At 56.8% G+C, this 45,440-nt stretch carries 35 protein-coding genes, 12 pseudogenes and 1 riboswitch; of the genes and pseudogenes, 28 read left to right on the top strand and 19 right to left on the bottom strand.

What is annotated here, in order from left to right:
• Positions 1-358: 358 nt before the first annotated feature.
• Complete coding sequence (locus HFO71_RS34645) at positions 359-523, bottom strand: hypothetical protein (RefSeq protein ID WP_168270540.1); 165 nt, start codon at positions 521-523, stop codon at positions 359-361.
• 243 nt (positions 524-766) lie between these two features.
• A pseudogene (locus HFO71_RS36130) lies at positions 767-898 on the bottom strand (IS30 family transposase); the annotation flags it as partial.
• 517 nt (positions 899-1,415) lie between these two features.
• Here HFO71_RS36130 and HFO71_RS34640 point away from each other — a divergent pair.
• The 6 genes and pseudogenes from HFO71_RS34640 to HFO71_RS36560 all read left to right on the top strand — a co-directional run.
• On the top strand, positions 1,416-2,534 hold the full coding sequence (locus HFO71_RS34640) for a fatty acid desaturase family protein (protein ID WP_168338212.1): 1,119 nt from the start codon (positions 1,416-1,418) through the stop codon (positions 2,532-2,534).
• Positions 2,535-2,574: 40 nt separating this feature from the next.
• Positions 2,575-3,921, top strand: coding sequence for an O-acetylhomoserine aminocarboxypropyltransferase/cysteine synthase family protein (locus HFO71_RS34635; protein ID WP_168338211.1), 1,347 nt, complete (start codon positions 2,575-2,577; stop codon positions 3,919-3,921).
• 13 nt (positions 3,922-3,934) lie between these two features.
• Positions 3,935-4,711 (top strand): gamma-glutamyl-gamma-aminobutyrate hydrolase family protein, encoded by a 777-nt coding sequence (locus HFO71_RS34630; protein WP_168338210.1) that lies wholly within the window; start codon positions 3,935-3,937, stop codon positions 4,709-4,711.
• Complete coding sequence (locus tag HFO71_RS36365; protein ID WP_168257821.1) at positions 4,708-5,637, top strand: DMT family transporter; 930 nt, start codon at positions 4,708-4,710, stop codon at positions 5,635-5,637. The genes HFO71_RS34630 and HFO71_RS36365 overlap by 4 nt, the downstream gene beginning before the upstream one ends.
• Before the next feature lie 15 nt (positions 5,638-5,652).
• Positions 5,653-5,892 (top strand): autoinducer binding domain-containing protein, encoded by a 240-nt coding sequence (locus HFO71_RS34620; protein WP_281438384.1) that lies wholly within the window; start codon positions 5,653-5,655, stop codon positions 5,890-5,892.
• Between the two features lie 6 nt (positions 5,893-5,898).
• Positions 5,899-5,979: pseudogene (locus HFO71_RS36560) on the top strand (LuxR family transcriptional regulator); the annotation flags it as partial.
• A gap of 190 nt (positions 5,980-6,169) precedes the next feature.
• On the opposite strand, the pseudogene HFO71_RS36555 reads toward HFO71_RS36560, so the two are convergent.
• Together HFO71_RS36555 and repA are read right to left on the bottom strand one after the other, a co-directional pair.
• Positions 6,170-6,528: pseudogene (locus HFO71_RS36555) on the bottom strand (DDE-type integrase/transposase/recombinase); the annotation flags it as partial.
• A gap of 238 nt (positions 6,529-6,766) precedes the next feature.
• Positions 6,767-8,032, bottom strand: a complete 1,266-nt coding sequence (gene repA / locus HFO71_RS34610; protein WP_168257819.1) for a plasmid partitioning protein RepA — start codon at positions 8,030-8,032, stop codon at positions 6,767-6,769.
• A gap of 225 nt (positions 8,033-8,257) precedes the next feature.
• On the opposite strand from repA, the pseudogene HFO71_RS34605 reads away from it, so the two are divergent.
• Both HFO71_RS34605 and HFO71_RS34600 read left to right on the top strand, forming a co-directional pair.
• Positions 8,258-9,128 (top strand): annotated as a pseudogene (locus HFO71_RS34605) (sugar ABC transporter substrate-binding protein).
• Between the two features lie 563 nt (positions 9,129-9,691).
• Entirely contained in the window at positions 9,692-9,925 is a 234-nt protein-coding gene (locus HFO71_RS34600) for a helix-turn-helix domain-containing protein (protein WP_221978024.1), read from the top strand.
• A gap of 822 nt (positions 9,926-10,747) precedes the next feature.
• On the opposite strand, the gene HFO71_RS34595 is transcribed toward HFO71_RS34600, so the two are convergent.
• Together HFO71_RS34595 and HFO71_RS36125 are read right to left on the bottom strand one after the other, a co-directional pair.
• Positions 10,748-11,209 carry an ACT domain-containing protein gene (locus tag HFO71_RS34595; protein ID WP_245007089.1) on the bottom strand — a complete coding sequence of 154 codons (462 nt, stop codon included), beginning with the start codon at positions 11,207-11,209 and terminating at the stop codon, positions 10,748-10,750.
• Between the two features lie 275 nt (positions 11,210-11,484).
• Positions 11,485-11,988 (bottom strand): annotated as a pseudogene (locus HFO71_RS36125) (ABC transporter permease); the annotation flags it as partial.
• Here HFO71_RS36125 and HFO71_RS34590 point away from each other — a divergent pair.
• A pseudogene (locus tag HFO71_RS34590) lies at positions 11,983-12,308 on the top strand (DDE-type integrase/transposase/recombinase); the annotation flags it as partial. The pseudogenes HFO71_RS36125 and HFO71_RS34590 overlap by 6 nt on opposite strands.
• Positions 12,309-12,455: 147 nt before the next feature.
• Here the strand turns inward: HFO71_RS34590 and HFO71_RS34585 are convergent.
• The gene (locus HFO71_RS34585; RefSeq protein ID WP_018496488.1) at positions 12,456-12,875 is read right to left on the bottom strand and encodes a type II toxin-antitoxin system VapC family toxin; all 420 of its coding nucleotides are present in this window, start codon (positions 12,873-12,875) and stop codon (positions 12,456-12,458) included.
• On the bottom strand, positions 12,875-13,111 hold the full coding sequence (gene vapB / locus HFO71_RS34580) for a type II toxin-antitoxin system VapB family antitoxin (protein WP_221978023.1): 237 nt from the start codon (positions 13,109-13,111) through the stop codon (positions 12,875-12,877). Before vapB ends, HFO71_RS34585 begins: the two co-directional genes overlap by 1 nt.
• A gap of 1,077 nt (positions 13,112-14,188) precedes the next feature.
• Here vapB and HFO71_RS34575 point away from each other — a divergent pair.
• Together HFO71_RS34575 and HFO71_RS34570 are read left to right on the top strand one after the other, a co-directional pair.
• Complete coding sequence (locus HFO71_RS34575; RefSeq protein ID WP_221978022.1) at positions 14,189-14,659, top strand: TlpA family protein disulfide reductase; 471 nt, start codon at positions 14,189-14,191, stop codon at positions 14,657-14,659.
• A 278-nt stretch (positions 14,660-14,937) separates the two neighbouring features.
• Positions 14,938-15,633: a response regulator transcription factor gene (locus HFO71_RS34570; RefSeq protein WP_168257815.1), complete on the top strand. Its 696-nt coding sequence runs from the start codon at positions 14,938-14,940 to the stop codon at positions 15,631-15,633.
• Between the two features lie 510 nt (positions 15,634-16,143).
• On the opposite strand, the pseudogene HFO71_RS34565 reads toward HFO71_RS34570, so the two are convergent.
• The 3 genes and pseudogenes from HFO71_RS34565 to HFO71_RS36550 all read right to left on the bottom strand — a co-directional run.
• Positions 16,144-16,272: pseudogene (locus HFO71_RS34565) on the bottom strand (transposase); the annotation flags it as partial.
• 79 nt (positions 16,273-16,351) lie between these two features.
• Positions 16,352-16,517 (bottom strand): annotated as a pseudogene (locus HFO71_RS34560) (IS66 family transposase); the annotation flags it as partial.
• Positions 16,518-16,578: 61 nt separating this feature from the next.
• Entirely contained in the window at positions 16,579-17,328 is a 750-nt protein-coding gene (locus HFO71_RS36550) for an aspartate/glutamate racemase family protein (RefSeq protein ID WP_221978021.1), read from the bottom strand.
• A gap of 1,236 nt (positions 17,329-18,564) precedes the next feature.
• Here HFO71_RS36550 and HFO71_RS34550 point away from each other — a divergent pair.
• The 4 genes from HFO71_RS34550 (at position 18,565) to HFO71_RS36115 (ending at position 22,792) form a co-directional block, all read left to right on the top strand.
• Positions 18,565-19,668: a redoxin family protein gene (locus tag HFO71_RS34550; protein ID WP_221978020.1), complete on the top strand. Its 1,104-nt coding sequence runs from the start codon at positions 18,565-18,567 to the stop codon at positions 19,666-19,668.
• Positions 19,669-20,179: 511 nt separating this feature from the next.
• On the top strand, positions 20,180-21,382 hold the full coding sequence (locus HFO71_RS34545; protein WP_168260228.1) for a cytochrome P450: 1,203 nt from the start codon (positions 20,180-20,182) through the stop codon (positions 21,380-21,382).
• 424 nt (positions 21,383-21,806) lie between these two features.
• A complete protein-coding gene (locus HFO71_RS36120) occupies positions 21,807-22,112 on the top strand; it encodes a Rossmann-fold NAD(P)-binding domain-containing protein (RefSeq protein WP_245007088.1) in 306 nt (101 codons plus the stop codon).
• Between the two features lie 425 nt (positions 22,113-22,537).
• Entirely contained in the window at positions 22,538-22,792 is a 255-nt protein-coding gene (locus HFO71_RS36115) for a CrpP-related protein (protein WP_131702558.1), read from the top strand.
• Positions 22,793-23,302: 510 nt separating this feature from the next.
• On the opposite strand, the pseudogene HFO71_RS34535 reads toward HFO71_RS36115, so the two are convergent.
• From HFO71_RS34535 to HFO71_RS34500, 8 genes and pseudogenes are all read right to left on the bottom strand, one after another.
• Positions 23,303-23,483 (bottom strand): annotated as a pseudogene (locus tag HFO71_RS34535) (IS3 family transposase); the annotation flags it as partial.
• A 371-nt stretch (positions 23,484-23,854) separates the two neighbouring features.
• A pseudogene (locus HFO71_RS36110) lies at positions 23,855-24,184 on the bottom strand (thiamine phosphate synthase); the annotation flags it as partial.
• Entirely contained in the window at positions 24,181-24,954 is a 774-nt protein-coding gene (locus HFO71_RS34530; RefSeq protein WP_131702559.1) for a thiazole synthase, read from the bottom strand. The pseudogene HFO71_RS36110 and the gene HFO71_RS34530, both read right to left, overlap by 4 nt.
• A gap of 3 nt (positions 24,955-24,957) precedes the next feature.
• Entirely contained in the window at positions 24,958-25,155 is a 198-nt protein-coding gene (gene thiS / locus HFO71_RS34525) for a sulfur carrier protein ThiS (RefSeq protein ID WP_131591212.1), read from the bottom strand.
• On the bottom strand, positions 25,152-26,126 hold the full coding sequence (thiO, locus tag HFO71_RS34520; RefSeq protein ID WP_221978019.1) for a glycine oxidase ThiO: 975 nt from the start codon (positions 26,124-26,126) through the stop codon (positions 25,152-25,154). The genes thiS and thiO overlap by 4 nt, the downstream gene beginning before the upstream one ends.
• A gap of 1 nt (position 26,127) precedes the next feature.
• The gene (thiC, locus tag HFO71_RS34515; RefSeq protein ID WP_221978018.1) at positions 26,128-27,954 is read right to left on the bottom strand and encodes a phosphomethylpyrimidine synthase ThiC; all 1,827 of its coding nucleotides are present in this window, start codon (positions 27,952-27,954) and stop codon (positions 26,128-26,130) included.
• Between the two features lie 91 nt (positions 27,955-28,045).
• Positions 28,046-28,177: riboswitch (TPP riboswitch) on the bottom strand.
• 178 nt (positions 28,178-28,355) lie between these two features.
• Positions 28,356-29,066 (bottom strand): hypothetical protein, encoded by a 711-nt coding sequence (locus HFO71_RS34510; RefSeq protein WP_221978086.1) that lies wholly within the window; start codon positions 29,064-29,066, stop codon positions 28,356-28,358.
• Between the two features lie 1,115 nt (positions 29,067-30,181).
• On the bottom strand, positions 30,182-30,709 hold the full coding sequence (locus tag HFO71_RS34500) for an OsmC family protein (RefSeq protein ID WP_221978017.1): 528 nt from the start codon (positions 30,707-30,709) through the stop codon (positions 30,182-30,184).
• 811 nt (positions 30,710-31,520) lie between these two features.
• Here HFO71_RS34500 and HFO71_RS34495 point away from each other — a divergent pair.
• From HFO71_RS34495 to HFO71_RS34430, 13 genes and pseudogenes are all read left to right on the top strand, one after another.
• Positions 31,521-32,285: a P-loop NTPase family protein gene (locus HFO71_RS34495; RefSeq protein WP_245007087.1), complete on the top strand. Its 765-nt coding sequence runs from the start codon at positions 31,521-31,523 to the stop codon at positions 32,283-32,285.
• 248 nt (positions 32,286-32,533) lie between these two features.
• Positions 32,534-33,365 (top strand): annotated as a pseudogene (locus tag HFO71_RS34490) (DDE-type integrase/transposase/recombinase).
• Between the two features lie 549 nt (positions 33,366-33,914).
• A complete protein-coding gene (locus HFO71_RS34485; protein ID WP_131702563.1) occupies positions 33,915-34,577 on the top strand; it encodes a transcriptional regulator in 663 nt (220 codons plus the stop codon).
• 129 nt (positions 34,578-34,706) lie between these two features.
• Positions 34,707-35,258: a hypothetical protein gene (locus tag HFO71_RS34480; protein WP_168257806.1), complete on the top strand. Its 552-nt coding sequence runs from the start codon at positions 34,707-34,709 to the stop codon at positions 35,256-35,258.
• 899 nt (positions 35,259-36,157) lie between these two features.
• Positions 36,158-37,780 (top strand): cytochrome-c oxidase, cbb3-type subunit I, encoded by a 1,623-nt coding sequence (gene ccoN / locus HFO71_RS34470; protein WP_168257805.1) that lies wholly within the window; start codon positions 36,158-36,160, stop codon positions 37,778-37,780.
• Positions 37,781-37,788: 8 nt separating this feature from the next.
• On the top strand, positions 37,789-38,523 hold the full coding sequence (gene ccoO / locus HFO71_RS34465) for a cytochrome-c oxidase, cbb3-type subunit II (protein WP_168277100.1): 735 nt from the start codon (positions 37,789-37,791) through the stop codon (positions 38,521-38,523).
• Between the two features lie 8 nt (positions 38,524-38,531).
• The gene (locus HFO71_RS34460) at positions 38,532-38,684 is read left to right on the top strand and encodes a cbb3-type cytochrome c oxidase subunit 3 (protein ID WP_131702567.1); all 153 of its coding nucleotides are present in this window, start codon (positions 38,532-38,534) and stop codon (positions 38,682-38,684) included.
• A 1-nt stretch (position 38,685) separates the two neighbouring features.
• Positions 38,686-39,549 (top strand): cytochrome-c oxidase, cbb3-type subunit III, encoded by an 864-nt coding sequence (ccoP, locus tag HFO71_RS34455; protein ID WP_221978016.1) that lies wholly within the window; start codon positions 38,686-38,688, stop codon positions 39,547-39,549.
• 338 nt (positions 39,550-39,887) lie between these two features.
• A pseudogene (ccoG, locus tag HFO71_RS34450) lies at positions 39,888-41,455 on the top strand (cytochrome c oxidase accessory protein CcoG).
• Entirely contained in the window at positions 41,452-41,937 is a 486-nt protein-coding gene (locus HFO71_RS34445) for a FixH family protein (RefSeq protein ID WP_221978014.1), read from the top strand. The pseudogene ccoG and the gene HFO71_RS34445 overlap by 4 nt, the downstream one beginning before the upstream one ends.
• Entirely contained in the window at positions 41,934-44,219 is a 2,286-nt protein-coding gene (locus tag HFO71_RS34440; RefSeq protein ID WP_221978013.1) for a cation-translocating P-type ATPase, read from the top strand. The genes HFO71_RS34445 and HFO71_RS34440 overlap by 4 nt, the downstream gene beginning before the upstream one ends.
• Positions 44,216-44,386 carry a cbb3-type cytochrome oxidase assembly protein CcoS gene (gene ccoS / locus HFO71_RS34435; RefSeq protein WP_168257799.1) on the top strand — a complete coding sequence of 57 codons (171 nt, stop codon included), beginning with the start codon at positions 44,216-44,218 and terminating at the stop codon, positions 44,384-44,386. Before HFO71_RS34440 ends, ccoS begins: the two co-directional genes overlap by 4 nt.
• A gap of 298 nt (positions 44,387-44,684) precedes the next feature.
• Positions 44,685-45,440 (top strand): RNA polymerase factor sigma-54 (locus HFO71_RS34430; protein WP_446686521.1); only part of this gene is annotated, 756 nt, incomplete at its 3' end.

The raw sequence follows: 45,440 nt of genomic DNA, 5'->3' as shown, positions 1-45,440 counted from the left end.
GAAGCGGTCCGCGCTCAACATTTTCAGCAGAGTGTTTTCGACAGTCGATTGGTCAATGTGAGTCATAGCGGCTCCGCATGGGAGCTTGGATGTCAAAACCAAACGCCTGTGAGTTGGTGAAAAACTACGGGACGGCCGTTGGTTTGACCATAGGTCCCAAGGAACTGTGCGTTTATGACAAAACCGCACATAAGCCGCTGAAATTGTTGACAACCAGCGACGAAAAATCGGTAGCGATCTTTTGATACCTGCCAAAGACTTTAGCACGTTTTGCCTCGGCATGCGCGCTGATTGCGAAAGGACGAGCGATTCCTAATATTAATATCTGCCTTTTGTGGATCGCTGATAAAAATCGCAATTAATCTCGCCAGCCAAGTCGGCGGCAATGCGCTTCGGCGGTCAGGACGGCCACCTTTCGGTCAGCATAGGGACCCGGCAGATAGACCGTGACGCCGCGGAAACTGACGATCACCGCCTTTGCCACGCTATCGAAGACGATGGCCATATCAGGCTCGTAAGCCACTTTGTTTTCCTGACCACGTTACACCATCGAGATGTGCTCTTATTAGAATGAAACAAGGTGCCGACAGACATCCTTCCGGCACGGGCGCTTGGTGGGGAACCGCACAGGAACTTTTTCCACTAGCTGCGGTTAGGCCGAAGGATCGCACAGGGGTCCCATACCGGGGCCGTCCGCTTCCCTTCTTTCATCCTGTGCGATCCGCCATCTCTGTTATATTCGTAAGCGGAACCATGCATGCTCCGATCTCGAAAGCCATTTCCTCGCCCGTCGGTTGGTGTTTTCGACGGTACCTTTCTGCCAGGGAGATTGTGGATCGCAGAACCAGGTCTGCGCTCCGATGCTTGCCTGCAGATAGGGCCAGTCGGTGAACTCTGACGTGCCCCCAATAAATTAGGCCATTTGGAACTGGAATTTTCCATTTATTGAACCGCCCCAGGATTCTCTACCATCGGAGGCTGGAGTTTTCCGGCTTCATGAACGGCCCCAAAATCTCGACGGTAGCAATCGGGCGGTTACTCTTGTTTTCACTGCGTTAAGTTTGCGCTGCACTCCATGAACGCTCCATCCAGCCTCCACGGGACCTGAACCTACTCAGTACATATAGACGCCAGTGAAGACTTGTGTCGACGAGACCAACGCAGGGGACCTCCTTGGGATCTTATCGGATTGAACGAAACTCTGAAGATTGGCTTCTCGTGACAATGCAAGAACTCTTCGGTCCACACTACGAGTACGGCGGCCTTCCAATGTGCCAGCGCACGGCCGCGCTCCGCGGAGCTTCGACAGTCGGCTTACGGTTCGCTCGCCCATGCGAGACGTCGCGCCGAGCTTCTGCTTTCCGTCCGTGGGATGCTGCAGAGGGCGATGTCACGTTATCAGCCTATGCGACGGAATGGCGCTTCAATATCGAGCAAAAGGTATTTTCATGAACAGTCATGCTCAACCTCTCTATAAAGGTATCGAAGCGCCTGATCGCTATACGCACCATCACTTCGATCGATCTATCACCGGTGACATCAAGGCTCTTGCGACTGACAATTGGCATGGCCCATTTTACATCGTTAAGGACTATGCGGTGATCGCTACCCTTGTGTGGCTGGTGGTTGATGTAAGCTGGTGGTTTTATCCTCTCGCGGTAATCATGATCGGCGCGCATCAAAGGGGCATTTCCACCATTTTGCATGATTCCGCGCATGGCGTTCTGACAAAAAATCGCTTGCTGAACTTCCTGCTCGGCACGTGGCCAACCGCCTGGCCGATCTTTCAGCGCCACTTTGCCTACAAGGAGTCTCATGTCCATAGTCATCACCCCTTCCTTGGCAGAGCCGACGCCGATCCCGACCTAGAGTTCTTTATAAAGGAAGGCGTATTCACGCCGCGGACGGATCGTTCCTTTATCTGGAGGATCATTGTTCTTCCTTTACTCGGATCGAAGACCTACGCTTATTTCAGGTATCTGGTACGTAACAGATACCAGGTAATTGTCGCTTCCCTTTCCGGCAAGGAGAGCGCTATGCGAGTTCAGCGTGGAGAAGGGTGGCGCTGTGAATTCGATCGCTGGGGCTTCTATGCATTCTGGGCGTCTATTGCCGCGGCGGGTCTGGTCTCCGGCTATTTCCTGGAATTCCTCCTGCTCTGGGTCGTTCCCTACGTCACCTCATTCCATATCATCGGATGGTTCATCGAGATGTCTGAGCACTGCAGCTCCATCGACAACCAGCACGTCAACCTTCATATGGCGCGAAACCGTCAAAGCCGGAACATCGAGAAGTGGCTGACGGGGATCAACAACGACAACTATCATCTCGATCATCACCTCGATCCGACTACCCCATTCTGGCGTCTACCTGAGGCGCACGCCATCCGCATGCGCGATCTCGAATATGCGGCGCACTGCTCCGAGACAGGCGGGATATTTCAATCTGGCCCAAATGGTGAACCTTCCATTCTGATGCTGATCAGGGACCAGAATCGGAAGCGCTTTATCGAAAGCGCGCTGTTGCCGGCCTAAGCGCCAATTCTCGAGAAGAACAGATTTCCGGAGACAACCAATGCCGACCAAAACCCAGAGAAATATCGCCACAACACAACCCGTTCCGGCGCCGGCGCTGCACGTTGAGACGGCGGTGCTTCACGGTAGCTATCGTTACGATCCGACAACACTCGCGACGACTGTGCCGATCTACCTCTCGAATGCCTATGCTTTTGAATCTATTGATCACGCATCAGACGTATTTGATCTGCGAAGAGAGGGACGCACCTATTCGCGGTTGATGAACCCGACGACGGATATACTCGAGCAACGCATTGCTTCTCTGGAGGGCGGCGTCGCGGCTTTGGCGACGTCGTCGGGCCAGGCGGCGATTATGCTCGCCATTTTGAATATTGCGGTGGCGGGCGACAACATTGTGAGTTCCGCTCATCTATATGGCGGGACAATCAATCTGCTTTCTAGTACCTTTCAAAGGCTCGGGATCGAAACGCGTTTCGTCGATCCGGGCGATCCTACACGTTTCCGCGAAGCCTCAGACGACCGTACGCGTTGTTGGTTTGCCGAAGCATTGCCCAATCCGAAACTCACACCTTTCCCGATCGTGGAGGTCGGCGCGATTGCACATGAAATGGGCATTCTGCTCATCATCGACAACACCATGACCCCTCTCATCACACGCCCGCTTGAGCTCGGCGCGCATGTGACCTTGCACTCCACGTCAAAATACATCTGCGGCCACGGCACCACGATTGGTGGGGTCGTCGTGGATGGCGGCACCTTTGATTGGGACGCCTGTTCCGAACGATTTCCGTTGATGACCCGCCCTGATGTCTCCCATGGCAATATCCGTTGGCTCGAAGCTGCGCGTGATCTGCCCGGTCCCTATGGAGCCAGCCCTTTCCTGCTCAAGATGCGCAATACGCTCATGCGTGACTTTGGCCCCTGTCCATCACCATTCGCATCGTTTCTCTGCATCCAGGGCCTGGAGACGCTGCCATTGCGGATGCCGCGACATTGCTCCAATGCCCGCCGCGTCGCTGAATATCTCAAGGAGCATCGGAACGTCCTCGACGTGACCTATCCGAGTCTTGGCGGAACGCTGGAACGACGTCGCGCCGAGCAAAACATGGGCGACCATGGCGGCCCGATGATCGTTTTCGAGGTCGCCGGCGGTATCGATGCCGGCCGCCGGTTTATCGAGCGCCTACAACTCGTCTACCATGTTGCAAACATCGGCGATGCGAGGACACTCGCCACGCATCCGGCCTCCACGACGCATGCGTCAGTGCCGCAAGCAGCGCGCCTGGCTTCCGGCGTGCGCGACGGAGCGATTCGGATTTCCGTCGGGCTTGAACATGTCGACGATATCCTTGCTGATATCGGTCAAGCCCTTGAAGAGGCCTGACATAGTGGCCGCTATGGCAGAAGACAACCCGGCAATCGTTGGTGTCGTTTGCGATCGCCAGACGGTCGACGGCGTTGATTATGATGTGGTGCGCGCCCGTTATCTCGAAGCGTTGCACCTCACCGCTGGCGTCGTGCCAGTCCTGATCCCAGGGGGACTTGCCGACAAAGAGTTGCGGACCTGCCTGTTGGCCTTCAATGGATTGCTCCTGACCGGCGCGGCGTCAAATGTATCACCTTCACGATACGGGGGTCCGATGGCTTGCGCCAGCACGCTCGATCTTGATCGCGACAGGACGAGCATCGCTGCGATCGAGATTGCTTTGTCGCTGGGCGTCCCCTTGTTCGGAATCTGCCGTGGGCTGCAGGAACTCAATGTTGCACTTGGAGGCACCCTTTCAACCAATATCTCGGAAGGTGAAGGCCGAGGTGTGCATGTTGAAGATCTGTCTCTCGCGCGTGATCTTCAATACGCTCCCTCACATGCAATTGTCGCTGAAGGTAACGGCCATATCGCGGAGTGCATTCGCCGCCTGAAGACAAATTCTGTTTCAGTCAACACACTGCACGAGCAGGGCATTGCACAATTGGCGGATGGTCTTGCTGTCGATGCGCGGTGCGTGGACGGCGTCATCGAAGCCGTATCGGTAAAGGAAGCAACGACATTTGCCGCAGCTGTGCAATGGCATCCTGAATGGTTTCACGTCGAGGATCCGCTCAGCGGTGAAATCTTCCGCGCCTTCGGTGAGGCGTGCCACTTGCATGTGAAAAGAAAGATGTTACAGCCGTGAAAAGTACTTGTCCTTCGCCAGTTGCCGGCGCTGCTTTCGCCCTTTTTGCGGCTCTTTCAAATGGAACCGTCGGTGTACTGTCCCGCTTCGCCTTCAATGAAGGTCTCGATCATACGGCCGTCGCGTTCTGGCGTTGCGGTATCGCGCTTTCGCTGATTTCGATCATCGTTGTCTGGAAAGCTGGGGGTCTGGCCCGATTAACTGCGGCTTTCGCGGGGTCGTGGAAAATTGCGGTTTGCTCCGCACTTGGCATCTTTACGCTTTATCATTTTGAAACCAGCGCCTTCGCTTATGCGCCGATCCCGCTTGTCGCCATCCTAGTTTTTGCCGGTGGGCTTGGCGCAATCGCGCTCGACATTATCATCCTGAAGGAAAGAGTAACGATGGGGAAAGCGTTTGCCATAGTTATGGTCGTTCTCGGCGGTTTCTTCCTGATCTCTGGCGACGGGCTGGAAACGGGAAGCTTGATGGGCGTCACTCTCGCCCTCATTGCCGGCCTGGGTTATGCCAGCTTCATCTTCGCATGGAAATTCTTCAAACTCCGCTCTTCCTTGGAAAATTTGTGGTTGTTCCTGGCGTATGGACTGGTCATGCTCGCCGTGCCCTATTTCTGGAGCGGTGCACAAATCCCATCAGCAAACGCTTTGCCGAGCCTGTTGTCGCTTGGCGTTATTCCGTCTTTTTGCGGCTTTTACTGCACGATCCTCGCCCTGCGGCATATCGAAGCGTACAAAACACAGGTCATCGAATCGAGCGAGCCGTTCTTTTCCGCGCTCTTTGCCGCCATGTTTTTCGGCGAATGGCTGACAGGTTCAGGAATGTGTGCGTCCCTAGCTATCATTCTTGGTGCGTTAATCACGTCAACGCCTGATCGTCGTTGGCGTCCCCACACAGTTACGTGCAATCGGCGAAAGAGAGTAACGTGACAACACCAACGACGCATCTTCAATGACGCTAAAAAGTTCGGTTTGAACGCGGGTGTTACTGTTCCCTTCCGCGGGCAGGCGGGCATTTCCTCGACAATGAGTTTTGTGCAAAAAGAAGCGAGTGAAATGAAGGACTTTGAAATCAACCACCTCCAATCGGCCGCCTGGGTATTTCATTTGAAGGTCGTGAACACCTTAGACTGCAACGGCGACTATCCCGGCCTGACTGGACGTGAAAAGGAGTGTCTTTCATGAGTCGCAAAAGGAAAGTCGTCTTGGGACATCTCAGCGATACTCGGAATTTCCTTAAATACAATCAATTATCAATCAAAAACGGCATAAGGAAAATGAAGACCCGGGACAGAATAGTTGAGGTGTTGAGAGCGGCAAGATTTGGATTTGATTGAGTTTCCGCCGTAACCGTAAACAAATGGCGGCTGCAGCGATTCGCGTTCACGGTTTGACGCGACGCGTCTCGATGGTGTTGTCACGTTAAGTTTCTCTGGCTGGAAAGTCAGCGGCTCGTGGTTATTCAGGCGACACAGGCCGCAATTTTCCATGCATCGAAAGCTTCGAGCCGGCGGTAGCGTATTGTTTGCCCGGCGCGGCGACGGGACGGAACTGAAAAAGCAATTGCGGGTCGCTGATTGCATGGAGACGAACCGTTGCAACGTGCCTGGTGATCGGTGGCCTTGCGTGGTTCGTTCCCGTTTTCGAAACGGCAGATGGCTGTCTCGGCCCCGATTATTGAGGCCCTGTCCGACCAATGGTCAAGGCCGGGTGCTACTTTCGCCTTTGCTGCACCGTAGAAGCGGAGCTTATCGGTGATGATCCGTTTGGAGCAAAGTCATAGCGCTTCATTAACGCCACCAGCACGCGCTTCGCTGCCCTATCCCGCGGGAATATACCATCAACCAATGCTGAAGAGCGGTATTAAGCGGAAGCAGCCATGGCCGCATAACTTGAACGAAATGGTCCCGAGTAAATCCGGCGCGGTTCAACCTCACGCAAATGCGGGATGTTCTTGCAACACCTCATTTGCTAGTTTTCCTCTGCCGATGTGATCTTCTTGCTGAGGTCCTTATCCGTCGAGCGCACGTGGATGCGCAAATTACGTGAGTTCACTTGCTTAGCCTCTGGATTCGGAACTCGCCTTTCCTGCAGTCGTCGAGCGCGAAGCCAGCGAGACATAGAACGGGGCGCGGCCCCAAACCTCGAACATGATGTCCATTATCTCTGCATTGGCGCAATTCAGCGATTTCATCGCTTGCTCGTACGACGATCGGCCTACCGCTCCGCTTGAGAGCTCATACAATGATCGGCCTTTGTCCCGCGCTTGCCGGATCGCGTCCGACTCCCAGACGGTTGCTGTCAACAGATCATCCCCCAGGGATTCCCGCAACATTGCGATTGACTTCTGCTGTGAGACGTCACGCGGATCGTGCCTTGTCACCAGATATTTGAAGAAATCATGATTTACGGTCCTCCCAGCCCTTTCGATCAGTGCGACGAAATGCGTGAAAGAGTAGAGGGACGAGGTCATTGACACGATCTCAGGCATCTCAGGGCGGACCGTCACAAGAACGCCGGTTGCTGCTTCATATGCACCCGCGGTCAGAAAGTCTCCATCTCCGCAGGCGAGAACGATCACATCATAATCCGCCTCAACTTCCTTAAGCGCAGACACCATCCTGGCGCTAGCGTCCGGGTACCTCAATTTCTCGCCACGGAAGCGCCGGCCACACTCCTCTTCAAAAAAAGAGAGTTCGGCAGAGCCCGGAACGAGATCAAGACCATCAAAAAGGGTGGGTTGGATTGCTGACCGCATACTTTCCTGATGCTCGTCAAAGCGTATCGCCGCATAGATGCTCGCATTGTGGACTGGATAACCAAAGTAGTAAAAACCGAACATCTTAGATAACGACCCGTGCGAATCGAGATCTATAGCGAGGACGCGGAAACCTTGAAGTGCAAGGCCTTGAGCCAGATAAAACGATGTGGTGGTGCTTGCGGGACCGGCGACTACCGAGATGATCTGCAGCTTATCACCCTCGCGTCGCCGCGGGCGAAACTTCAAAGCCTCTTTTGGACGGGCTGAAGCGAGATGATTACGGAGTTCGTTGATCTGTTCAAGTGTATAGGAGCGTCGTCCTGCGGTCCCAAGCTCGGGTGTCGGGCCTTGCCCATCAATTGACAACTGGCGCAGATAGCTACCCGACACACCGAGAATCTCAGCGACCTCGCCCAACGAGAACGAGCGCAAGGTCCTGAGGTCTGGAAGTGGTGCTCTGGCAGCCACGCCCTGCGCCTTTATGGAAGCCCAAATACTATCGCTATGGCGCCGAACGCGCTCCACTATACGCTCTTCATCGTCTGGTTTCTCGGATTGTGGCATAAATAACCTCGTGACGGGTTTTGTAATGAATGACGGTTCTATTACGACATTAGGTAGGCAGCAGTCAATATGCTTCGCCTCATCGCTCTATCGAGACGGCCTTTCGTCAGCCTCATATGATGTAGTTGTATTGCTCCTCTTCGTGAGAGCGCAGCGAAGCATTTCCTCGGCGACCCGCTTCGGGCTCGGGCGTGGGTCAGTCTTCGAGCGGAAGTATGTTCCTCCATCGCGGGGGCCTTTGCAGGTGAAGCAATCGATCCAGCCGCGCTGACGGTTCTGCGCAACGGCATGACCTATTATGCAAAGACACTGAGCGGCGTGACGCTGCAGGTCGAAGACGCACAGAACGACGTTTCCAAGCAGCAGAGCCAGATCCAGAATTTCATCGCCTCCAAGGTCGATGCAATCATCGTCAACCCTGTCGATACCGATGCGACCACGGCGATGTCGAAGCTCGCGGCCGATGCCGGCATTCCGCTGGTTTTACGTCAACCGTCAGCCGGTCAACGTCGACACGCTGCCGGACAAGCAGGCCTTCGTCGCTTCCAACGAGCTGGAATCCGGCACGCTGGAAACCAAGGAAATCTGCCGTATTCTCGGCGGCAAGGGCAAAGCTGTCGTCATCATGGGCGAGCTCTCCAACCAGGCTGCGCGCATGCGGACCCAGGACGTCCATGACGTCATCAAGACCGATGAGTGCAAGGGCCTGGAGATCGTCGAAGAGCAGACGGCCAACTGGGACCGCACCCAGGGCGCCGACCTGATGACCAACTGGCTCTCCAGCGGTATCGAATTCGACGCCGTGATCTCCAACAACGACGAAATGGCCATCGGCGCCCTCCAGGCACTGAAGGCAGCCGGCAAGGATATGAGCAAGGTTGTCGTCGGCGGTGTCGACGCCACGCAGGACGCGCTTGCCGCCATGCAGGCCGGTGATCTCGACGTCACGGTGTTCCAGGATGCCGCCGGCCAGGGCAAGGGCTCGCTCGATGCGGCGCTCAAGCTCGCCAAGGGCGAGAAGATCGAAAAGAAGGTCTACATACCCTTCCAGCTCGTGACGCCTGCCAACGTCAAGGACTTCGTCACCAAGAACTGAGTCGAATGCCAAAGATGATGCGGGCTTTGCCCGCATCATCTTTTCGGGCGATCGAAGTTCCTCAAATCCTTAAAGATGAAGGGCCCCTGAGCTCAGGTTGCTGCGCTTGATCCCTATGCGCCTTTCTCAGGCGATCTCTTCAAGACACGGCCGATCAACAGCGCCCGGCAGGTTTCTCACAGGCTCTGGCCGAATCTGTGGGCCACGAGCGTATCGCGCCGAGGCAACTCTCGAGTTGTTTGTCCATCGTTCTCCGGTTGGGAATGATCAGTGCATCACTCCCTACGAGCTTCCCTACCGGGGCGAACGCTCCTGCCAGATCAGAAGTTACTTGTCGGCCGTCGTGAGTGTGCGCCGCAGTTGGGAGCTTGGGTTACCTCTCGTCGGCTGCTACGCAAGGGTGTCCGCCCTTCATCGCGTCAGACCTGTACTCTGCTGCACAAACTGGTAGAAAGTGCGCCCGCGGAATTCGAAGAAACTGTCCGTTGCCGGACGCGGTCGGCAGCGGTGGAGCTAGAAAACGGATGCACGTTTTCCGGCTGCCAAAAGGAGCCTTAATCGACATGAACATGGTCTCGAAGATTGCGAAACCCCCAGTTGCCCCGTCCGTTGGCGCTCTGCTTGCAGAAGCTCGCCTGGCTTGTGGCTATTCGCTGAACGACGTCGCAGAAACCACTGGTCTGACTGTGGCAGAGGTGACAGCTCTGGAGAATGACGCGGATTTCGACGCGTCCAGGATTCGAAGGACTGCATCCGCTCTAGGGATTCTAGAAAAGATATGCGATGCGCCGCGCTGACATCGTTGAACAGCTTCTTCCACGGCTGCACCTTTTTCAAGGAAGGTGGGTGCAGCAACTCACGGGGCGCTTCAATGGGATGCTGTTCAACTCGGGCACGGTTTTCAAGGGTAGGGCAGGGAACCTCGGCTGTGATGTTCGGCAACCAGCTGACTCTTCAAGGGGAATGGCGCGGCTGGCGCAGTTCTTTCGCTCGTAAATTCGGCGTGATCGCCTGCAGATCGGCTCCTGACAACGGTCGAGCGACGGCCGGGACGACGCTGGATATTGGGTTGAATGGTCCTGCGCCGAGCGATGGCCTCGGTCGTGGGCCAGCTCGCGCTTGGCGTAGGGGCGCATAATCGTGCGTACGAGCAGATTTCTCCGCCCAGACTCTGTCACGACGATCGCCAATTGTGAACGGGATCGAAGCCCAAGCCTGGCTTGCCCACATTCTCGCCTGCATTGCCTATATGTCCGTCAGAACGCTGATCGGTTGCTTCGGTCGATTGGTAGTCAACTGCATTGAACTGTCGGGCGGCACAGCTTCGGCCCGATTTATCGGCTGCAAAGACCCAAATGGGCGTAGATGGGTGCCAGTCGATACATAGCGAGTGGCAAACCGGTCTCCTGACCGAAACCCGTCCACGATAGATTAGTGCCAATTCGGAAATGCAGTCCTTGCGGCCGGGCGACGAGCGTGCCACGTCGATGCCCGCCTTTTAGGTTCATACGCGCTCGCCCCAGTGTGTGACAAAATCCGCCGCAGATTTGACGGCTCTATATTACCCTGTGCTGCTGCTTGCTCGCAAAGTTAGTGAAGCTTCGTGGGCCTTCTGCGACTTATTGTCCGTCAACATTGCGCATCGCCCGCGCGGAGTCGCCCTGCAGCGATATCAGGAGCTGCAATGCTCGATCAGCTAGGCCCGCCGGCACAAAAATATGGTCGTGGTGATATGCAGCCACCATGTTGCACGGTATGCCAGCTTCTGCGAGACAGGCAGCGACGCCCGCCGTGAGGCCGACGCCATCGAGCGCAGAATTCACATTGAGAGTGATCTGGCGCATCGCAAGTGAAGTTTCGAACCCCGCTCCGTGCGCCTCTCCTTTCTCGAGGACGACTGCCAAGCCTTCTCTTTCATGAAATGTCGCGATCGGGTTTAGATTGTGAACTTTGCTCCCTTCATTGGGTAACGAGCAGAACACATACTCGCCGTCTTCGAGCGAGGGCTTCATATTCGACAGCATCTCGAACTTGTCTCGCAACACAGTAGTCATTTTAGCGGTCCCGCTGTCGATAATCATCGTGTCTTAAGGTGGTCAGTCATTGTGTAGGACGGGAACCGGGAGCGAACAAATGAGATTTCCTTAACTGACATAAGGCAGATTGTCGATGTTGGATCGATTCCGTCGCTCAAAGCTTGCGTTGCGAAGGACTTCGACAAGTGCCTGAAGCTGTGATTACAGGTTTTGACCTTGCCCTCAAGTTTTATCCAGTTTTGAGTTCGCTCCAGCGGTTTTTGGTTGCTGTTGTTGGTTCGGTAGCGGCGGGTTGCGGTGCGGAGCCATTTCGGCTGCGCAGCACCGGATAGAATTCCCGGCATTGCAAGTGGCAAACGTTACGCGGCGAAAAACAATCCACGGCGAGGCGCCGAGGCTTTGCGATGCAAGCTCCGTTCGCCGTCGATTCCGGAAAGTGCTCCGCCAATACTGATGACAACGAATGGAACGGCAACAACTGTATGAGTGATGATGACCCTAAGTAGGTATTCGTCAGGCCGAGTCGAGCGAGAAGCACCTGCATCCGAACACCAAGCACCACCGCAGGCACCACCATTGGCAGACGGAAAGTGTGCGGAATGTCCGCGCAACAAAAGGGTTCGAGCTCGAAGGCCCAAAGAAGCCGCCATTTCAAGTAAGGTGGCTAACAACGTAGTCCCGCCACCAATCCTCAGGCTGTTGACGATCGATCGCCGCCACGTGTCCGCCGGAAGCAGTTCCTCAAACCAACGAAGGGAATAGGACGGAACAGGGTAGGTCAGAATTACGCAAGACCAAGGCGGCCGAACGCCTGCTGGAAGCAAGGATACCTGCCGAAGCGCATCGTCACCGACAAGCTCCGCTCCTATGGCGCGGCACGGCGGCAGGTCATGCCTACTCGACCATCGATCGCACAAGGGGCCCGAACAATCGTGCCGAGAATTCGCATCTGCCGCTGCGAAAACGTCAGCGGATGATGCAACGATTTCGCTCACCGGGTGCGTTGCAACGCTTCACCAACATCTTCTCGGCCGTGCGAAATCTCGTCGTCCCTTCACACCCAACGCGTTCCGCCATCGCGGTTCACCTGCATCGTCTCGATGCGTTCGCCCAACGGAAAATGGCTACTGCAGTGACGGCCTGAGCCCGCATCATACCGCAAACGCACCTAGAGAAGTTAATTTGACATCGCCCTTTTCGCCGATCGCACCTTGGTCGTTGGCACTCTTAGCACGACCCCCGTCAAGGTCCACTCCCTGCCCGCCTCTCACGGCATAGCCGCTGGGACGGGTTAATTGGTTTCTCTGCGTTCCGCGTCCAGCCAGTTTTCGAGCTTCAGTCCGGGATACGCCAGGAAGTCCCGCGTGTTGTTGGTCACCAATACCGTGTCCAGAGCGATCGCATGCGATGCGATCAGTTTGTCGAGATGATCTTTCTTCCGGTCTCTCGTCGCCATTCGAACCGGACCGTAGGCACGCGCTGCTGCGATCCCAAACGGCTCTACCGTGATCAGCTCGGCCAGGGCGGTGAGATTATCAAGTTCTCGTGCCGGATCATCGGATGCGGAAACACCGTACTCGAGTTCCGCGAAGGTGATGGCGGACATCACCACGTCCCCCACATAGCAACTGGCAAAGCGGCGAGCGACCTGCTCCGGCTGGTTTTTCATCAGGTAGATACACATGTTCGTATCGAGCATGTAACGCGCCATCAGATCTTATCCCGCTCCTCTTGCTCATGGGACTCTCTTCCGTCGCGCATGAAATCCGGAGAGAAGCGGGCGAATACATCCAGAACGCCGGCCAGGGAGCGATGCACAGGACGGATGCGAAGCTCGTCGCCGATGCGCTCGATTTCCAACTCAACATCGATTCGCTCAAACGCCAGTTCCGCCGGTATGCGAACCGCCTGGGAATTTCCATTCTTGAAAGCTTTAGTGGTGTGCATGTCATCAACCTTGTGTGTACGTGGATGTACTATATCCTAGGCTTTCCAACTTGTACATCCTTAGTGTGTACGTTTATCGCTTGGACGGGCGCATCTCGCAACAGGTTGAGGTCGCTCGTGCCGAATCGTGTGCTGGTCCACCCGCCAGCGGGTATTGGCCCATTCGGGTAACAGTTCGTTCCTGCCCCGTCCAAATCTAGACAGACGATTGCGATGCCGCGCTCACATTTGCAAGGAGCATCCGTAGAAGGCGTATGCGCGTCTCACCCGTGACATGCCGCTCTCACGATAGGCCGGTGCTTGCGCCAATGTCGCCGGCAGCCGCGACTTCGACGGCGTAGTGCGAAAGGCGGTGAAATGTTCGCCGCCGATCTGTGTTGTATCGAGATTGCGATTGGCATGACGGGCACCTATGTCGTCGACCGTGACAAAGGGCGGTGTATTGCAGATGTATGGCTGATCTCCGCAACCGACATCCTGGCGATCGTTCCTCCTGGCCGAAGGCGAGCCGACGCCGGACCGCGGAGCTCGCTGCGGAAATTGTCTCGCTATGCCCTCACTAAAAGAAAATTCAATTAGGCACGAAAGGCCTTTCGATGGAGCCGGAAGTTTGTTGGCGCGGCAGCTTTGTGGCTGTTGACGGGCATATAACGATTCTATATCGTTCCGACGGATTAAAAGCAAAATCCATACATAAATCCGTCAGGAGGTAAATTTTGCTCATTTTGAGAATCCGCGCATGGTCAAGGGGCCCAACTTCCTTGTCTCGGCGATTGAATGAGGGGTCGAGTACATCTTTGGCGTCCCCGGCGAGGAAGCCCTCGACGTCGTCGCTCCTGCTCCATCTGCATCAAGTCGGCGCCTTCCTGTCACGATGAGGACACCGGCACTCTCTCAAAAGAAGGATACTGTCACGATGGTCCGTACCCGCAGAAGCCATTTCAGGAGACGAGATCACCGGCGTATATTGTCCCACAGATGGAACGCGCGCCACGTTTTGAACTCGAAGCAACTCGAGCTGATCCTCAACACACTCATTCCTGAACACACCCATTCCTGAACCTTGGAGAATAAAACATGACCTCTAATATAAGTATTGGCTCGCCAGCCCCGTCGATCAACGTGCAGCACTGGCTCCGCGGCGATCCGCTTTCCAACTTCCAGCTCGGCAAGATCTACATCCTCGATTTCTTTTCGACTACCTGCGGATATCGCGGGCCGGTGCTGTCCCACTTGGCGCAGGTGCAGGAGGAATTCAGCGACATGGGAGTTGAACTCATCGGGGTCGCAGCAAATGAGGAAGCTGAAACGGCTAACGAGGCCCTAGCTCAGGTGGACAAATGGGTAACCAAATGGCTCCCGAATACGAAAATTCGGATCGGGTTCGACCACTCAGGCGAAATGGCTAAGCATTGGCTGTTAGCCAGCCTGTCTTTCCATCTTCCACAGGCGTTCATTGTCGGCCGAGACGGCAGCATCGCCTTCATAGGTGATCCGGACATGCCCGTGCTGCAGACCCTGGCGGAGTATAAGGGTGAGCAGGGGTGATGTCAGGTTAACTCGCCATGAAGCGACCGGCTGGTAGTTGATGCCAATGACCCAGCCGAGTATAATGATCAATGTAACAGACATTCCCAAATATTAGCGATCGCTTCTCGCAAAGTATATTTGCCGGAAGGCGATGTTGTCTCCGCTGACCTTCTTCCCTGGGTTGGTGTCCACTTTGTGGGCGGGCACAAAAGCTACATGCTCAACAAAGGTGCAGCGATGCTGACGCGACGGGTAGCGATGCCTCTCTGGAATCCACTGCTTTTAGGAGGCACGCCATGTGTAATGAGTTGATCCTCATCATCGATGACGATCCGGAAACGCGTGCTCTACTAAAATTTTACCTTGAGAGAGAAGGTTATCGAACAGTGGAGGCTTCCGATGGAGAAATAGGCCTTGCGCACCATATGAAGCTGAAACCCGATCTCGTCATGCTCGAAGTCTCGTTACCCCGCCGGAACGGCTTTGAGGTATTGGCTGAAATCAGGCGTCGCGGCGACACGTCGGTGATTGTGGTGACGTGCCGGGACAAGCCTATTGACGAACTGCAGGGCTATCGATGCGGAGCAGATGATTACATTGTCAAACCGTTCGAACCGGACGTAGTGGTAGCCCGTACCACAGCGGTTCTACGGAGGGCCGGTGGTCGCATCGCCAATCTGCCAATCCGCCTTGGAAAACTGACTGTCGACCAGTCAGCACGCGCCGCATGGGTAGATCAACCGACCGGACGAAAAGATCTGCAGCTGACTCAAACGGAGTTCAAGCTTATCGCTCGTCTGGCTCGTTCCCCCGGCCGCGTGTTCGAGCGTGGTGAACTGATTGACGAATGTTTTCCAGACAATGTACCGCTCGACCGGACGATAGATACTCATATGTGCAATCTGAGATACAAACTCGGTGCCGCAGGCGTGCGCGGCATGCTGGTCTCCGTCAGGGGCATTGGATACCGAATGGACAATACAGATGGTTAAATTTAAAGCTAGAAATTTGCAAACAATGATCGTTCGCGCTCGTGTGCAAAAGCTACAATCTTCTTCACGATACTGGATGAACTGTCTCCGGACGCCTCCGAGTCGCCCTGGACGGTTGTCGCCGCACTCAGTTTAATAGCAATAATCGGTCTTATTCCCGCCGCCGTTGTCGGCCGTCGGCCTAGCCCAAGACATCGTGAGTGCTCTGCCACCCATTCGATAGCCGCCGGTGATTATTCCGTGCGTGTCACACCGCCCCCGAACTCGTTCGAGGATGCCTATGCTTTTACCGCCAATATTAACGCGATGGCCGAGCGCCTGGAGGAGTTTCAAGCAGACCTCAGATACTGGAACTCAGCGATTGCGCATGAAGTCCGAACGTCCTCGACCGTGCTATTAGGCAATCTGCGTGGACTTTCGACCGGTGTAATCGAACCAAGCCCGGAGCTATTCGCTCGCATGATTCCCTATCTCGACTATCTTGATTCTATCATCAACGATTTAAAGAATCTTCTTCTGATTGAAATAGGTGGCCTGGCTGATGCCCTCCTTGCGGCAGATCTCAGCAACCAAGACACCTTCATCACCTTGCTTCAGAATGAACGCCTTCTGCGCGTCCGAAAATTGCGATGCCTTCATCGTCTTCCCTTCCTTTCCCTGCGAGGAAAATGCACCGGAAAACTCTAACCAAAACTGGTCTAGTTTGAAGGGTTCAGATCAGAACTTCGTCAGCGGTCGGTGATAGCTTGAGCTTGATCACATTGTGGAACAGTGGCGCACATGCGCTATGCAGGCGGCCTCAAAATCTGATTGCCGTAGAGCTTCTTGTAACCCCCATAGCCATCGGTATGCACCACACCACTGGAGTATGCGAATTGGTCAGCCTCAACATTTCCACGTACAAGTTCGAGATTTTCTACCATTTTGGTCTTAAGATCATGACGTTTATGAATTGCGAAACCACAAAATGCACGCGTCTACAAGAACATCTACCGGATCTATAACATCAGTACCTTTGAATATGTCTCGCGATGCGCTAGACAGCTCAATGCATCCAAGTATAATAGCGTCAGGCTTGAGGCTTCGTGTTCGCGCTACCAGTAATGCCATTTTAAATCTGGCGCGACTTATATTTCCGCTCTTGACGTCATCAATGACCCTTGTTGCGTCTTGTTGGATTGAGTCGACGTCAGGGACGGCGCCCCCCCAGCCTGCAGCTGAATGTCCATATAATTTGCGTTGAATATTTGCTTCCATTCCTAAGACAATTGTTCGCAGGTTATCTATATCCGTGCCGTTATGCTGATGTATAAAGTCGCGGGTAACCTCAACCATACTAATGAAATTTATTGTTAGAGCATTTGCAATATCGGACGACCAAAAATGTGCCGTGTTGCAGGGAATGGCTATAGCTCCACATCCAACTTTCTCGAGCCATTGCGCGCGTTCCAGGATTTGCCGTAAAGGCGCGTCGCTGGCGATAGATATTGCGTGTGATCGATCAGAAATGTTGGGAAGTGATAGAGCAATAAATGGGACGTGCTCTCGATCTGTCTCCCCGCCACTCTTTTGAGCCAAAGCCTGCAGAAATTTGGCAGTTGCTAGGCTTTCCATTCCTCCTATCACTCCAAGTGGCTTCTTTAACCCAGTTATATGGGGAGGACAGGCATTTGCTTCCCGTTTTCCGTTAAGCATCAGAAAAACTCATCTTAGGGGAAAGTGGATTCGGTGACACATGAGTGCACCGCGGGCGACTGCAATCGAATTTTTTCTGTTCACTGATCAATCATTGCGGAACGTCCCTTTAGTTGGTCTCGGCAGCAAAAGGCCATGATAATCATCATCGGTGTCTCCTTGTTGCCGTCTGTATGGGCTTAGTAAGTTCAAGTCGCGTGGAGGTTCGATGGAGCGATCATGGACGCGCGGCCTAAAGGGCGAGCGCATCAAGTTCCGCCGCGCGTTAGGTCACGGCAACAGCACATCGCCGCTTTAGCAGATGCCAGGTGCGGTGACCCGCCGGCTTCCGGGCGGTCGATGACCGCAGCGCAGCAGCGCACAGATCCAGATCGCGAAGAGCTAGCGATAACGTCGCCCACAGGCACGTCAGGCTTCTCGTGCGCACTAGGAGGTTCGGTTGTGATGCCGTGCTCTGTGGGAGACAGTGCTCCCTGCCTTTAATGCCAATCGTTGAATGTGGGATAAACGAGATCTTCGGTCTGTCCGTCGAAGCCCTTTGGTATCGATTTCGGGAGTTGCCGGATCGCTTCGGCTAATTGCGCGGTCGGAACTTGCGTGTGGACGGCGCGACGGCGCAGATCCTGACAATCGCCGAGGACAAGGCTTTCACCGACGATGTCCCTTTGTCTGCAGGAGCGACGGTACCATCGAGATTTAGACCGGCTCCCGAAGGCTAGCATACCCTTTCCGGCAACTCAGTCGCCTTGCGGACCGCTTGAGCTGATCCTTAGGGCCTCGAGCATACGAGCCAATGGCGAAGGTCGTGGCGCGTTGTCGATTGCTTCTTCCCGTGCGAGGCCACACCGACATGGGGGATCGTTCCTCCTGGCCGAAGACGGGTCTACACCTGACCGGAGCGGATCGTCGAGCTCGCTGCGCCCTCGCGGAGTGAAAATGAGCCGATGTTAGCCGCGGCACCATATTGGACCTCGACATTGCATAAAATAGTCGATATGAGCTCCACATGACGGTATTACGCCGTCATTACGATAATAATCCGTCAAGATGGACACGTCGCAATGGCAGCCCGTACCCGCAGAGACTTCTTCAGAAGACGAGATCACCAGCGTTTGTTGTCCAACCGATGGAACGAGCGCCGCCTTTCGATATCGGAGCAACTCGAGCAGATACTTGGCAGGAAGGGCTCATTCCTCGAGCACGGAGCGCTGGCTGAAAGACTGTGGAGAACAAGAAATGACCTCTAGTTTAAATAGCGGCTCTCCAGCCCCGTCTATCAAAGTGCAGCACTGGCTGCGCGGCGAGCCGCTTTCCAACTTCCAGTTGGGCAAAATATACATCCCTGTGTTCGTTTCGATTACCTGCAGTGGTTGCGGGCCGGCGCTGGTCCGCCTGGCTCAGTTGCAAGAGCAATACCGGTACATCGGAATTGAGGTCATCGGCATTGTAGCAAATAAGCGGACTGCAACGGTTGACGAGGCCCTAGCTGAGGTGGACGCATGGGTGACCAAATGGCTCCCGAATGCGAACATACGGATCGCGTTCGACTACTCAGGCGAAATGGATAAGCTCTGGATGGATGCCAGTCTGTCTTTCCAGCATCCACAGGCGTTTGTTGTCGACCGAGACGGCAGCATCGCGTTTATCGGCCACCCGGACTCGCTCGAGGACGTTTTGCCAAAAGTGACTGACGGAAGCTGGCGCGCCAGCGCGGAAGCAAAAAATGCCGAAAAGGAGCGGATTGCTGAAGGCGAGATCGATGCAACGGAGAACGCGTTGCGTCGTCGAATTCGGGCGGCGACAGACATTGAGGATTGGAAGTCGGCGCTCTCGGTAATTGAAGAGAGCATCAACCTTTTCCCGGACAGGATCTCTTTGCGCCAGTCGCAAGTCTCGATGTTGATCGGAGAAATGCGCGACATGGAGGCGGGCTGGATAGCATTAGGGCAATTCGCTCGCGATGCAATTGAACGAAACTCTGAAGATTGGCTTTTCGCAGCGATGGAAGAACTCTTCGGTCCACACTATGATTACTCGGAGCTTCCATTTGCAGAACGCTTGTCGCTGGGCAAGGAGCTCTCCGAACGAATCCTGATACTGTGTGCACAGCAAGATGCCCTCTCACGGGCTGAGTCTTACGAAACGATTGCTTATTACTACAATGAGAGCGGCGATAACGGCCTGGCGGTGGGGTTGATCGAGCTTGCTCTGAATTTGGTAGCCGGAGGGCCACTTCCAGACGAAGATAAGCAGGAATGGCTGGCGCATTTGCTGCGGGTCCTGACGGAATACAAGGGCGAGGCGGCTTTTTACGGGGGAATCATGCCTCCGCCGAAGTAGCCTTGAAAGTAGCAACCTGTTGGCGCTGCTCAGGCAGCTCCAACAGGAATTCTGACGAACATTGGAGCAAAACGCATGCAGATCCAACCCGATCGCTCGCTTCTTGCGCGAGCTTCCGCAATGGGTCGTGGCTGTGGACCGGTCCCAAGTCTTCGCGAGAGAACATGGCCATTATTCGAGTGCGCCCTGAAGGTCGTGGGTCTGTTAGCCGAAACGTCAGATGCGGACGGCCTGAAAAAGGAGGCCTTATAGATCTGCTGCTGCCCACCAACTACTAGGGACCGCAGGGCGACGCTCCTATATGCTTCGACAGATCAACGATTCCCGTTGCTGCTGACGCTTGCAAGACGTCCAGTGCTTCATGCCGGTACCTTCCCCCCGCTGTTCGTGCGGTAAAGTATTGCGGGCTGACAATCGCCGCTGAGAAGTCTTCTAAATGCCTCTTAAGTCATTCGCTCCCGGCAGCGCCCGCCGGTCACCTTTCGCCCTTTCACCGCATAGAAGTGTCATCATGTCTGGACAATCATTGCCGACGCTGCCGATGTGGCGCGTCGATAACATCGAGCCCTCACCCGAAATGTTGACGCTATGCGCCAACGGTCCGATCCACCGCGTGCGCTTCCCCTCGGGGCACGAAGGCTGGTGGGTAACAGGCTACGACGAGGCTAAGGCCGTCCTGTCCGATGCGGCCTTTCGGCCCTCGGGAATGCCTCCGGCGGCATTCACCCCGGCCACGGTTATTCTCGGTTCCCCTGGGTGGCTGGGCTCGCACGAGGGCATCGAGCATGCCCGCTTACGCACGATCGTGGCGCCGGCCTTCAGCAGCGGAAGGCTGAAGCTGCTCGCGCAGCAGGTCGAGGCGATCGCCGCACAGTTGTTCGAAACGCTGGCGGCCCAGCCCCAGCCCGCCGACCTGCGCCGTCATCTCTCGTTTCCGCTTCCGGCCATGGTCATCAGCGCGCTGATGGGCGTGCCCTATGAGGATCACGCCTTTTTCGCCAGGCTGTCCGACGAGGTGATGACGCACCAACATGAAAGCGGCCCGCGTAACGCGGCGCGCTCGGCCTGGGAAGAATTGCGCAGCTACATTCGGGGCAAGATACGAGACAAGCGTCAGGATCCGGGTGACAACCTTCTGACGGATCTGCTCACAGCGGTTGACCAGGGCAAGGCGAGCGAGGAAGAGGCGGTCGGCCTGGCGGCCGGCATGCTGGTGGCCGGGCACGAGACAACCGTCGCGCAGATCGAATTCGGCCTGCTGGCCATGTTCCGCCATCCGCAACAGCGTGAACGTCTCGGCAGCGATCCATCCCTGGTTGACAAGGCGGTGGAGGAAATCCTGCGAATGTACCCGCCGGGCTCGGGCTGGGACGGCATCATGCGTTATCCGAGGACCGACGTGACGATCGCGGGCGTGCATATTCCCGCGGAGAGCAAGGTGCTGGTCGGCTTGCCGGCGACGTCATTCGACCCACGCCATTTCGAAGACCCAGAAATCTTCGACATCGGACGCGACAGAAAGCCGCACTTGGCTTTCTCATACGGGCCGCACTACTGCATCGGCGTGGGGCTGGCCAGAGTGGAACTCAAAGTGGTGTTAGGTTCGATCTTCCAGCGCTTTCCTGCTCTACGCCTGGCCGTGGCGCCCGAAGAACTAAAGTTGCGCAAAGAGATTATCACTGGTGGGTTCGAGGAGTTTCCGGTGCTCTGGTGATTCATGGACACCAGCGGGATCGCAACCTTCTTGAAATGCGCAGGAGCTATCGAGACCGCCCTCCATTAGCGGTGGTGATCGGGGCGGATTGCAAGACATGTCGGCCACCCTACAAAACCCCTCCGCATAGCGACAACGAAACATGTGCAATCTCGAAGGCTTAGCCGCACCAAAATCGAGTTGCATCATCACGAGGTAGCCAAGGTTCCGAACAAGACGCATGCCGCAGCCACGTTACGCCAGGGAGTGAGGGTTCCGGATATTTTGTCCGCAACGTTCAAAGAGAGTGGCAGCCGGTCGACAGCGCAAGTCGCAGCTTCGGACCTTGTTCACGCCCTCTCCCGCAGCCTTTAGCAGCGCGTTGTTCCATTTTTATGACAGATAAGCTCCGGCTTTAAGATATCGACGCCTCGGCGACGCGGAAATGCATCCGCATCTCGCTGGTCTCGGCTTCACGATCGAGCAGTGCTCGTCGGTCAACGGAGCCGTTGAGGAAGCTGATATCGTCACCACGGTAACGGCAACAGTGCGCGACCATCCTCTCGGACAACCATGTCAGCCTGGCATCCACATGAACGCGGTGGTGGGGATGCCTGGCGAGACGGAACTTAGCAAGGATATCCTCCTGCGCTCGGACATCTTTTTGGAGTATCCGCCACAGAGCCGCATCGAAGGCCAGATCCAGCAGTTGCCGGTCCAGCATCCTCTATCGAACTTTGATGACTGGTAGAGTGGACGGCCGTGGAAGCGCCGACCAGATGTTCGACAGCGTCGGCTTCGCCATCGGCGCAGAGATGCAAGGCGGGATGGTGGTTCGAGCGTATGAGGATTTTTGGCCACATAGTGCGGTCGGCAACAAGATACCGACCCCACTGGTGAATTCGGAAAGCCGCGAGCCCGCTTCACGAATATGCGGGAAAGTCCGAAGAGCCGAGTCGATGTAACGATGCGGGTGCCGCCCATATCTGTGAGGTGCGTGCGCGATCTACGGCCACGAACCAGCGCCAGACGGACCTCATCGGTCACGCCGCAAGCCAGCATCCGACCGGAGGCACTCTCCACGAACAACTGTCCCGAATTACCGCACTATTTAGCATTCGCTTGCATGCGCAGACTGCGATGATACCGTTCGCCGACAACCTGGGGGGATCGCGTATGACAATTGAAGAGCTGATCGATATACAGGAAGCAGGTTCAAGAGCGCGGGTGCTCGGCCTGAAGGCTCACGAGAACCCATACCTCGCCGCCCACAGGACGCCTACTGGTGATGGCAGCGCTCTCGGAGATCGGCTTGCGCGACACGACGCGTGGAAGTTCGGTTGGGAAGCGGAGGACGCTAGCCGCGAAGGAAGGGTTGTTTCGCACTTCCAGGAATTGGCCTCTGCCAAACGGCGTTCGCATGATGCGTAACGTTATTGTGGTGGTTCGCTAGCGACGAGAAGTTTTCAGACCCGTCGCGGCAAAGGATCGGCATTTTTTCACCATCGGGTCGCCGCCGGCTGCCCAACTGCGGTGCAAACTCGCGACGGCCCACAATCAGCTTCCGAATCTGGCAGGAGCGTTCAGCCGGTAGGGAAGCTCCTAGGGAGTGATGCACTGATCATTCCCAAGCGCAGAGCGACGGACAAACATTCGAGAATTGCCTCGGCGCGATACGCTCATGGCCCGCAGGTTGGGCCAGGGCGTTCGAGAAACCTGCGGAGGCCGTTGAGCGGCCGTCGTCTTGAAGGAATCGGCCGAAGAACGGCGCGGCCTGAGCTCATAGTCTTGACGCCTTAAGGATGGTGGAACTCGAACGTCAAACAGGATGCAACCGCGCGTGGCAGCGCACAATGCTGGTGAATGCCTTCCGGGGCACTTGGCGGAGTTCGGTATCGCGACGCGACAGGGCATTGCCGGAGTCGGAATGCTTATGTGACACGGATCAAGCACCGGCACATAGCGCGAGAAGGTGTCGATCACCGTCAGAACCCGCAACTTCTTTCCGGTCGCCAACTGGTCGTGAACGAAGTCCATGGCCATGCCCCAACCCTCACGCTCTAAGAGCACATGCCCCCGACGGTAGCCGTAGCGCACTCTCGCAGATCTCGCGAATACGCCGTTCCAAGCCGGCCTGATCGGCACGGCGAGAGATGTAGTGTTAGCTTGAACGATCGAAGTTGAGCGTCCAATGACGGCCAAGGGCGTGCGTTATCGACATCATCCGGCCTCCACCCAATTCCTGCTCGCTTAGCGGCTCCGCTCCAATACGGCTATCTGCCTATGCAATCGCTGCCTTGGATCGAACCGGCTCAACGCTGCTTTTCCTTGATTTTCTCCGGAAGAAAGGAAGGCCACTATAATGAGGAATACGACGACCAGGTAACCTTAACTATCTCCGCTCTTGCTCCCACTTCGGCTTGCGACGGGGGTGGGAGCTGGCGGCGACACTTGCGGCGAAAGGCTCACCGGCTCGGAAGAAAGGACCTGGCTTGCCGCCAGTGCGGTTTCCAGCTCGCGTTCGTCGTGCGATGAGAGGCCAAGTTTCAGGGCTCGGATCGCGCCGAGGTCCGCTCTCGCAAGGTTCCTCCTGGCCGAGATGGACGAAGCCGCAACCTTCCTCGATCGCAAGCCGCCAGTGGTCGTTGACGATCAGCTCACATCGATTTAGCGCAGACTGCTACTGCGCGACTAATCTCGGTACATAATTCAGCCTCCGGACGATCCTTGATGCGCAACTGTACCAGCTTGATGCCGAGAGGGTACCAGTCGGGCAATCCACTCGGCGCTGTCGACGATCAGGCAAAACGGGTCGCGCTTCAAGTGAACACCGCCTTTCCGATCACCGGCGTGGAGGGTACGGCCATGTCGCGCGGCTCCATCAGTCCGGCGTTAAAGGCTTGATTGCCGGCGGCGATTGCCGCGGCAAAGGCGGCTGCCATCGCGGCGGGATCTGCCGCGCCGGCAACGGCGGTGTTGAGCAGAACCGCATCGAAACCGAGCTCCATGACCGCAGTTGCGTGCGACGGCCGACCGATACCGGCATCGACGATCAGCGACACGTCAGGGAAATGGGCCCGCATTGCTCTGAGCGCCGTGGGATTGAGCGGCCCGGCGGCACTGCCGATCGGTGCGCACCAAGGCATGAGCACCTTGCAGCCGGCGTCCAGCAGTCGTTCGGCCACAACCAGATCGTCCGTCGTGTACGGGAAGACTCCAAAACCTTCACCGACGAGAATGCGAGCCGCCTCGACGAGACCGAAGACATCCGGCTGTAACGTATCATGGTTGCCGATAACCTCGAGCTTGATCCAGTCGGTGGAGAACAGCTCGCGTGCCATCCTTGCCGTCAGCACCGCTTCCGCGACGCTGTGGCAACCTGCGGTGTTGGGTAGGATACGAACGCCGAGCGCGCGGACCATTTCGAAGAAGGTGCCCCCACTGCGGCCGCCAGACATTTCACGACGAAGCGAGACGGTGACGATTTCCGTCGCCGATTGCCTTACAGCCTCGGCGAGGACGGCAGGAGAGGGGTATCGCGCTGTGCCAAGCAGCAGACGGGAGGTAATTTCGGACCCATAAAGCGTCAGCATCAGTCAACCTCCCTGCATCGGCGACAGGATTTCGATTCTGTCATTGTCGTTGAGCGATCGATCGAACCGGTCTTCGCGATGGACAAGCTCACCGTTGACGGCTGTCGCCAGCCAATCACCCTCGTATTCCATCAAGACTAAAAGCTCCGACAGCGTCTCAGCCGCGACATCCAGAGCCTCGCCATTTACGATTAATTTCATGGGGCGTTCCTTCCCGTAGTGTGTTGGTTGAAGACAAGTTCAGCGGCCTCGGCGGCCATGGCTGGCGCGAGCAGAAAGCCGTGGCGGTAGAGGCCGTTGAGCGAGATCACCTTCCCCTGATGGCTTGCACGTGGAAGATTGTCCGGAAAGGCTGGGCGGATTCCGACACCCGTTTCGATTATGGTTGCATCGGCAAAGGCCGGATTTAGCGTGTATGCAGCGTTGAGCAGTTCCATCAGTGAACGGGCGACTATAGGCCCGTCGAATTCCGTCTCGATCATCGTCGCGCCGACCATGAACAGACCGTCTCCACGCGGGACGATGTAGACGGGGAAACGCGGATGGAGCAAGCGGACCGGCCGGGAGAGATCCACGTCAAAGCTTCTAAGGTAGAGCATTTCGCCGCGAACGCCGCGCAACTCCTTCGCCTCGCCGATCTGCGCTGCGCCCGTGCAATCGACGACACCGTCAAAGCTCTCCTCGTGCGGGCTCTCGCCCACGAAGGTGACCCCCTGAACCGTCAGCTTGGTGCGCAGCAGACACAACACTCGCCGAGGATCGAGATGGGCTTCGCGGCGAAAGAACAGCCCATGCCGGAATCGCCCGGAAAGAGAGGGTTCCAGCGACGCGATCGCCGGCTCTTCCAGCCATTCATAATCGGTCGTGCGGCAGGCAAAGCGTCTCAGTTCACCAAGATCGCGGGCCGACGCGACCACGAGCGTTCCGTTTCGTCGCACCTCTCCAGGCACCATTGCGTCCCATATGTCGGCGGCGGTGAGGCCGCGCATCAGCACGGCGCCATCAGCACTCTCCTGCTCGCACCAGGGCGCCAACATTCCGCCCGCGAGCCACGATGCAGCGCCGAGGAAACTGCCATATGGATCGAGCACGGTGACCTCGGCATCTCGAGCGCGCAGTTCATGCGCCACCGTCAGGCCGGCAACGCCGGCGCCTTTGACAAGCACACGCATCTCATTCGCCCAATTGCTGTTGGGTTTCTATCGGCATATAGATGCCGCCGCCCTCACGATAACGCGCAGCCATCGCATCCAGACCTTCCTTCTGTGCTTCGGCGCGGATATCGTGCGAGATGCGCATGGAGCAGAATTTTGGGCCGCACATGGAGCAGAAATGCGCCACCTTATGGGCTTCCTTCGGCAACGTCTCGTCGTGGAAGCTGCGGGCGGTTTCGGGGTCTAGCGAGAGGTTGAACTGATCCTCCCAGCGGAATTCGAAACGGGCACGCGAGAGCGCGTCATCGCGCAGCTGTGCTGCCGGATGCCCCTTGGCGAGATCAGCCGCGTGGGCCGCGATCTTGTAGGTGATAACGCCGGTCTTGACGTCAGTGCGATCGGGAAGGCCGAGATGCTCCTTCGGCGTGACGTAGCAGAGCATCGCGGTGCCGAACCAGCCGATCATGGCTGCGCCTATTCCAGAGGTGATGTGATCGTACCCCGGTGCGATATCCGTCGTCAGCGGCCCGAGCGTGTAGAAGGGTGCCTCGCCGCAGACCTCGAGCTGCTTGTCCATGTTCTCCTTGATCTTGTGCATCGGCACATGGCCGGGGCCTTCGATCATCACCTGGCAGTCTTTCGCCCAGGCGATCTTGGTCAGCTCTCCCAGTGTTTCCAGTTCGGCGAATTGCGCTGCATCGTTGGCATCGGCGATGGAGCCGGGACGCAGGCCGTCGCCGAGCGAGAAGGAGACGTCATAGGCGCGGCAGATGTCGCAGATCTCCTCGAAATGTTCGTATAGGAAGCTTTCGCGATGATGATGGAGACACCACTTCGCCATGATCGAACCGCCGCGCGAGACGATGCCGGTGACGCGGTTGACGGTGAGCGGGATGTAGTGAAGCCGCACGCCGGCGTGGATGGTGAAATAGTCGACGCCCTGTTCGGCCTGTTCGATCAGCGTGTCACGATAGACCTCCCAGGACAGGTCTTTGGCAATGCCCTCGACCCTCTCCAGCGCCTGATAGAGCGGCACGGTACCGATCGGCACCGGCGAATTGCGGATGATCCATTCGCGAATATTGTGGATATTGCGGCCGGTGGAAAGATCCATGACCGTGTCGGCGCCCCAGCGGGCCGCCCAGACCATTTTCTCGACCTCTTCCGTCATGGACGAGGTGACAGCAGAATTGCCAATATTGGCGTTGATCTTCACCAGGAAATTCCGGCCGATGATCATCGGCTCGGATTCCGGATGATTGATGTTGGCGGGGATGATCGCCCGACCCGCCGCCACTTCCTGCCGGACGAATTCCGCCGTCACATGGTCCGGAATATGGGCGCCGAAGCTTTCGCCGTCGCGGACCATGGCATCCGCCTGCGCCTTGCGACCAAGGTTTTCGCGGATGGCTATGAATTCCATCTCGGGCGTGATGATGCCTGATCGCGCATAGGCGAGCTGGGTGACCGCCTTGCCATCCCTGGCTCGTAGCGGCTGACGTTTAGTGGGAAATTCGGGCGTCAGCCTTTCGCCGCTGGCAAAGCCGTTGTCTTCGGGGCGGATATGGCGGCCCTGATAGGCTTCGACATCGCCGCGCGCGAGCACCCAGTCGCGGCGGAGCTGCGACAGGCCCTGCTCGATGCGGATATCAGCACCCTCGATCGTATAGGGACCGGAGGAATCATAGACGACAACAGGCGGCTCGCCCGATGTCGGATGAACGCTGATCTCGCGCATCGGCACACGGATGTCGGCGTGTATGTCTCCCGGGATGTAAATCTTCCGCGACGCCGGCAGCGGGCCTTTGGTGACTGTGGGGGTGATGGTCTTCGCGGCAATTTTCATGGTTTGAGGCTCCAAGTTTTCGATTGGAGACCCAGTCCTCAGCCGGAATGATGAAAAGACGCCGGCACGGATTCCGCGCGTGAATCCACTGCTTCGAGCGCTTGCACCGTCCCTACGCCAGTATGAACTGGATCAGGTTCAACGGGTCACTGCGCCACAATCGGCAAAGCCGTATTGTCCAGCAGTATCTCAGCCCCTTGCCGGGACCCCCCTGGTGAATGCAAAAAGGGTAGAGGCTTGCCGAGGGGACTGTCAAGCGACAATCTGCGATGGCTCGGGGTTAGGTTACACACAGGATATCGTGCGTGTCGCCGCTGTTAAACGATGGACAAGGGCAATCGTCCGGCCGGCACGCTTCCGCAAGACAAGCGCCCTTGTCGCATGCACGAGATACCGAAGCGCTATTGAGAAAGCAGGCGCGGAACTGGAAAGTCTAGTACTTTTTCCGTGTAGCTTTCGACCAGGGCGCTAAACGGCGTGCCGTCTGGAAGTTTCAATACGGCTCGATGTTCGAGCAGGAACGCCGGCAGGCCGGGGGAACTTGTTTCATGCGCTGTTAAGCCGTCCATGTCCCAGCCTTCGGATAGAGGGGACCAGAGCAACTTGGCAGACAGGTTTGTGCGAGTGAAATTGAGAGCCTGAACGGCTCTGCCAAACGCGATATCGCTGGTATTCAACGCCTGATTCATCTCTGCAGTTAATTTTGCAGGTACATACCAGTTGTCGGCTTCGGACAGGACGCGTTCGCCGCAGACCAGTCGGACGCGGCGATAGGCGATCAACTCACCGGGTCCGACGCTCAGAAGATCACGGATGTGCTCATCGGCCGGTTTGCCTTGCCCGTCCACACGCTGAGCTACGATCTTTGAACCTTCCGGTGCGAGCTTATGCGCGGCGCACCAGCGGTCAAGGGTAAACGTGGCACTGGCGTTACTCAGGAGATTTGCATTCAAGGTCTGGAGGATCGCAAGCGCTTCCACTCGAGATGCCGGCGTGTTCAGCCACTGAGATTCTATAGAAGGCTCTTGCGCAACTGCGATCTGGGTGCCCAGCAAGATGGCGGCCGCTGCAAGTGCGGCGATGCGAATGCATTTCGCAGGACATAATGACATGGAGAATGAAATCCTTTCTGCAGTATGATTGGGCAAACCTTGCGGGCCAAATATCCTTGATTTTTGCCGACGGGCGACCGTTGTCCGCGTACATGGTAGCGGCAGCAGGGTTTGAACTGCGGCTCGCGTGTACCGCACAATGGTCAGGTTCCTGAAGACTTTCTTACCATCTTTCGAGTTTGAAAACGTTGGCGACTGAGCCGGCGCTTCCATTCTGGAATTTGGAAACCCGAGAGACGTGGATTTCAAATGAGAAACGTGGCTGCCGGTCCGAATTCTCCCAATTCTATACTCGTAACTCTCACTCAAAGGTTCAACGCCTTTGTCTTCGCCCTCGCTTGTTGCGAGATGTTCATATAGCTGGATCGGATAAAATAGCTCGCAACCGAAAGCAAAATCCAGAAGCCATTGTTGGAAAAAAGTCGTCTTCGTCGACCCGGAGCCCTCCTGCCGGTCGATTGACAATTGCAGACCAGGCGGCGACGCGCCGTCGATGGTTGCCAACCGCAGATGCGAGTAGCCAGGGTGCTTGTCTGATTGCTTTTTGTGGTGCATGTCATCGTGCTCCTTGTGCGAGCCTCCCGACGATGATGTCGCCGGCAAGTTTTCAGCATTCATAGGAAACGATATTCCTGTGGTGCGCTATCGCAGCTCTTAGTTGGGACAGTTCATGAAAACCATCAGCAACGCAACAGATGAGCCGGATATATTTTATAGTATATATTTCCTCGCTCGCAAAAAATGCAAATTGCATTATAAAAATCTGTGAGATGTAGGATATATTATTGCTTATATACATACATATATTGATTTCAGGGCTTTAAGGGGCTGGATGGAATGCAGGTCTCCGAAGGCCACGGCAAACGTTCGCTGGTCGAAATGGCCATCGGACGATACAAGTCTATGGGCGCGCCAGGTCGCCCCTAACGGAGCACCCTTTATCGCCGTGCCGCAGGCGCATTTCGAATGCCGCGCATGATTTGATCCTTCAGTCGATACCAATTTGGGGAATATGCAGCAAGCGACATTCGACCGGTTCCTACACGAGACGAAGTCGAGAACACGTGCTGACACATGACGTACACGGTCATCAGTCGGCGCTCCCTATATAGTGGTCAGGGTTGCTGGTGATCCAACTGCCCGCGCACCTCGTTTCCGCGCTTCAGGAGATTGAGGATTGGACAGAGCTTTTCCACGGTCGCCCGCAGTCTGGCGACGTCCGCGGTACTTGCGGGAGATACTAGTGTGACCAGGTAGTTGATGTCCTGGGGATAGACGGGAACGTCTTGATATCCTTCTGCACCTGCACGCGGATCGATCGTGGCGGAGACTTCCGCATGCAGCGATTCCAGCGGCACGCCCTGATCGGAAGCATGGATCAGAAAAGTATGGGTCAGGCAGCTCGCAAGCGCACCGAGCAGCAGTTCTGTAGACGACGGACCCAGATTATAGCCTGCGAACTCGGGCGGGCTGTCGGAAATGACCTGGAAATCCCGAATTCGGATACGTCGCACGCCGCTGCGGCCTTCAGCGCTTGCACTGGCCTCAAATGTGACCGCACTCAGATCCCCCTTTCTGACGCGCGCCCGCCAATCGAGTAGTGCTTCGTGCTTCTGTCGGAGATACTCATTCAAAGTTGCCATGGCTTGCTAATATTCCTGTTGTGGAGACCGATGCCGAGATGGCCAAAGCGCCGCGTTGCGCGCGCCGTTCAACCACGAGCTCGCGAGAAATGGGATCAATGAAAACAATCTTTGCTAGGTAAGACAGTTGCTGGAGGTTCAGCCTCTTTGCGATTCCGCGTCCGACGGGGGCTGTGTCGCCGTCAATTGTCCGCTTCCCGATCAAGACGATATCAGGCCTCAATGTCCGGCACCTGTTTGATACAGACCACGATGTGCATAGTCGTTTAAGCTCCCAATCGGACTTGGACTGTAGGGCCCCGCTCACTCTGAGCACTTCTCATGCCAATCAGGTTGAGCCGGTAACCCTGCGACATTGCACATGTTTATTGTCGCTATACCGAGGGTGTTTTGTAAGGGTGCGGACATGTCGTGTCGCAATCTGCCTCGATCACTACCGCGATGGAGAGGGCGGCGGCATACGGTGACCATCAAGCCTCGTATTAGAACGGGCACCTATTTCCAACGATTTGGTCCTTTGTTACCTAGGAGGTAAGCGCCCTGAACAAGATTGCTCGAATAGACGCGTGCTGGAACCTCCCGCTCTAAGCGCGAGGGATCCAAATGGAAGATGCTCTCCATCGGGGTACAGTCAGGTCCTTAAAAACCGACCCCTCTTGACTGTTGGCCATCATTCTCATATCCGGTCTTGGTAGAATTTACTAATCGAGCGGATCTCAACTTCCTGCTACCGGTAAGCTAGGTCGCCACTCTCGGCTATGATCGAGCCGCCATCAACAACCCATTCCCAGGTCCATGAACTTTGAAACGGATGACGAACATCGCCGTCGATCTATCGCGTATTCGCGCAAAGCCTGTTCAGGATCGACGTTTGGCCATCCACCGAACGCTCGGCCGTAACCATCTCCATAGCTCCTCGGTGACGTGTGAGGAGCGACCGGCGACAGGAACTAAATTAATGTCTCCACGAGCTCTCGCGCCCGCTCCGTTGCCTGCCGCCAATAAAAGCGCAGCCAATCTCCCGCGCGGTGTCCCTATACTGCCTTTAGATTCTCTTGGCGAGCGCATCGCGATCATTGGCCCCTCAAACGCAGGCAAGTCGACTTTGGCGGTTGCCCTGTCTAAAAAGCTCCGTATTCCAGCCGTGCATCTCGATCAACTTCACCATCTGCCCGGAACGGATTGGCAGTCGCGCCCTGAAGCAGAATTTGCCGCGCTTCATGATGCGGCAATCCACGAAGAGCGGTGGATTATCGAAGGCAGCTACTCGCGCCTGATGCCGCAGCGATTAGCCCGCGCCACTGGCGTTATTGTCATCACTTCAAATCACTGGCTACGCTTTTTTCGCTATCTCAAGCGAACCCTTGCCGATCAATCGGATCGCGCCGGACATCTCGAAGGTGCCAAAGACAGCATCAAATGGGAGATGGTTTATTGGATTCTCTTTAAGACCCGTAACAGCGGCGTCAGATATGCGACGGTTCTTCAGGAGTTCGGCTTGCCAACTGTCGAGTGCCACACTGCGACTGCCCTTAATAGCCTCTATCGCGATTGGGCTCTGCCGATGCCCCGGTAGGAACTTTTGGCCCGACGTTCATGGCAATTCGCAGGCTAATTTAGGATGATGTTTTCTCCATCTGCCCTTTGCAGCCGCCGCGGTTTAGATAGTGTGACGTCTGATTCCTAGCGAAACCAAAAAGCTCGGTTCCTACACTGTGCGCTGCTCATCGAAATGTCCGAGCGTAATCGCAATTTCTCATCACCTAGATATTTGATCCCAGGCTTTGATGGGGCATCCTTGTCTTCCGAATCAAGGGATGCGCTATAGGCCAGGTTCTTCATGGGAGCGCCACGACGACAGAGGCAATCCGTCGAGCGATATAACATAGTCAAGAGAGCCTGAGAACGCGTCGAAGCGTTACGGGAACAATCAGAAGACCGTCGCCAAGTGGCGGTAGCGGTCCTCGGTTGCGGACCTTCCGACCGGCCCGAAAGAGCCGAGATCGACGGTGCTCTACGTCGAGGAGAAGGCCGTTATCGTTGCCTTTCGCCGATATACGCTGCTGCCGCTCGATGACTGCCTCTATGCACTGCAGCCGACAATCCCGCATCTTACGCGGTCTTCGCTGCATCGTTGCCTGCAGCGTCACGGCATCGGCCGCCTGCCGGATGTCGATGGCGACAAGCCGGCGAAGAACAAGTTCAAGAGCCACCCTATCGGCTATTTCCACATTGACATTGCCGAGGTGCGCACCGAACAGGGCAAGCTGCACATGTTTGTCGCCATCGATCGCACCTCGAAGTTTGCCTTCGTCGAACTGCACGAGAAGGCTACCACCGCCGTCTCGCGCGAGTTCCTCCTACGCTTGATTGCTGCCGTCCCCTACAAGATCCACACCGTGCTCACCAACAACGGCATCCAGTTCACCACACCCGGCGCTGGCGGCTCGGCTGTGTCGCTGATCAAAGAAGCGATCGCAGCCACGATCAACGTCGTCAGCACCTCGCCGACTTCGTCGCCGCTTATAACTTTGGCCGCAGGCTCAAGACCCTTAAGGGCCTCACACGCTACGAGTTCATCTGCAAGGCATGGGCTTCACAGTCCGAACGCTTTACCCTCGATCCGCTCCATCAAATGCCGGGACTAAACATCTAACTCCTGTCTCCAAAATACGGTTGAGTCGCAGCACTCTCACCCCGGCTTAAAGACACACAAACGCCATCCCCCGCTGCCGTGCTACAGATTGAGGACAAAGTCGCTCAACGCAACCAAGTGGTCTAGGCCCTCGATCGTCGTGCTTCTATCATCGGTGGATTGCGCGAAGGGTTCGGCAACTCCTCCTCTGCTCTGGTGTCACCCATTGTATCGGAGAGATTGTCCTGGGCGGCAATTTAGAAACTGATACCCTCGGTCAGGTCAACCGCCTTATCTCGCAAATGAGCTGCCTCAGCCGCGTCACCGGGGAACCCTGCCGCATAACCGCCATCCACTCCCGCAGAAATGGCTTCGACAATTTGCGTGGACCCCGTAGGGCCCGTGATATCGTGTTGTACCTGCGCATCAGGTCGCTCGGGCTGAAGAGCGACAGCATGTGAAATTCGCAGGCCGTTGTGGACACAGCCGGCGCGATAGTGATTATTTGCAGGCTTGTTGCGATGCTGAAGACGTCGCTGAAAAATTACCGAGACACCGAGGCTTCTTAAATTGAAAAAAGTACAGCGCAGCTTTGCCGTCGAGTACAAATCAGGTCGGCGAAAACTCAATTCCAAACCGAACTCGATTTGGGGAGACACAGATCTCAAGTCGGTTGCTCAAGATCTGCAGGACGAGGCAATGCCATTTATGTCATTAACTCCTGAGGCAAGAAGCAGCGAGTTGCTTGTAGCCCGAGAAGAACAAGCTGGACCGTTATTGACACTGCCGATCGGGCAGGAGACAAATGCATCGGCTTTACAGGAGACCACAATGGCCGACGAAAACGCTACGATGATCAATGCCGACACGCCGGCCGCCGCGGCGCCCGATGTACCGAAAAAAGTGCGCAAACCTCGCGCCAAGAAGGCAGTGCCTGAAACTGCTTCAGTAGCCGTTTCTGTGCAACCGGCAGCGGCTTCGAATGCCACCGCCGGAAAGCAGAAGAGAGGACGCAAAGCAAAGTCTGACGAAGGTGCGACAAGTGCCAGACGTGCGCCTGTCAAACGTGCTCCAAGGGCGGTGCAGACAGCGACCGCACCGTCGGTGGCTGCAGTTGATGAGTTTGCGGATCTTCTGCAGCTGGAAGAGGAAAACCAGAGACTGCGCAAGCTGCTGGCCGAGAAGCTCCGTGCAGAAAATGCCGATCTACGAAAGCGGCTCAACCTCGGTTGATCGGCAGCAGACGGCCAAGCGCTGGCCGCATTCTCATGCTTATTGAAGTCAAGATCATGGCGGCAGTTCGTTCTGCCGCCAACGCTTTTTCTCGCAGTTGCACACGGGGTAGAATTCGAGGTTAAACAAATGGCGTCTCCATGGAAACTTCTTGCCCGGCTGGTGTCCCCGCGACGCCAGCAGAGACAAGAACACGGCTCGACAGATGGCGTGAAGCCGGACGTATTGGCTATCGCCAAGCCGACTGAAAGAGCAGCCAATAACGAATTGGACGCCACAGACGGTCCGGCCGACAAAAAGCCAGTTCCTCACGGTCATTCCGCAGCGGTTCTAGCGGTTCCGGATTATTCGGAAGAAACGGCAAGCTCTGTTGATGTTCGCGTAGATATCGATGGCGCGAGGCCCGTGGAAGCGCCTGATCCGGCTTTGTCCGATGAGGCTGATACAGCCGCGCATGCCGCACCTAGGGTCTTTCGTCTTGGCGAAGGTCAGACGCGAAAGCGCGGCAAGAAGGCGAAAATGAGTGCAGTCGTTCTTCGACCGTCTTCAAATGTTTCTACCGCTTCTGACGATGCAATCAATCTTGATGAAGAGATCAGCCTTCTCCGAGACCAGTTGGCGCGCAAGCTTCAAATGCAGAATGCACTGTTGAGGAGGATGCTGGAGCGGTTCGAATATTAATCGAAATGAAGAATCAACCCCGCATTGCCGCACGTTGGTTGTTACCGATAGGGTCTCTATCACGAGGGGATAAAGCCCTTGTTGTCATCCTGATTTGGCATCGATCTCACCCGACAATCATTTGTGATGCGGGGTTCAGGAGTGTGCTAGGCGCGGTCTAGTTTTTTGTCGCTATTGATGTTTCGGGCCCAAGATTGACGGAAATCAAATCGGCTCGACTTGATGTCTGTCACAACGCGATGATTTCTGGCACGAAGCGGGGGTAAACACTTTGGGTGCTGGCGCTCCAGCTCCGTCGATCGAAGCGCTGGACTGGCTACGCGGCGTAACCGCTTTCCAACTTCCAGCTCGGCAAGATATACATCCTCGACTTCGTTTCGACTACCTGCGGACCTTGCGGGCGGGCGCTGGCTCGCCTGGGATCGCTGCAGAAGAAATACAGCGACATTGAAGTTGAAGTCATCGGAGTTGCAGCAAATGAGAAAGCTGCAACGGCGGACGAGGCTCGAGCTCAGGTGGACGCATGGCTAACTACATGGCTCCCGCATTCGAAAATTCGGGTCGCATTCGACCACTCATATCCCGGTCGAGGCTTGCAAAAAATTCTTGGCTCTCCTGTTGGGACTTCAAAGGCCAACGTCCCTTCATTCAGCGTGTCGAAATCGTATGTCGGCTCTCCGAGTGGGCTTGCCCACGGGCAACAATGGACGAGACGTGGACTTGACGGTGGAATAGTCAGCGCGTGTCAGCGGATTAAAGCCTTTGTACTTATGACCGCAGCGTCGTTCCGTCTTTCTGTCCTCGCGTTGATGTGGATCAAGGAGAAATTTGTGGCTTCATGACAGTCCTGGCGAGAAAGACGGCCGCGAAGCGGTCGTCGGCGTACTGGGGACGACATCATGAATTACACAACGGAAACGATGGTGATCGCGGTCGCGGCGTTTCTAGCGCTGCTACTAGCCGCATTCGCGCATGATCATCTCTTTGCGGTTCATATGGGCATACTTTGCCTCTGCCTCGTTATGGGGGCTGTGCTGATGGTCAGCAAGGTTGAATTTTCGCCGGCAGGCCGACAGCGTAACGTCGATAAGTCCGGCTATTTCGACGAGGTGATACGGTATGGCTTGATCGCCACGGTGTTTTGGGGCGTGGTTGGCTTTCTGGTTGGCGTGATCATCGCGCTGCAACTGGCCTTTCCTGACCTCAACATCGCCCCTTATCTCAATTTCGGAAGACTGCGGCCCGTGCACACGTCGGCGGTTATCTTCGCCTTTGGCGGCAATGCGCTCATCATGACGTCGTTCTACGTCGTGCAACGCACCTGTCGCGCGCGTCTTTTCGGCGGCAACCTGGCTTGGTTCGTATTCTGGGGCTACCAGCTTTTTATCGTGATGGCTGCGACCGGATACGTTCTTGGAATCACTCAAGGCCGTGAATATGCCGAACCTGAGTGGTACGTCGACCTCTGGCTGACCATCGTTTGGGTAGCCTACCTAGCAGTGTATCTTGGAACGATCCTGAAGCGCAAAGAGCCACACATCTATGTGGCAAACTGGTTCTACCTTGCCTTCATCATCACCATCGCCATGCTGCACGTGGTCAACAACCTTGCGGTTCCGGCATCATTCCTCGGCTCCAAGAGCTATTCTGCCTTCTCGGGCGTCCAGGACGCGCTGACCCAATGGTGGTACGGCCACAACGCCGTCGGCTTCTTCCTCACCGCCGGCTTCCTGGGAATGATGTATTATTTCGTGCCGAAGCAGGCCAACCGCCCGGTCTATTCATACCGGCTTTCGATCATCCACTTCTGGGCGCTGATCTTCATGTACATCTGGGCCGGCCCGCATCATCTGCACTACACGGCACTGCCCGACTGGGCCCAGACGCTCGGCATGGTCTTCTCGATCATGCTCTGGATGCCCTCCTGGGGCGGCATGATCAACGGCCTCATGACCCTTTCGGGCGCCTGGGACAAGATCCGCACCGATCCGATCATCCGTATGATGGTCGTCGCCATTGCCTTTTATGGCATGTCGACCTTCGAAGGCCCGATGATGTCTGTGAAAACCGTCAATTCGCTCAGCCACTATACCGAATGGACGATCGGTCACGTGCATTCCGGCGCACTCGGCTGGGTCGGGATGATCACCTTCGGGGCGATCTACTACCTGACGCCGAAGCTGTGGGGGCGCGAGCGTCTCTACAGCCTGCGGATGGTCAACTGGCACTTCTGGCTCGCAACCCTCGGGATCGTTGTCTACGCCGCCGTGCTTTGGGTTGCCGGCATCCAGCAGGGGCTCATGTGGCGCGAGTACAATTCCCAGGGCTTCCTCGTCTATTCCTTCGCGGAGACAGTCGCGGCGATGTTCCCCTACTACGTGCTGCGCGCGGTCGGCGGAACGCTTTACCTGGCGGGCGGTCTCGTCATGGCCTGGAACGTGTTCATGACGATCCGCGGCCACGTGCGCGACGAAGCTGCAATCCCAACCACTTTCGTGCCCCAAGCACAGCCTGCCGAATGAGGTGAGATATGGCATCGATACTTGATAAACATCAGATCCTCGAGAAGAACGCGACGCTTCTTCTCGTCGGCTCGCTGCTCGTCGTGAGCATCGGCGGCATCGTCGAAATCGCACCGCTGTTCTACCTGCAGAACACGATTGAAAAGGTGGAAGGCATGCGGCCGTATACGCCGCTCGAGCTGGCCGGACGAAACATCTACATCCGCGAAGGCTGCTACCTCTGCCACAGCCAGATGATCAGGCCCTTCCGCGACGAGGTCGAACGCTACGGCCATTACTCGCTCGCGGCCGAGTCGATGTACGACCATCCTTTCCAGTGGGGATCCAAGCGAACCGGGCCGGATCTGGCCCGTGTCGGCGCGCGCTACTCCAACGAATGGCATGTCCAGCATCTCGCCTATCCTCGGGCAGTGGTGCCGGAGTCGATCATGCCGAGTTACGCCTTCCTCAAAGAGCAGAGGGTGACGGTCAAGGACGTCGGAATGGACCTGAAGGCCAACGAGGACGTGGGCGTGCCTTATAACGACGACATGCTGGCGAACGCGGAGGCCGACATGATGGCCCAAGCCGATCCGAACGCAGATACGACGGCCCTGCTTGCCCGCTATCCGAAGGCGAAGACCGGCGATTTCGACGGCGATCCTGCCGCGCTGACCGAAATGGATGCCCTGGTGTCCTACCTGCAGATGCTCGGAACGTTGGTCGATTTCTCGACCTACGACGACGCGACCGGTTACCGATGAGGTGATCCATGGAAACCTACACTGCAATGAGACAATTTGCCGACAGCTGGGGGCTCCTGGCAATGGCGGCATTCTTCATCAGTGCGATTGTGTTCACTCTTCGCCCAGGCAGCAACCAAACGGCGAAAGAGGCCGCCGATATTCCCTTGAAGGATGATTGAGATGTCGGAAAAACATATCGATGAATTTAGCGGCGTCGAAACGACCGGACATGAATGGGACGGCATCCGCGAACTCAACAATCCGATGCCCCGCTGGTGGGTGTGGACCTTCTACGCCACTATCGTCTGGGCCTTGGGCTATGCGATCGCATATCCCGCGATCCCGATGATTACCGACGCTACGAAGGGCATGCTGGACTATTCCAGCCGCGCCGAGCTGCAGCAGAACCTCGATCAGGCCAAGGCATCGCAGAGGACGCTTCATGATCTGATCGCCGCCAAGACGGTGCACGAGATCGATTCCGATTCTGCCCTTCGCGAATTCGCGGTCGCCGGCGGCGCATCTGCATTCAAGGTGAACTGCGCGCCTTGCCATGGCTCGGGAGCAAGCGGCGGCCCGGGATTTCCGAACCTCAACGACGACGATTGGCTGTGGGGTGGAGACCTGGATGCCATCCAGGCGACGATCGCGCATGGAATTCGCTTCGACGAGGATACGGACACTCATGCTTCCGAGATGCCGCCCTTTGCCGATGTTCTGGATCCCCTCCAGACAAGGCAGGTCGCGGCTTACGTCTGGGGACTGACCAATACACCGTCGGACCCCGGCCTCGCAGAGGCCGGAAAACAGGTCTTCGTCGATAACTGTGCCGCATGTCACGGCGACGATGCCAAAGGAAAAGCCGAAATGGGCGCGCCGGATCTCGCCGATGCGATCTGGCTGAAGGCACGTGGCGAGGATGCGATCATCCGTCAGGTGGCCGCTCCCAAGCATGGCGTCATGCCTGCCTGGGCAGGGCGTCTCGGCGATACGACCGTCAAGGAACTTACCATTTTCGTGCATTCGCTTGGCGGCGGGACGTGAGGAAAAAAACCATGACAGCTCACGGCGACAACCAAATCTTCGATCTCTATGGCACGACGCGGCAAGGCCACGCCGCCACCTTCCAATCAGGACGACCTAGCAAAGAGCGGCAGGTCGATCATCAGTTGGACCTGCCTCAAAGACCACGAGCAGACAAGCCGGTTGCAATAGCCTTGTCGAGGACGTTCCAGCGTGGTTGCTTGTTCCCCCGCAGCCCCCCAAAGCCACGCCCTCTCTCCATGGCGTTTTCCTTTCGCGGGAAGGCCTTGTCTCTTGATCTGCATCAAGGGCAGATGCGCAGCAGATGGGACAACGGCAGATGAAGTCCGATAGGCCCCATGAACCTCCGCACCGCCCAAGATCCCGATACATCAAAAGGCTCAGTGGCGAGCCAGTCAACGCCCGTCGCAACCGGCAGCTTCTCTACGCTCCTCGGAAGAAGGTCTTTCCCAAGCGTGCAGAGGGACGATTCCGTCGGTTCAAGTGGATCGTCATGCTGGTTACGCTCTGCATCTACTATCTCGCGCCATGGATTCGCTGGGATCGCGGGCCTTACGCGCCTGACCAGGCAATCCTCATCGACCTTTCCTCACGGCGCTTCTTCTTTTTCTTCATCGAAATCTGGCCTCAGGAATTTTACTATGTAGCGGGTCTCCTCGTCATGGCAGGCCTCGGCCTGTTTCTCGTCACTTCCGCCGTTGGCCGCGCCTGGTGCGGCTACGCTTGTCCGCAGACCGTCTGGGTTGATCTTTTTCTCGTCGTCGAACGTGCACTCGAAGGCGATCGAAACGCGCGAATGAAGCTCGACGCTAGGCCAATGAGCTTGGCCAAGCTGAGGAAGCGTGTCGTCAAGCATTCGATCTGGCTGCTGATAGGCGTAGTCACGGGGGTAGCGTGGATCTTTTATTTTGCCGACGCGCCGAGCCTGCTTGTTTCGCTGTTCACCGGCCACGCTCCTGCAGCCGCCTACACGACCGTCGCCATCCTTACTGCAACCACCTATGTGCTCGGCGGTCTCATGCGAGAGCAGGTGTGCACCTATATGTGCCCTTGGCCACGCATCCAGGGTGCGATGCTCGACGAAAATTCTCTCGTCGTCACCTACAATGCCTGGAGGGGCGAGCAGCGGTCGCGGTACCCCAAGAGCGCTCGAGCCAGGGGCATCCCGGTTGGGGATTGCGTCGATTGCAATGCCTGCGTGGCCGTGTGTCCGATGGGAATTGACATTCGCAACGGGCAGCAGATGGAGTGCATCACATGCGCGCTTTGCATCGACGCCTGCGACGGTCGTATGGACAAGCGCGGGAAGCCTCGCGGCCTGATCGCCTACGCCACGCTGAGCGAATACTCGAGCAACATGTCTCTTGCCACCAGGGTAGGGCGAACAGCCGTTCAGCCGTCAAGGGTTCGAAACGATGATGGGACTTTCGTTCCGGCGATCCGGCACTTCAACTGGCGCATCATCTTTCGTCCGAGAATCGTTCTTTACGCACTCTCCTGGGCGGCAGTCGGCGTGGCCATGCTCGTCCATCTCACCTTTCGGGAGCGCCTTGAACTCAACGTCGTTCACGACCGAAACCCCCAGTATGTTCTGGAAAGCGACGGCTCGCTGCGGAATGGTTACACGCTTCGTATCCTGAACATGGTGCCGAAGCCCAGGGATGTGACCATAAGCCTGGTCGGGCTGGAGGGGGCGACGATGCGTATTCCCGAGGTAGGCAAGGAAGACGCCCGCAGCTTTACAGTTCATGCCGAGCCCGACGCGGCCACGACGCTGAAGATCTTCGTTACGCGCAAGCCTACCGGAGCCGCGACCAATGAATTTCTGTTCGTTATCGAAGATATCGATCATGCCGATCGGGCAACCTACCGCGCGGCGTTCAATGCACCGGGAGACATCAAATGAAGACCTCTGCTCAAGGTTTTACAGGCCTGCACATGCTGCTTGCGACCTCGGCATTCTTTGGCGTGGTAATCGCGGTGAACGTCACCATGGCCTTCTATGCCTCTTCCAGCTGGAGCGGTCTGGTCGTGGAAAACACCTATGTCGCCAGTCAGGAGTTCAACCGCAAAGCGGCGGCGATGAAGGCAATGGCCGCTTCCGGCATCGAGGGCAATCTCTCCATAAAGGGGCACGAGATCCGCTACGATATTCACGACAAGAGCGGATCGCCTGCGATCATCGACGACGTCATTCTGAATTTCAAACGTCCCGTCGGAGACCACGAGGACTTCCTCCTTACGCTCAGAAAAACAGCCGCGGGGCGGTTCGAAGCGGAGCATGATTTAGCCGACGGTGACTGGATCGTCGAGGCCATCTCGCGAAACGGCGGCGTGGTCGTCATGCATGAGGCAAAACGCATCGATACCGCGGAGTTAGGCCGATGACCTGCTGTACCATGGACGCGGAAAGCGTGCTTGCCCTCAGCACGACATCATTCAGTGCCGAAGAGGTCCGCCTTGCCAGCCAGCCGCTCGGCGAAGGATTGCGCCAGTTGGACCTGAGCGTTTCTGACGTCCACTGCGGCGGCTGCATTTCGACCATCGAAAGGGCGTTGTTGGCGCTTCCCTTCGTCAAGACAGCACGAGTCAATCTCACGGCCCGAAGGGTGAGCTGCGTCTACCAGGAGGAGATCGAGACGGGCGCAACCGATCCGTCCAAGATCCTCGCAGCGATCAACTCGGCCGGATATCGCGTGCATCTCTTTACCCTCTCCGTTCCCGAGAACGACAAGACAAGAAATCAGCTTCTCTTCGCGATCGGCGTTTCCGGTTGTGCCGCTGCCAACATCATGTTGCTCTCGTTATCGGTCTGGTCCGGCGCAGATGCCGCGACGCGCGATATGTTTCATTGGATCTCGGCGATGATAGCAGCGCCCGCGCTGGTTTATGCGGGGCGCTTCTTCTTCAGATCGGCCTGGAATGCGCTGCGGCACTGGCGCACCAACATGGACGTTCCGATTTCGCTCGCCGTGACGCTCTCCTATGCCGTTTCATTGTGGGAGACCGTCCATCACGGCGAGCATGCCTGGTTCGACGCTTCGGTCTCGCTGCTCTTCTTCCTGCTGATCGGCAGAACCCTCGATCATGTCATGCGGGAAAAGGCTCGGGCGGCGATCAACGGACTCGCAAGACTGGCGCCGCGCGGAGCATTGCTGATCAATCCGGACGGGTCGCGACGCTACATTGCGGTAGAAGAGATCGCCGCGGGGGATGAAATCTCGATAGCCGCAGGCGAACGGGTTCCCGTCGATGGCATCGTCGTCAGCGGAGAAAGTGACGTCGACCTCTCCATCGTCACCGGCGAGAGCAGCCCGGTCGCCGTCGCCAGCAACAGCGAAGTGAGTTCCGGGGCGATGAATCTGACCGGCTCCCTCGTGCTGCGGGCGACAAGAATTGCCAAGGATTCGCTTCTCTCGGAGATCATCGGCCTCATGGAAGCCGCCGAGGGCGGAAGAGCTCGCTATCGCAGGATCGCCGATCGCGCTGCGACACTCTATTCCCCGGTCGTGCATCTGCTGGCGCTGGTCTCCTTCCTTGCCTGGGGCCTCCTGGGCGGAGACTGGAAACAGGCCATGCTGGTCGCCGTAGCGGTGCTGATCATTACTTGCCCATGCGCATTGGGTCTTGCCGTACCCGTGGTCCAGGTCGTCGCCGCGGGCAAACTTTTCCGGAAGGGCATCATGGTGAAGGACGGCTCAGCACTCGAAAGACTGGCCGAGACCGACACCGTGGCCTTTGACAAGACAGGCACCTTGACGATCGGCAGTTCGCGCCTTGTCAGAGTGGACGCCATGGACGAGAGCGCCACCGTGATCGCTCGTGGATTGGCAGCGCATTCACGGCATCCTCTTTCTCGGGCTCTGGTACGGGACACCGAAACCGACCTCATGTCCTTCGACATCGTCACGGAAATCCCCGGCGGGGGACTGGAAGCCAGGAACGGAGCAGATGTCTATCGATTGGGCAACGCGGCGTTTGCCTGCGGAACCAGCGTCGTGCCCCGCACCACCGACAGTCCGTTCTCGGAAGTGGTCCTGTCGAAGAATGGCGTCGATCTTGCCCGCTTCTTCTTCGATGACACGCTTCGTCCGGGTGCTTGCGAGGCCATTGACCGGCTCGATGCAGCCGGCCTTGAAACGCTGATCGTGTCCGGAGACAGGCAGACCGTCGTCGACAATACGGCACATGCCCTAGGTATCGACAGGTCTTTGGGCTCTCTGACGCCGAAACAGAAGGTCGAGGAATGCCAGAGGCTGAATGGCGAAGGTCGTCGCGTGCTCATGGTTGGCGACGGGATCAACGACGCCCCGGCACTTGCAGCCGCGCATGTCTCGATGGCGCCGGCCACAGCCTCCGATATCGGCAGACAGGCTGCCGACCTGGTTTTCTTCAACGATCGCCTTGACGCTGTTCCGGAAGCGATCGCCGTTGCGCGACGATCCGCCAGCCTCATCCGGCAGAACTTCGCTCTCGCCATCGGTTACAACGTTCTAGCAGTACCGATCGCCATCGCCGGATTGGCGACGCCGCTGATAGCGGCGGTGGCAATGTCGACATCTTCGATCATCGTCGTGACGAACGCCCTGCGCCTAAATGCGTTCGGCAAGCGTCGGGATATGCACATTCGAGGGCGGATCGGCAGGAGTGCGGAGGTCAAAGCCGCATGAACATGTTGATCTATCTCATACCGATCGCGCTGCTGATGGGAGGAATAGGACTCCTGGCATTCCTTTGGTCGCTGAAGAACGGCCAGTATGACGACCTTCAAGGCGCCGCCTGGCGGATCCTCGCCGAGGACGAAACCGATCAACGAAAACCCGAAACCTCACACTGAGACCAAACACGAAAGGAATATGGACAATTGCGACAATCTGCACTGTCGTCGGCTCCGCGACAAATGCACTTTCCTAACCAAGTTCACTGCTCGCTAAAATAGCTAAATTAAGAATATTCTCCCTCGGAATTCATTCGATGATTTGGCAGGCTTTCTTGAAAGCTATTGACGCCGGGGCGCCCAAGTTGGCCCAAGTGGTTCATGATGCCAAGCACGTGCCGATTTCACGTGAAGGCATCGATCTCCGTGCCTGAGGTCATGATCAGGCATGGACCTGAGAATTAAGTGGAACTTCATCATGAAACTGTCCGCCAATCTTTTCCTGCGCCAGACCCAGTCCCTGGTGATGACACCGCAACTGATGCAATCCATCCAGTTGCTGCAGATGACTCATTTCGAACTCAACCAGTTCATCGCCCTGGAAGTGGAGAAGAACCCGCTGCTCGAATTTCCGTCGAATGACGGCGAGGCGGGCGGCGATGCCGAAGATAGAGAGTATGCTCATCAGCTTGAGGATGCCGGCTCCGACGATGGCTATGACAACCGCGCCGAGGCGCTCTCCAGCGACTGGTATGACAATGGCGGCAGCGCCAGCACCAGCCGGCTGAACGACGAGCTCGACGCCAATTACACCAATGTCTTTCCTGACGACGGTGCCCCGCAGCGCCTCGATGCGCCGGAGCTCGTCAGCCAGTGGAAGTCGATGCCGGGCAGCGGCGAGGGCGCCGACTACGATCTCGACGATTTCGTCGCCGGCCAGGTGTCGCTGCGCGATCATCTCGCCCAGCAGATCCCCTTCGTCCTGCCTGACATGGCCGACCGGCTGATCGCGCAGAATTTCGTCGACCAGCTCGACGACTGCGGTTATCTGCAGGCCGATATCGTCGAGGCGGGCGAGAGGCTGGGCACGAGCCTCGCACAGGCCGTGCGCGTGCTTGCCACCCTGCAGAGCCTTGATCCGCCAGGTGTTTTCGCCCGTAGCCTCGCCGAATGCCTGGCGATCCAGCTCAGGCAGAAGGACCGGTACGACCCGGCCATGCAGGCTCTGGTCGAA

Origin of the sequence: Rhizobium laguerreae (assembly GCF_019778565.1) — a bacterium.
In the GTDB taxonomy this organism is placed as follows: domain Bacteria; phylum Pseudomonadota; class Alphaproteobacteria; order Rhizobiales; family Rhizobiaceae; genus Rhizobium; species Rhizobium laguerreae.
The sequence above is the reverse complement of the archived record's forward strand: the minus strand, read 5'-3'. Positions and strand labels throughout refer to the sequence as shown.

Excerpts from the sequence above, each read along its gene's own strand:
- HFO71_RS34550 (WP_221978020.1), top strand. The coding sequence starts at position 18,565 with ATGACCTCTAGTTTAAATAGCGGCTCTCCAGCCCCGTCTATCAAAGTG.
- HFO71_RS34480 (WP_168257806.1), top strand. The coding sequence starts at position 34,707 with ATGGCGTCTCCATGGAAACTTCTTGCCCGGCTGGTGTCCCCGCGACGC.
- HFO71_RS34445 (WP_221978014.1), top strand. The coding sequence starts at position 41,452 with ATGAAGACCTCTGCTCAAGGTTTTACAGGCCTGCACATGCTGCTTGCG.
- HFO71_RS34510 (WP_221978086.1), bottom strand. The coding sequence starts at position 29,066 with ATGTCATTATGTCCTGCGAAATGCATTCGCATCGCCGCACTTGCAGCG.
- HFO71_RS34545 (WP_168260228.1), top strand. The coding sequence starts at position 20,180 with ATGTCTGGACAATCATTGCCGACGCTGCCGATGTGGCGCGTCGATAAC.
- repA (WP_168257819.1), bottom strand. The coding sequence starts at position 8,032 with ATGCCACAATCCGAGAAACCAGACGATGAAGAGCGTATAGTGGAGCGC.
- vapB (WP_221978023.1), bottom strand. The coding sequence starts at position 13,111 with ATGCACACCACTAAAGCTTTCAAGAATGGAAATTCCCAGGCGGTTCGC.
- HFO71_RS34630 (WP_168338210.1), top strand. The coding sequence starts at position 3,935 with ATGGCAGAAGACAACCCGGCAATCGTTGGTGTCGTTTGCGATCGCCAG.
- ccoP (WP_221978016.1), top strand. The coding sequence starts at position 38,686 with ATGTCGGAAAAACATATCGATGAATTTAGCGGCGTCGAAACGACCGGA.
- HFO71_RS34585 (WP_018496488.1), bottom strand. The coding sequence starts at position 12,875 with ATGGCGCGTTACATGCTCGATACGAACATGTGTATCTACCTGATGAAA.
- thiO (WP_221978019.1), bottom strand. The coding sequence starts at position 26,126 with ATGCGTGTGCTTGTCAAAGGCGCCGGCGTTGCCGGCCTGACGGTGGCG.
- ccoO (WP_168277100.1), top strand. The coding sequence starts at position 37,789 with ATGGCATCGATACTTGATAAACATCAGATCCTCGAGAAGAACGCGACG.
- HFO71_RS36115 (WP_131702558.1), top strand. The coding sequence starts at position 22,538 with ATGACAATTGAAGAGCTGATCGATATACAGGAAGCAGGTTCAAGAGCG.
- HFO71_RS34595 (WP_245007089.1), bottom strand. The coding sequence starts at position 11,209 with ATGATTATCGACAGCGGGACCGCTAAAATGACTACTGTGTTGCGAGAC.
- HFO71_RS34635 (WP_168338211.1), top strand. The coding sequence starts at position 2,575 with ATGCCGACCAAAACCCAGAGAAATATCGCCACAACACAACCCGTTCCG.
- HFO71_RS34440 (WP_221978013.1), top strand. The coding sequence starts at position 41,934 with ATGACCTGCTGTACCATGGACGCGGAAAGCGTGCTTGCCCTCAGCACG.
- HFO71_RS34570 (WP_168257815.1), top strand. The coding sequence starts at position 14,938 with ATGTGTAATGAGTTGATCCTCATCATCGATGACGATCCGGAAACGCGT.
- HFO71_RS34460 (WP_131702567.1), top strand. The coding sequence starts at position 38,532 with ATGGAAACCTACACTGCAATGAGACAATTTGCCGACAGCTGGGGGCTC.
- HFO71_RS34530 (WP_131702559.1), bottom strand. The coding sequence starts at position 24,954 with ATGCTGACGCTTTATGGGTCCGAAATTACCTCCCGTCTGCTGCTTGGC.
- ccoN (WP_168257805.1), top strand. The coding sequence starts at position 36,158 with ATGAATTACACAACGGAAACGATGGTGATCGCGGTCGCGGCGTTTCTA.
- HFO71_RS34640 (WP_168338212.1), top strand. The coding sequence starts at position 1,416 with ATGGCGCTTCAATATCGAGCAAAAGGTATTTTCATGAACAGTCATGCT.
- HFO71_RS36120 (WP_245007088.1), top strand. The coding sequence starts at position 21,807 with ATGCATCCGCATCTCGCTGGTCTCGGCTTCACGATCGAGCAGTGCTCG.
- ccoS (WP_168257799.1), top strand. The coding sequence starts at position 44,216 with ATGAACATGTTGATCTATCTCATACCGATCGCGCTGCTGATGGGAGGA.
- HFO71_RS34495 (WP_245007087.1), top strand. The coding sequence starts at position 31,521 with ATGACGAACATCGCCGTCGATCTATCGCGTATTCGCGCAAAGCCTGTT.
- HFO71_RS36550 (WP_221978021.1), bottom strand. The coding sequence starts at position 17,328 with ATGCTTAACGGAAAACGGGAAGCAAATGCCTGTCCTCCCCATATAACT.
- HFO71_RS34500 (WP_221978017.1), bottom strand. The coding sequence starts at position 30,709 with ATGGCAACTTTGAATGAGTATCTCCGACAGAAGCACGAAGCACTACTC.
- thiS (WP_131591212.1), bottom strand. The coding sequence starts at position 25,155 with ATGAAATTAATCGTAAATGGCGAGGCTCTGGATGTCGCGGCTGAGACG.
- HFO71_RS34575 (WP_221978022.1), top strand. The coding sequence starts at position 14,189 with ATGACCTCTAATATAAGTATTGGCTCGCCAGCCCCGTCGATCAACGTG.
- thiC (WP_221978018.1), bottom strand. The coding sequence starts at position 27,954 with ATGAAAATTGCCGCGAAGACCATCACCCCCACAGTCACCAAAGGCCCG.
- HFO71_RS34600 (WP_221978024.1), top strand. The coding sequence starts at position 9,692 with ATGAACATGGTCTCGAAGATTGCGAAACCCCCAGTTGCCCCGTCCGTT.